At 64.1% G+C, this 57671-nt stretch carries 46 protein-coding genes and 1 pseudogene (2 of these 47 running past the window's edge); 19 read left to right on the forward strand and 28 right to left on the reverse strand.

The annotated features are described in order from the left end of the window. From hutH to hutG, 4 genes are all read left to right on the forward strand, one after another. Nucleotides 1-1429, forward strand: partial view of a histidine ammonia-lyase gene (gene hutH, locus DJ563_RS22800; protein WP_033701951.1) — the 3' portion only. It extends 104 nt beyond the left edge of the window; only the last 1429 of its 1533 coding nucleotides appear in the window; the start codon falls outside the window, past its left edge; it ends in the stop codon at nt 1427-1429. 146 nt (nt 1430-1575) lie between these two features. After that, on the forward strand, nt 1576-2979 hold the full coding sequence (locus tag DJ563_RS22805; RefSeq protein ID WP_095063898.1) for an amino acid permease: 1404 nt from the start codon (nt 1576-1578) through the stop codon (nt 2977-2979). Between the two features lie 15 nt (nt 2980-2994). Beyond that, the gene (gene hutI / locus DJ563_RS22810; protein ID WP_434518378.1) at nt 2995-4200 is read left to right on the forward strand and encodes an imidazolonepropionase; all 1206 of its coding nucleotides are present in this window, start codon (nt 2995-2997) and stop codon (nt 4198-4200) included. 10 nt (nt 4201-4210) lie between these two features. Then, nucleotides 4211-5014, forward strand: a complete 804-nt coding sequence (gene hutG, locus DJ563_RS22815; protein WP_274097417.1) for an N-formylglutamate deformylase — start codon at nt 4211-4213, stop codon at nt 5012-5014. A 66-nt stretch (nt 5015-5080) separates the two neighbouring features. Here hutG and DJ563_RS22820 read toward each other — a convergent pair whose 3' ends face one another. Further along, nucleotides 5081-10588, reverse strand: a complete 5508-nt coding sequence (locus DJ563_RS22820) for a dermonecrotic toxin domain-containing protein (RefSeq protein ID WP_434518379.1) — start codon at nt 10586-10588, stop codon at nt 5081-5083. 171 nt (nt 10589-10759) lie between these two features. Between DJ563_RS22820 and pip the strand changes: the two genes are divergently transcribed. From pip to DJ563_RS22855, 7 genes are all read left to right on the forward strand, one after another. Then, nucleotides 10760-11731 carry a prolyl aminopeptidase gene (gene pip, locus DJ563_RS22825; protein ID WP_033701946.1) on the forward strand — a complete coding sequence of 324 codons (972 nt, stop codon included), beginning with the start codon at nt 10760-10762 and terminating at the stop codon, nt 11729-11731. Continuing rightward, nucleotides 11728-12165 (forward strand): D-aminoacyl-tRNA deacylase, encoded by a 438-nt coding sequence (dtd, locus tag DJ563_RS22830; protein WP_434518380.1) that lies wholly within the window; start codon nt 11728-11730, stop codon nt 12163-12165. The genes pip and dtd overlap by 4 nt, the downstream gene beginning before the upstream one ends. 263 nt (nt 12166-12428) lie before the next feature. After that, the gene (locus DJ563_RS22835; RefSeq protein WP_274097414.1) at nt 12429-14153 is read left to right on the forward strand and encodes a glucan biosynthesis protein G; all 1725 of its coding nucleotides are present in this window, start codon (nt 12429-12431) and stop codon (nt 14151-14153) included. After that, the gene (gene mdoH, locus DJ563_RS22840; RefSeq protein WP_434518381.1) at nt 14146-16719 is read left to right on the forward strand and encodes a glucans biosynthesis glucosyltransferase MdoH; all 2574 of its coding nucleotides are present in this window, start codon (nt 14146-14148) and stop codon (nt 16717-16719) included. Before DJ563_RS22835 ends, mdoH begins: the two co-directional genes overlap by 8 nt. Nucleotides 16720-16975: 256 nt before the next feature. Next, nucleotides 16976-17773 (forward strand): transporter substrate-binding domain-containing protein, encoded by a 798-nt coding sequence (locus DJ563_RS22845; RefSeq protein ID WP_033702583.1) that lies wholly within the window; start codon nt 16976-16978, stop codon nt 17771-17773. A gap of 111 nt (nt 17774-17884) precedes the next feature. Next, nucleotides 17885-18847 carry an amino acid ABC transporter permease gene (locus DJ563_RS22850; protein ID WP_274097412.1) on the forward strand — a complete coding sequence of 321 codons (963 nt, stop codon included), beginning with the start codon at nt 17885-17887 and terminating at the stop codon, nt 18845-18847. Continuing rightward, nucleotides 18840-19574, forward strand: a complete 735-nt coding sequence (locus DJ563_RS22855; RefSeq protein WP_434519741.1) for an amino acid ABC transporter ATP-binding protein — start codon at nt 18840-18842, stop codon at nt 19572-19574. Before DJ563_RS22850 ends, DJ563_RS22855 begins: the two co-directional genes overlap by 8 nt. 32 nt (nt 19575-19606) lie before the next feature. On the opposite strand, the gene DJ563_RS22860 is transcribed toward DJ563_RS22855, so the two are convergent. The 12 genes and pseudogenes from DJ563_RS22860 to ubiE form a co-directional block, all read right to left on the reverse strand. Beyond that, entirely contained in the window at nt 19607-20479 is an 873-nt protein-coding gene (locus DJ563_RS22860) for a methyl-accepting chemotaxis protein (RefSeq protein WP_434519742.1), read from the reverse strand. Beyond that, nucleotides 20462-21550 (reverse strand): annotated as a pseudogene (locus DJ563_RS22865) (methyl-accepting chemotaxis protein); the annotation flags it as partial. The gene DJ563_RS22860 and the pseudogene DJ563_RS22865, both read right to left, overlap by 18 nt. Before the next feature lie 297 nt (nt 21551-21847). Continuing rightward, nucleotides 21848-23764: a methyl-accepting chemotaxis protein gene (locus DJ563_RS22870; RefSeq protein WP_274097410.1), complete on the reverse strand. Its 1917-nt coding sequence runs from the start codon at nt 23762-23764 to the stop codon at nt 21848-21850. A 101-nt stretch (nt 23765-23865) separates the two neighbouring features. Then, nucleotides 23866-24573: a 16S rRNA (uracil(1498)-N(3))-methyltransferase gene (locus DJ563_RS22875; protein WP_033701939.1), complete on the reverse strand. Its 708-nt coding sequence runs from the start codon at nt 24571-24573 to the stop codon at nt 23866-23868. Continuing rightward, entirely contained in the window at nt 24570-25358 is a 789-nt protein-coding gene (tatC, locus tag DJ563_RS22880) for a twin-arginine translocase subunit TatC (protein WP_033701938.1), read from the reverse strand. Before tatC ends, DJ563_RS22875 begins: the two co-directional genes overlap by 4 nt. Next, entirely contained in the window at nt 25355-25732 is a 378-nt protein-coding gene (tatB, locus tag DJ563_RS22885; protein WP_274097409.1) for a Sec-independent protein translocase protein TatB, read from the reverse strand. Before tatB ends, tatC begins: the two co-directional genes overlap by 4 nt. Before the next feature lie 3 nt (nt 25733-25735). After that, entirely contained in the window at nt 25736-26008 is a 273-nt protein-coding gene (locus DJ563_RS22890) for a twin-arginine translocase TatA/TatE family subunit (protein ID WP_033701936.1), read from the reverse strand. 25 nt (nt 26009-26033) lie between these two features. Then, entirely contained in the window at nt 26034-26369 is a 336-nt protein-coding gene (locus DJ563_RS22895; RefSeq protein ID WP_274097408.1) for a phosphoribosyl-ATP diphosphatase, read from the reverse strand. Between the two features lies 1 nt (nt 26370). Continuing rightward, the gene (gene hisI, locus DJ563_RS22900; protein ID WP_274097407.1) at nt 26371-26763 is read right to left on the reverse strand and encodes a phosphoribosyl-AMP cyclohydrolase; all 393 of its coding nucleotides are present in this window, start codon (nt 26761-26763) and stop codon (nt 26371-26373) included. 72 nt (nt 26764-26835) lie between these two features. Then, nucleotides 26836-28455, reverse strand: a complete 1620-nt coding sequence (ubiB, locus tag DJ563_RS22905; RefSeq protein ID WP_033701933.1) for a ubiquinone biosynthesis regulatory protein kinase UbiB — start codon at nt 28453-28455, stop codon at nt 26836-26838. Next, nucleotides 28452-29075: a ubiquinone biosynthesis accessory factor UbiJ gene (locus DJ563_RS22910; protein ID WP_434518382.1), complete on the reverse strand. Its 624-nt coding sequence runs from the start codon at nt 29073-29075 to the stop codon at nt 28452-28454. The genes ubiB and DJ563_RS22910 overlap by 4 nt, the downstream gene beginning before the upstream one ends. Further along, a complete protein-coding gene (gene ubiE / locus DJ563_RS22915) occupies nt 29075-29845 on the reverse strand; it encodes a bifunctional demethylmenaquinone methyltransferase/2-methoxy-6-polyprenyl-1,4-benzoquinol methylase UbiE (RefSeq protein WP_033701931.1) in 771 nt (256 codons plus the stop codon). Before ubiE ends, DJ563_RS22910 begins: the two co-directional genes overlap by 1 nt. A gap of 124 nt (nt 29846-29969) precedes the next feature. On the opposite strand from ubiE, the gene DJ563_RS22920 reads away from it, so the two are divergent. Further along, nucleotides 29970-30245: a polyhydroxyalkanoic acid system family protein gene (locus DJ563_RS22920; protein WP_033701930.1), complete on the forward strand. Its 276-nt coding sequence runs from the start codon at nt 29970-29972 to the stop codon at nt 30243-30245. A gap of 12 nt (nt 30246-30257) precedes the next feature. Here DJ563_RS22920 and DJ563_RS22925 read toward each other — a convergent pair whose 3' ends face one another. After that, on the reverse strand, nt 30258-34976 hold the full coding sequence (locus DJ563_RS22925) for a dermonecrotic toxin domain-containing protein (protein WP_434518383.1): 4719 nt from the start codon (nt 34974-34976) through the stop codon (nt 30258-30260). Nucleotides 34977-35152: 176 nt separating this feature from the next. On the opposite strand from DJ563_RS22925, the gene DJ563_RS22930 reads away from it, so the two are divergent. Together DJ563_RS22930 and DJ563_RS22935 are read left to right on the forward strand one after the other, a co-directional pair. Then, nucleotides 35153-35572, forward strand: coding sequence for a phasin family protein (locus tag DJ563_RS22930; RefSeq protein WP_434518384.1), 420 nt, complete (start codon nt 35153-35155; stop codon nt 35570-35572). Nucleotides 35573-35582: 10 nt separating this feature from the next. Then, nucleotides 35583-36365: a phasin family protein gene (locus DJ563_RS22935; protein WP_261872315.1), complete on the forward strand. Its 783-nt coding sequence runs from the start codon at nt 35583-35585 to the stop codon at nt 36363-36365. A gap of 59 nt (nt 36366-36424) precedes the next feature. Here the strand turns inward: DJ563_RS22935 and DJ563_RS22940 are convergent, their stop codons facing one another. The 14 genes from DJ563_RS22940 to gshB form a co-directional block, all read right to left on the reverse strand. Beyond that, a complete protein-coding gene (locus tag DJ563_RS22940; protein WP_033701926.1) occupies nt 36425-37039 on the reverse strand; it encodes a TetR/AcrR family transcriptional regulator in 615 nt (204 codons plus the stop codon). Between the two features lie 13 nt (nt 37040-37052). Beyond that, a complete protein-coding gene (gene phaC, locus DJ563_RS22945) occupies nt 37053-38735 on the reverse strand; it encodes a class II poly(R)-hydroxyalkanoic acid synthase (RefSeq protein WP_434518385.1) in 1683 nt (560 codons plus the stop codon). Nucleotides 38736-38793: 58 nt separating this feature from the next. Beyond that, entirely contained in the window at nt 38794-39645 is an 852-nt protein-coding gene (gene phaZ, locus DJ563_RS22950; RefSeq protein WP_033701923.1) for a poly(3-hydroxyalkanoate) depolymerase, read from the reverse strand. Nucleotides 39646-39707: 62 nt separating this feature from the next. Next, the gene (gene phaC, locus DJ563_RS22955) at nt 39708-41387 is read right to left on the reverse strand and encodes a class II poly(R)-hydroxyalkanoic acid synthase (protein WP_033701922.1); all 1680 of its coding nucleotides are present in this window, start codon (nt 41385-41387) and stop codon (nt 39708-39710) included. Nucleotides 41388-41739: 352 nt separating this feature from the next. Next, the gene (locus DJ563_RS22960; RefSeq protein WP_033701921.1) at nt 41740-42117 is read right to left on the reverse strand and encodes a gamma-butyrobetaine hydroxylase-like domain-containing protein; all 378 of its coding nucleotides are present in this window, start codon (nt 42115-42117) and stop codon (nt 41740-41742) included. 139 nt (nt 42118-42256) lie between these two features. Continuing rightward, nucleotides 42257-43600 carry an ATP-dependent protease ATPase subunit HslU gene (hslU, locus tag DJ563_RS22965; protein WP_033701920.1) on the reverse strand — a complete coding sequence of 448 codons (1344 nt, stop codon included), beginning with the start codon at nt 43598-43600 and terminating at the stop codon, nt 42257-42259. 73 nt (nt 43601-43673) lie between these two features. Further along, nucleotides 43674-44204, reverse strand: a complete 531-nt coding sequence (gene hslV / locus DJ563_RS22970; protein ID WP_003249309.1) for an ATP-dependent protease subunit HslV — start codon at nt 44202-44204, stop codon at nt 43674-43676. Nucleotides 44205-44377: 173 nt separating this feature from the next. After that, nucleotides 44378-45649, reverse strand: a complete 1272-nt coding sequence (locus DJ563_RS22975) for a dihydroorotase (RefSeq protein ID WP_162525079.1) — start codon at nt 45647-45649, stop codon at nt 44378-44380. Then, nucleotides 45646-46650, reverse strand: a complete 1005-nt coding sequence (locus tag DJ563_RS22980; protein WP_033701918.1) for an aspartate carbamoyltransferase catalytic subunit — start codon at nt 46648-46650, stop codon at nt 45646-45648. The genes DJ563_RS22975 and DJ563_RS22980 overlap by 4 nt, the downstream gene beginning before the upstream one ends. Nucleotides 46651-46662: 12 nt before the next feature. Next, a complete protein-coding gene (gene pyrR / locus DJ563_RS22985; protein WP_033701917.1) occupies nt 46663-47181 on the reverse strand; it encodes a bifunctional pyr operon transcriptional regulator/uracil phosphoribosyltransferase PyrR in 519 nt (172 codons plus the stop codon). Nucleotides 47182-47227: 46 nt separating this feature from the next. Next, nucleotides 47228-47653 (reverse strand): Holliday junction resolvase RuvX, encoded by a 426-nt coding sequence (gene ruvX / locus DJ563_RS22990; protein ID WP_033701916.1) that lies wholly within the window; start codon nt 47651-47653, stop codon nt 47228-47230. Next, the gene (locus DJ563_RS22995) at nt 47653-48222 is read right to left on the reverse strand and encodes a YqgE/AlgH family protein (protein ID WP_434518386.1); all 570 of its coding nucleotides are present in this window, start codon (nt 48220-48222) and stop codon (nt 47653-47655) included. The genes ruvX and DJ563_RS22995 overlap by 1 nt, the downstream gene beginning before the upstream one ends. Before the next feature lie 89 nt (nt 48223-48311). Then, nucleotides 48312-49217 (reverse strand): energy transducer TonB, encoded by a 906-nt coding sequence (locus DJ563_RS23000; RefSeq protein WP_033701914.1) that lies wholly within the window; start codon nt 49215-49217, stop codon nt 48312-48314. A gap of 156 nt (nt 49218-49373) precedes the next feature. Then, entirely contained in the window at nt 49374-50327 is a 954-nt protein-coding gene (gene gshB, locus DJ563_RS23005; RefSeq protein WP_434518387.1) for a glutathione synthase, read from the reverse strand. Between the two features lie 240 nt (nt 50328-50567). Here gshB and DJ563_RS23010 point away from each other — a divergent pair, with 240 nt between their 5' ends. The 5 genes in view from DJ563_RS23010 to DJ563_RS23030 are tightly spaced (at most 47 nt apart) and all read left to right on the forward strand, a layout consistent with a single transcriptional unit that may run on beyond the window. Continuing rightward, nucleotides 50568-50969: a response regulator gene (locus tag DJ563_RS23010; protein WP_033701912.1), complete on the forward strand. Its 402-nt coding sequence runs from the start codon at nt 50568-50570 to the stop codon at nt 50967-50969. Nucleotides 50970-51015: 46 nt separating this feature from the next. Further along, nucleotides 51016-51381, forward strand: a complete 366-nt coding sequence (pilH, locus tag DJ563_RS23015; protein WP_186652859.1) for a twitching motility response regulator PilH — start codon at nt 51016-51018, stop codon at nt 51379-51381. Continuing rightward, a complete protein-coding gene (locus DJ563_RS23020; RefSeq protein ID WP_033701910.1) occupies nt 51378-51932 on the forward strand; it encodes a chemotaxis protein CheW in 555 nt (184 codons plus the stop codon). The genes pilH and DJ563_RS23020 overlap by 4 nt, the downstream gene beginning before the upstream one ends. A gap of 47 nt (nt 51933-51979) precedes the next feature. After that, nucleotides 51980-54004 (forward strand): methyl-accepting chemotaxis protein, encoded by a 2025-nt coding sequence (locus tag DJ563_RS23025; protein WP_156310511.1) that lies wholly within the window; start codon nt 51980-51982, stop codon nt 54002-54004. Nucleotides 54005-54013: 9 nt separating this feature from the next. Next, nucleotides 54014-57671: the 5' portion of an Hpt domain-containing protein gene (locus DJ563_RS23030; protein WP_434518388.1), read on the forward strand. 1286 nt of this gene lie beyond the right edge of the window; 3658 of the gene's 4944 nt are visible here — the first part of the coding sequence; the start codon lies at nt 54014-54016; its stop codon lies beyond the right edge, outside the window.

The following is a 57671-nucleotide window of genomic DNA, read 5'->3' on the forward strand; positions in this document are numbered from 1 at the left end:
GATCAACGACAGCGTTGCCTGCGTCGAACAGATTCTTGCCGAAGACCGTACCGCGTACGGCATCAACACCGGTTTCGGCCTGCTGGCTTCGACCCGCATTGCCAGCCATGACCTGGAAAACCTGCAGCGTTCGCTGGTGCTGTCCCACGCCGCCGGCATCGGCGCGCCGCTGGACGACGACCTGGTGCGGCTGATCATGGTGCTCAAGATCAACAGCCTCAGCCGTGGTTTCTCCGGCATTCGCCGCAAGGTGATCGATGCGCTGATCGCCCTGGTCAACGCCGAAGTCTACCCACACATTCCGCTCAAAGGCTCGGTCGGTGCGTCCGGCGACCTGGCACCGCTGGCGCACATGTCGCTGGTGCTGCTCGGCGAAGGCAAGGCGCGTTACCAGGGCCAATGGCTGTCGGCCACTGAAGCGCTGGCCGTTGCCGGCCTGGAGCCACTGACCCTGGCCGCCAAAGAGGGCCTGGCCCTGCTCAACGGCACCCAGGCTTCCTCGGCCTACGCCTTGCGCGGGCTGTTCTACGCCGAAGACCTGTACGCCGCCGCCATTGCCTGCGGTGGCCTGACCGTGGAAGCCGCGCTGGGCTCGCGTTCGCCGTTCGATGCACGGGTGCATGCCGTGCGTGGCCAGCGTGGCCAGATCGACACAGCCGCCTGCTTCCGCGACCTGCTGGGCGAGTCCAGCGAAGTCTCGCAATCGCACAAGAACTGCGACAAGGTCCAGGACCCGTACTCGCTGCGCTGCCAGCCGCAGGTCATGGGCGCCTGCCTCACCCAGTTGCGCCAGGCTGCCGAAGTGTTGGGCGTCGAGGCCAACGCGGTGTCGGACAACCCGCTGGTGTTCGCTGCCGAAGGCGATGTGATCTCGGGCGGTAACTTCCACGCCGAACCGGTGGCCATGGCCGCTGACAACCTGGCCCTGGCCATCGCCGAAATCGGCTCGCTGAGCGAGCGCCGCATCTCGCTGATGATGGACAAGCACATGTCCCAGCTGCCGCCGTTCCTGGTGGAAAACGGTGGGGTCAACTCTGGCTTCATGATTGCCCAGGTGACCGCTGCCGCATTGGCCAGCGAGAACAAGGCCCTGTCGCACCCCCACAGCGTCGACAGCCTGCCCACTTCGGCCAACCAGGAAGACCACGTGTCGATGGCCCCGGCTGCGGGCAAGCGCTTGTGGGAAATGGCCGAGAACACCCGTGGCGTGCTGGCCATCGAATGGCTGGGCGCCTGCCAGGGCCTGGACCTGCGCAAGGGGCTGAAAACTTCGGCCAAGCTGGAGCAGGCGCGCCGAGCGCTGCGCAGCGAAGTGCCGCACTACGACCGCGACCGGTTCTTTGCGCCGGATATCGAGAAGGCCGTCGAGCTGCTGGCTAAAGGCAGCCTGAGCGGGCTGCTGCCGGCTGGGGTTCTGCCTAGCCTGTGATGCCTCTGGGGCCGCCGTGCGGCTCATTCGCGGGGCAAGCCCGCTCCCACACAGATCTGAACCTGTGGGGGCGGGCTTGACCCGTGAAAGGGCTGCAGCGCGGCCCCCTCGATCTCACGACCACAAAAACAAAATTAGGACGTGACATGCAACAAGCTCAAGGTCTAAAGCGCGGGCTGTCTGCCCGACACATCCGTTTCATGGCGCTCGGCTCCGCTATCGGCACCGGGCTTTTCTACGGTTCAGCCTCGGCCATCCAGATGGCCGGCCCAGCAGTGCTGCTGGCCTACCTGATCGGCGGCGCCGCCGTGTTCATGGTCATGCGCGCCCTTGGCGAGATGGCCGTGCACAACCCGGTCGCCGGCTCCTTCGGCCATTACGCCACCACCTACCTCGGCCCCATGGCCGGCTTCATCCTCGGTTGGACCTACGCCTTCGAGATGGTCATCGTCGCCATCGCCGACGTGACGGCCTTCGGTATCTATATGGGCTTCTGGTTCCCTGAAGTGGCCCGCTGGATCTGGGTGCTGGGCATCGTCTTCCTGATCGGCGGCCTGAACCTGTGCAACGTCAAGGTGTTCGGCGAGATGGAGTTCTGGCTGTCGCTGCTCAAGGTCGGCGCCATCGTCGCGATGATCCTTGCCGGCCTCGGCATCATGGCCTTCGGCTTCAGCCAGGTCGGCACCGGGCATGCGGTCGGGTTGAGCAACCTGGTCGAGCACGGCGGCTTCATGCCTAACGGTGTCGGTGGCCTGATCGCCTCCTTCGCAGTGGTCATGTTCGCCTTCGGTGGTATCGAAATCATCGGTGTCACTGCCGGTGAGGCCAAGGACCCACAACGGGTCATCCCCAAGGCCATCAATGCCGTGCCGCTGCGTATCCTGCTGTTCTACGTGCTGACCTTGTTCGTGCTGATGTGCCTGTACCCGTGGCCGCAGATCGGCAGCGAAGGCAGCCCGTTCGTGCAGATCTTCAGCAACCTGGGGATTGGTTCGGCCGCGGCAGTGCTCAACGTCGTGGTGATTTCCGCTGCCATTTCGGCCATCAACAGCGACATTTTCGGCGCGGGCCGCATGATGTACGGCCTGGCCCAGCAAGGCCACGCGCCACGCGGGTTCAGCAAGCTGTCCCGGCACGGTGTGCCATGGATGACCGTGGTGGTGATGGGCGCGGCGCTGCTGATCGGCGTGGTGCTCAACTACCTGATCCCCGAGAACGTGTTCCTGCTGATCGCCTCGATCGCCACCTTCGCCACCGTGTGGGTGTGGCTGATGATCCTGCTCACCCAGGTGGCCATGCGCCGCAGTATGAGCCGCGAGGAAGCCGCCCAGCTGAAGTTCCCGGTACCGTTCTGGCCCTATGGCCCAGCCATGGCCATCGCGTTCATGGTGTTCATCTTTGGCGTGCTCGGTTACTTCCCGGACACTCAGGCAGCCTTGCTGGTGGGTGTGGTCTGGGTGGTGTTCCTGGTCGCGTCCTACCTGCTGTGGTGCAAGCCGCGGGCAGGGCAGGGCAAGGCGGCCCAGGCGCAGGCCGAGTTGCACCGCTAGTACAGGAGATTGCAAATGAGAACCCTCTGGCAGCACTGCCATGTAGCAACCATGGTCGACGGCCGTTACTCGATCATCGAGGACGCGGCGATCGTCACCTGCGCCGGGCTGATCGAATGGATCGGCCCACGCAGCGCGCTGCGGCCGGTCGAAGCGGAGCGCACGGTGAACCTGGGCAACGGCTGGGTCACCCCCGGGCTGATCGACTGCCACACTCACGCGGTGTTTGGCGGCAACCGCAGCGGCGAGTTCGAGCAGCGCCTGCAGGGCGTGAGCTATGCCGAAATCGCCGCGCAAGGCGGCGGCATCGCCAGTACCGTGCGGGCCACCCGCGCGGCCAGCGAGGATGAGCTGTTCGCCAGTGCCCGCCAGCGGGTTCAGGCGTTGATGCGTGATGGCGTGACCACCCTCGAGGTCAAGTCCGGCTACGGCCTGGACCTGGCCAACGAGCGCAAGATGCTGCGCGTGGCACGGCGCCTGGCCGACGAATTGCCGCTTGCCGTGCGCGCCACCTGTTTGGCCGCCCACGCCCTGCCGCCGGAGTACGCCGGCAGGGCCGACGACTACATTGCGCACATCTGCGACGAGATGCTGCCTGCCCTGGCCGCAGAAGGGCTGGTGGATGCGGTGGATGCGTTCTGCGAACACCTGGCGTTCTCCCCGGCCCAGGTCGAGCGGGTATTCATCAAGGCGCATGAGCTGGGCCTGCCGGTGAAGCTGCACGCCGAACAGCTGTCGTCGCTGCACGGCTCGAGCCTGGCGGCGCGCTACCAGGCACTGTCGGCCGACCACCTGGAATTCATGACCGAGGAAGACGCCATTGCCATGGCCGCGGCCGGCACGGTCGCCGTGCTGCTGCCGGGCGCCTTCTATTTCCTGCGCGAAACCCAATTGCCGCCGATGGACGCCCTGCGCCGTCACGGTGTGAAGATTGCCCTGGCCAGCGACCTCAACCCGGGCACTTCGCCGGGGCTGTCGCTGCGCCTGATGCTGAACATGGGCTGCACGCTGTTGCGCATGACCCCGGAAGAAGCCCTGGCCGGTGTGACCACCCATGCTGCCACGGCGCTGGGCCTTGGCGACAGCCATGGCACGCTGGAAGCCGGCAAGGTGGCGGACTTTGTCGCCTGGCAGATCGAGCGCCCCGCCGACCTGGCCTACTGGCTGGGTGGCGACCTGCCCAAGCGCGTGGTGCGCAAGGGCCACGAGATATCCAACTGAGCGAGGCGAAATGGACAAGGTACTGAGTTTTCACCAGGGCCGTTTGCCCCTGCTGATCAGCATGCCCCACGCGGGGCTGCAGCTGACCCCCGCCGTGCGCGACGGCCTGGTCGACCAGGCGCGCAGCTTGCCCGACACCGACTGGCATATCCCGCAGCTCTACGATTTTGCCCGTGAACTGGGCGCCAGCGTGGTGGCGGCGGAGTATTCGCGTTTCGTCATCGACCTGAACCGGCCCGACGACGACAAGCCGCTGTACGCCGGGGCAACCACCGGCTTGTATCCGGCCACGCTGTTCGAAGGGCAGCCCTTGTTCAAAGACGGGCAGGCGCCCTCTGCCGAAGAGCGCGCGACCTACCTGGAGCAGATCTGGCGGCCGTATCACGACACGATCAGCCAGGAGCTGGCCCGCCTGCGTGAGCAGTTCGGCTATGCGTTGCTGTGGGACGCCCACTCGATTCGCTCGCTGATCCCGCACCTGTTCGACGGCAAACTCCCGGATTTCAACCTGGGGACCTTCAACGGCGCCAGCTGCGATCCTGAGCTGGCGCAGTTGCTTGCGGGCGTGTGCGCCGAAGCGCCGGCTTACACCCATGTACTCAACGGGCGTTTCAAGGGCGGCCATATCACCCGCCACTATGGCGACCCGGCCAACCATATCCATGCGGTGCAGCTGGAGCTGGCGCAAAGCACGTACATGGAGGAAACCGAGCCGTTCGCTTATCGCGAGGACCTGGCGCAGCCGACGCAGCAGGTCCTGAGGCAGCTGTTACAGGCCTTGCTGGCATGGGGCGAGGCGCGTTATGAGCGGTGAATGTCACGCGTGAATGAAGAGGGCGACGCGATGGGTGCCATCGACGTCGCCACTTATCGCCAGTGATCAGTTGCTGTGTAGCTGGGCAATGGTCAGTTCACGCAAAAGCTCCTTTTCTTCCTGTTCCTTGTCGCTCTGCAAGGCCTGCTGCAAGTTCAGCTCCTGCGCAAGTGAGTAGTCCGTATTGGCCAGTTCGAGTACGCGCAAGCGGAAGCGGGCTTCTATTTCGTCGAAGCGGCCGGCATATTCGGCTCGCATGCGCGTGGTCCAGTCCGCGTTCGACAGCATGTAATCGACGAGTGAATCGCTGTGCTCACTTTTGCGCACTTTTTCCAGCACGCCGGACAGCTCATCAGGTGCCAGGTTCGCGGCGCTTCGAAAACGCATGCTGTCGGCGATGGGCAGGTCAAGCTCTCTGGCCAGTTCGCGACGGTAGGCCAGGCGCACCGAAACCAGGTCACCCGAGCCAGAGCGTTGGTTGGCTAGCATCTCAAGCTGTTCGATACGGAACAGCTGTAACAGGCGCATGCGCAGGGTCTGAAGCGTATCGCCAGCGTCGATCAGCAGGCGCTGCCCCATCAGGTACAACTCGATGTTGTTGAACTCCTGCAACGCACCGTCATGGCAGGTCTGCGAGCCGGTTTCCGGGTCTGGCAATGCGGCAGCGGCAATGCTCTCCATGAGCGCTCGTTCGGCTTCGTTGTTTGCAGCCACGACCAGCATCATGCGTACGCGTTCGCAGAAGCTGGCTCGGGTGTTCGGGTCGACGTACGGCGCGGCGTTGTGCAAACGGCCCGCCAGGCGAAGCAGGTCGCTGCCCTCCAGCGTTTCCCAGCATTCCTGCAATGCTTCGTTCTGTGCCTGGTTGCCAAGCATCCAGTCTTCGAGCCTGGGGTTGTCGTCGCCCAACAGTGGGAAGTGAGGGTGGTCGAGTGAACCTTCGCTCGAAGAATTGACCAGCATCAGGTTGCTTGGAATGTCCAGGGCGAAGGAATAACTGTGCTGGCTCTCCGAGAAGCTGCGTACGCGAAGAATGGTTTCAAGTGGTAAAGGGTTGTCGAACAAGGCAATTGACGAGATCGGCATGGGATTATGCAGGTTCGAGAGGATGTGCTCCGGCACTTCCGTAATGTTGTTGGAGCTCAAGTCCAGCAGATCGAGCGGCAGCAAGGCGTCGCACCAGCTTGGCCAGGCTTGCAGGTTCATGTTGGTCAGCGCGATTGACTGCAGGTTGGCAGAGAGCCGTGCGGGTACCTGGGCGATGTTACCCATGCGGTTTCCTGACAGGTCCAGCGAGTTCAGGTGTTCCAGCCCTGCGAAGATGTTCAGCATGGCCTGGTCGACTTCCAGGCCCATGTTGCGAAACTCCAGGTAAGCGAGCTGCGGGAGGCGCGCCAGTGAAGAGGCCAGCGAGGCAGTGGCTGCCTGGTGTGCATCGATGGTCAACCGGGTGATATTGGGAAAGCGCCTGAGCAGATCATCGAGCTGCGAGGCGCTACCGCGCAAACGTGTCAGGGTCATTGCTTGCACACGCTCGGCGAAAAAGGGGGGGAGCCTGCTGGGAAACTGCGCGATGGCCACGTCTTCGAGCTGCAATCGCAGGTATAGGTGGCCCTGCTCCTGATGCTCCCAGAACTGACGGATCGCTGTTTCGATGCTGTGCCTGTCCGCCAGCGCTTCCTGTGTCAGGGGCTTGCTCGAACTGGATGACAGTGCCCAGCCATCGATCGCGTCGCGCATTTGCTGGCGTTCACTGCGAAGGCGTGCAAGCCTGCCGGTGAGTTCTGGCGGTTCATCCACCGTAATGTTGGCCGTCTCGGGCCGCTCGCTCAACAGCAACCGCTGTAAATGGGTTTCGTTGATGCTGTTGCCCTCGAGTGAGATCGCCGGCGGGTTTAGCAGGGTGTCTGTTTCATTGAGCAAGAATGAGGGCAATGACCTGAGGTTGTTGTTTCTCATGGACAGGTGGGTGATACGCCCGAGGGCATCGCTGCCAATCCCGATGGGCCATTGGGCCATCTGCATGGCGTCCAGCCCCAGGAAGTCCAAGGACAGTTCATGGAAGCTTGGGCTGTTGTTGGGTGCCAGGCGGTTGCCGCTCAGATCCAGGTGCCGTAACTGGCGAAGCCCTGCCAACAGGTTCAGGTCGCTTTCGGAAAGTGCCATGTTCTGGTTGGTCAGCACCAATCTTTGCAGGGCGGGCAAATGCTCGGTGATGGAAGGGATGCTGAACAGGAAGGAAGAGGGTGTTGCCCTGGGGTCGTAAGGCCGGCTGATCTGCAGTGACTCTATGTGCGGCATCTGCCTGAGCAGGCGTTGCAGCAGACGCTCGTTTTGGGCCCAGCCCGCAAGGGTTTCCGAGGGCAAGTCGAACAGACTCAAGCTACGTACGCGTGAGTTGAAAAAATCAGGCAAGGTCTGCGGAACGTCAGCCAGTGGCACACGTTCGATACGCAGTTCGGCCGTGTGCCGGGCATCTTCGTCCAGCGCGGTGTCGTACCAATGCTGCATGATCGAGTCGCGCAGGCTGTCGTACGCACGTGCTTGCTGGTCTGTCGCGGGCGAAATCGCTTCGCTCCAGTCGGTCAGCCTGCTTTGCAGCTCGTTGCGCTGCTCCAGCAGTGTCTGCAGGTGTTCGAGGATCTGCAAGGGTGTACGGCCGCGACTGCCCAGCGACAGCAGAACCTGGTCTACCGACCGGCCAGCACGGGCGGCGAGCCCCGTGGCCTCGACGGCTGCGATCAGGCGCTGGCGGGTGACGCCTTGTGTGGTCGGGCCGCTACCACTGAGCGGATAGCCCAGGCGGCCATCGGCAAGGCGCATGGGCGAACGGTAGCCGGGGCGTACCGGTTGCATGCCCAATAGCGTCCTCACGGTCGAGCGGGGCAGAACGGGGCTTTGCTGTACACGATGCTGCAATGCTTGCTGATCGGCGACATCCAGTTGTGCCATCGCCTCTGGCAGGGCCTCGTACAATGCAGAATAAAGGTTTTGATGGGCCGTGACTTCAGTACTCGGCTGGCCTTCATTGTGGACGATGTAGCCAGAGCTGGCATGGGTGATGGTCTTGTATGGACGAGTGTCCTGCGGGCCTATGGCATGCTCCCGGGCTGGCCAGGACAGGCGCTGGCATAGCTGCAGTTTTGTCTCGGCAGGCCAGCCGGGCAGGCCTTCAAGCGTGTGCACGATCAGCCGGTCGCTATCCCAGCTTCGTACGCTGGACAGGTACAGGCCCTCGTAAGCGCGGGCAAGGCGGATGTGTTGCTGATAGATGCGGACTTCTTCGCCAAGGCGTAGTGGCACCTTACCGGTTTCCAGCACATGCAGTTCGCTACCGCTGGCGCTGCGCGCCAGCTCATCGGTGACCGCAGCCGGCAGGTTCGGGTACACCTGCGAGAGGGCTTCGGCACCCGGCACCTGGCTGCTTGGAAGGCGCGCGTAGGCTCTGGAAAACTCGGCTGGCTGAGTGCTGGCATCCGGCAGTTGGCGGACCGTCTCGTCCAGCTTGAAGCGTTGCATCGTGTCTTCAAGCAAGGCTGGCAGCCGCTGGTTTTCGGCCAGGGCACGGCGCAGCACGTCTTCGTGAGTGTCACTGACAGCAAGAATGCGTTGCAGTGTCGACTCGTCGAAGTGAGTGCTCAAGTGACCGATCCGGCGCAACAGGGTGCTGCCCGACCAACTCAGCGGCGCGTCCGTTACCTGCAACCAGGCACCGGCGCCATTGTGGCGAAGTGGCGGCTGGTAGCGGTGTGGGTTGTCCGGGTGCTGCAGGCGGTACTCTGTCGACGTGGGGGCCTGCGCGACGATGTACTGATTGCCCTCAAGGACCAACCAGCGCCTGCCTTCATGGTGCCGCAGGCCGAGCGCGTCCGGTACAAGGTCGGTGGGCAGCAACTCGGTGCTCTGGTAGGGCGTGAGGTCGCGTTTCCACAGGCGGACCTGGCCATCGGGCGTTTCGACGTCTTCCAGTTCCTCGATAAAGGAGGGGGTTTCTACAGGAATACGTTCGATCTCCGGTTCTTTTGTTTCCGGCTCTTCCACGCCACCGCCTGCTTCGCCTTTTGCCCCTCCCAGCGCTTTGGCCGCCGCGCTGAGGGCTGCCATGATCGCGACGTTTTCGATCACATCGACCAGGTACCCATAGGCTGTATCGCGTTCGTCGTTTTGCCAGGCTTCGATGCCCTCATAAACCTCATGGGCCAGTTGGGTCACACACACGGCAAGCATCACTTCACCCAGCCCAGGCACGAAGAAACCGGCGATGTTCAGGGCCGTCAGTACACGACCCGCAATCAATGCCCTATGGGCCTGAGCGCTACGTCGGTCGACGATTTCGGTCGGGATGGCGTGGAACAGCACATCCGTTTCGTGGCGTTGGGCTTTCTGGAAGGCCATCATGCCCTGGAATGCGTGGCTGAATGGATGTGCGACCGGGTGCAAGGTAGCGTGTGGGTCCGGGGTACGTTCACGCACGCCGCGGATGCTCCAGTCGAGTGGGGTGAGCCGATCCTCGAGGCGGGCGAGTATCGACGCTTTGTCGCGGTCGGCGATGTGTTTGTCCAGGTAGCGGATGTTGGCCTGGAGCCTGTCGCGCAATTCGGCCTGCAAGGCTTCCTGAGTGGCAAACTCCTTCAGCGGTACCGCGTCGTCCTCAGGGATATACAGCGCCACGGCCTGATGCCCTTCAGCTTGCAGGGTAATGAGCACAACGCCGGTCAGTTCGGCCTCCCACAAGTCGAGCAAACTGAACGCCACGGGCGAGGCATTCGAAGGCGCCTGGTCAAGTGGGGCGGCGAGGGCGGTGGTATACAGCGCCTCACTGATATCGCCCTTGAGGCGGGCGAAATGCAGGGATTGCCTGAATGCCGAGACCTCAGCGCGCCCCAGGGTCTCATAAACGGCCAGCGCAGCTTCATCGGCGCTGAGCTGCGAGGTGGCCGGCGGGTAATAGATAGCATGCAGCAGAGCATGGTACTTGCCGCCGATGTCCAGGGTACGGCACAAATCGGCAAAGTCTTCGGCGGTGATAGCCACTGTATTAGTGAGCGGGACGCTGCCCATGAAGCGTCGGTGATCAAGGATGACGGACTTCTTCAGCAGTGCCTCCGGTGCGTCCATGCCGTGCTCGGCAGCGGCGGCCTGGTCGAAATTGTGCAGGGCGCTGTTCAGCAGCGAGCGCGTAGCCTGGTTGATGGTCTTGCGGGCGTCACTGGCATTGGCCGTGTCGATCAGGCGGGCATCGACCAGGTGGGTTTCGAGAACATCCAGGGCGAGCCCGAAGCGCTGCTCGATGGCTTCGGTCAGTGCGTTGATGGCGTAGGTTTGCAGGTCGGGTAGCTGTTCGAACAGCTTCTGTACGTGTGCCTGGTGTTCGCGGTGGCGGGCATGTTCTTGCTGCCAAGCCTTGGCGATTTCTGGTTGCTGGCGGACCGCTGTTGCCAGCCACACTGGGGCTTGATGCCAATTGCGCAGTGCGCGGTGGGTTTCTGGGCGGGTTTGTTTGAGCCACGCAGGGATCTTGCGCTCGAGGGTGGTGTAATGAACGCTGGGCAGTGCCGCGACTGGAGTTGGCATGGTGGGCGCCTTGCTTGATGTGAGGCGAGGGACTATGGCGGGCCGTTATGACCGGCGGGAGGTACATAAGTGTGCCCTGCAAGCGCAGCCGCATCGGCGAGGACGGTGCTCTAAGCGCAATTCAGGTTTATGATGCCAAACGGCAGACTTAATCCTCACACGGAGTGCGCAATGCAGACCCTCTACCCGCAGATCAAACCCTACGCCCGGCACGATCTGGCCGTGGAAGCGCCGCATGTGCTTTATGTCGATGAAAGCGGCTCGCCTGAAGGTCTGCCGGTGGTGTTCATCCACGGCGGCCCGGGTGCCGGTTGCGATGCCCAGAGCCGTTGCTACTTCGACCCCAACCTGTACCGCATCATCACCTTCGACCAGCGTGGCTGTGGCCGCTCCACGCCGCACGCGAGCCTGGAGAACAACACTACCTGGCACCTGGTCGAGGACCTGGAGCGTATCCGCAAGCATCTGGGCATCGACAAGTGGGTGCTGTTTGGTGGTTCGTGGGGGTCGACCCTGGCCCTGGCCTACGCCCAGACCCACCCTGAGCGCGTGCATGGCCTGATCCTGCGCGGCATCTTCCTGTGCCGCCCGCAGGAGATCGAGTGGTTCTACCAGGAAGGCGCCAGCCGCCTGTTCCCCGACTACTGGCAGGACTACATTGCACCGATCCCGCCAGAAGAGCGCGGTGACCTGGTCAAGGCCTTCCACAAGCGCCTGACCGGTAACGACCAGATCGCCCAGATGCACGCCGCCAAGGCCTGGTCCACCTGGGAGGGCCGCACCGCTACGCTGCGCCCCAACCCGCTGGTGGTCGACCGCTTCTCCGAGCCGCAGCGCGCGCTGTCGATTGCCCGCATCGAATGCCACTATTTCATGAACAATGCCTTCCTCAAGCCGGACCAGCTGATCCGCGACATGCCGAAGATCGCCCACCTGCCGGCGGTGATCGTGCATGGCCGCTACGATGTGATCTGCCCGCTGGACAACGCCTGGGCACTGCACCAGGCCTGGCCCAACAGCGAGCTGAAGGTCATTCGCGATGCTGGCCACGCGGCCTCCGAGCCGGGCATCACCGATGCCCTGGTGCGCGCTGCCGAGCAGATGGCCCGTCGCCTGCTCGACCTGCCCCTGGAAGAAGCGTGAGGGGGCTGCTACAGCGTGTGCGTGGCGCACGGGTAGAGGTTGCCGGGGAGGTCGTTGGTGCCATCGACCATGGCCTGTTGGTGCTGGTGGCGGTCGAGCCTGAAGATTCCCGCGAATCGGCCGATAAGCTGCTGCACAAGCTGCTTAACTATCGGGTGTTCAGCGATGAGCAGGGCAAAATGAACCTGTCGCTCAAGGATGTCGGCGGCGGCTTGTTGCTGGTGTCCCAGTTCACGCTGGCGGCAGATACCCGCAACGGCATGCGGCCGAGCTTCTCGACGGCGGCACCGCCGGCCCTCGGCGCCGAGCTGTTCGACTATCTTTTAGAGCAGGCGAAGGGCAAGCACGCCGATGTGGCGAGTGGGCGATTCGGCGCGGACATGCAGGTGCATCTGGTCAATGATGGCCCCGTAACATTTATGTTACAAATGTGAGGCTAAAAAACCCCTTGTTTGTAGGAAAACAAGGGGTTTTGTACGATAAATAGTTAGTCCAGCCTGATGCGTTGTCACGCGACCTGCTGGATAATCGCGCGCTGCATGGACCTGCGTTCGCAGGTTCGTTTCACTCTGACTCGAGTATTGTCTGGATCCGTTTGGGGAATCATTGCGCCCTTACGGGGTCCGAACAGTGCTCGCCAACCCGGCATTTGTAGCTGGCCGTTGGTTTCATGATCTGTTTTCGGCGAGGGTTGCTCGTGATTGTTAGTCCCCATAAAGCATCAAGAATCCCCGGCATTCGGCTACGCAAGGCCCTGATGGCCAGCGTGGCACTGGTCGGCCTGATGAGCGCGGGCCAGCTGTGGGCATTCAATCTTGACGATGTTGCAGCCAAGGCAAAGGATCTGGCCGGCCAGAAGTACGAAGCACCGAAGAGCAATCTGCCGGCAGTCTTCCGCGACATGAAGTTCGCCGACTACCAGAAGATTCACTTCCTGCAGGAAAAGGCCGAGTGGGCCAAGGACAAGACCCCCTTCAAGCTGTCCTTCTATCACCAGGGCATGCATTTCGACACCCCTGTGAAAATCAACGAAGTCACCGCCTCCAAGGTCGAGGAAATCAAGTACGACCCGAGCCGTTTCGAGTTCGGTGACGTGCCGCACGACCCGGAAACCACCAAGAACCTGGGCTATGCCGGGTTCCGCGTGCTTTACCCGATCAACAAGGCCGACAAGCAGGACGAGATCATGACCCTGCTTGGCGCCAGCTACTTCCGCGTGGTCGGCAAGGGCCATGTGTATGGCCTGTCGGCCCGTGGCCTGGCCATCGACACCGCGCTGCCGTCGGGTGAAGAGTTCCCGCGGTTCACCGAGTTCTGGGTCGAGAAGCCAAAGCCTGCCGACAAGCACCTGGTGATCTATGCCCTGCTGGACTCGCCGCGCTCCACCGGTGCCTACAAACTGACCCTGCGTCCGGGCAGCGACACCGTGGTCGACGTCAAGTCGCGGGTCTACCTGCGTGACCACGTCAGCCGCTTGGGCATCGCGCCGCTCACCAGCATGTACCTGTTCGGCCCTAACCAGCCGTCCAAGGTCATGAACTTCCGCCCCGCCCTGCACGACTCCGAAGGCCTGTCGATCCATGCCGGCAACGGCGAGTGGCTGTGGCGCCCGCTGAACAACCCGAAACACTTGGCTGTCAGCAACTTCAGCGTCGAAAACCCGCGTGGTTTCGGCCTGATGCAGCGTCATCGCGACTTCAAGGACTACGAAGACCTCGACGACAACTACCAGAAGCGTCCAAGCGCCTGGATCGAGCCCAAGGGCGACTGGGGCAAGGGCACCGTCGACCTGGTTGAAATCCCGACCGCCGACGAGACCAACGACAACATCGTGGCGTTCTGGAGCCCCGAGGCCCTGCCAGAGCCAGGCAAGCCGTTCGAGTACGACTACCGCCTGCACTGGACCATCGACGAGGCCCAGTTCCAGGCCCAGGACCTGGCATCGGTCACCCAGACCCTGCGCTCCACCGGCGACGTCAAACAGTCCAACCTGATTCGTCAGCCTGACGGCAGCGTGGCGTTCATCGTCGACTTCGCTGGCGCCAACCTGGCCGCCCTGCCGGAAGACACCGCAGTACGTAGCCAGATCAGCGTCGGCGACAATGCCGAGGTGGTCGAGAACAACCTGCGCTATAACCCAGAGAGCAAGGGCTGGCGCCTGACCCTGCGGCTGAAGGTCAAGGAAGCCAACAAATCGACGGAAATGCGCGCTGCGCTGGTTCGCGACGTGCCTGTCGAACCCGCCAAGCCTGCGACCAAGGACGCCAAGCAGGACAAGGCCGCTGCCAAGCATGCCAAGGCCGAGAAAAACGCCAAGGCCGAACAACCTGCCGCCGACGCGGCGTCCACCAACGGGACCCCGGCCACCACCGAACAAGTGCTGACCGAGACCTGGAGCTATCAGTTGCCTGCCGATGAGTAACTCAAGCGCAAGGCCGGAATCGCTTGGCGAATACCTGGCCCACCTCCCACTGAGCGATGAGCAGCGCGCGGAACTCGCCAGCTGCACCTCGTTCGGTGAGCTGCACCAACGCCTGGCGGCCAACCCGGCCGTCAACGCCGCCGAGGCCGTGCAGGCTTCGGTGGGCCCGCGGCTGACCGTGGGCAGCGCCGCCGAGCTTGAAGAGGCCGAAATGCTCGGCGTCGACGGCAGCGGTCGGCTGTGCCTGAAAATCGCACCGCCGATCAAGCGCACCCGTGTGGTGCCCGAGCCATGGCGCACCAACGTGCTGATCCGCATGTGGCGGCGCATGACCGGGCGCACCAACGCGCCGCAGCCAGAGCAGCGCGAGCTGCCCAAGGCCCGCTGGCGCACGGTTGGTTCGATCCGCCGCTATATCCTGCTGACCCTGATGATCGGCCAGACCATCGTCGCCGGCTGGTACATGAAGGGCATCCTGCCGTATCAGGGCTGGTCGTTCGTCGACCTCGACGAGATCGTCAACCAGTCGCTGTGGGAAACCGTCGTGCAGGTGTGGCCGTATGCCCTGCAGACCTCCATCCTGATTCTCTTCGGCATCCTGTTCTGTTGGGTGTCGGCGGGCTTCTGGACGGCGCTGATGGGCTTCCTTGAGCTGCTCACCGGGCGCGACAAGTACCGTATTTCCGGCAGCAGTGCCGGCAGCGAGCCGATCGCGCCCGAGGCACGTACCGCGCTGGTCATGCCCATCTGCAACGAAGATGTGCCGCGGGTGTTCGCAGGCCTGAGGGCAACGTTCGAATCGGTAGCCGCCAGCGGCAACCTCGATCGTTTCGACTTCTTCGTGCTCAGCGACACCAACGACACCGACATTGCCGTCGCCGAGCAACAGGCCTGGCTGGACGTGTGCCGCGAAACCAAGGGCTTCGGCCGCATCTTCTACCGCCGCCGTCGGCGTCGGGTGAAGCGCAAGAGCGGCAACCTCGACGACTTCTGCCGTCGCTGGGGCGGCGAGTACAAGTACATGGTCGTGCTCGACGCCGACAGCGTCATGAGCGGCGAGTGCCTGAGCAGCCTGGTGCGCCTGATGGAGGCCAACCCGGACGCCGGCATCATCCAGACCGCGCCCAAGGCCTCGGGCATGGACACCCTGTATGCGCGCATGCAGCAGTTCGCCACCCGTGTGTACGGCCCGCTGTTCACCGCCGGCCTGCACTTCTGGCAGCTGGGCGAGTCGCACTACTGGGGCCACAACGCGATCATCCGCATGAAGCCGTTCATCGAGCACTGCGCCCTGGCGCCGTTGCCGGGCAAGGGCGCCTTCGCCGGCGCCATCCTCTCCCACGACTTCGTCGAAGCCGCGCTGATGCGCCGCGCCGGCTGGGGCGTGTGGATCGCCTACGACCTGCCGGGCAGTTACGAAGAGTTGCCGCCGAACCTGCTCGACGAGCTCAAGCGTGACCGCCGCTGGTGCCACGGCAACCTGATGAACTTCCGCCTGTTCCTGGTCAAGGGCATGCACCCGGTGCACCGTGCGGTGTTCCTCACCGGCGTGATGTCGTACCTGTCGGCACCGTTGTGGTTCTTCTTCCTGGTGCTGTCGACCGCGCTGCTGGCGACCAACACGCTGATGGAGCCGCAGTACTTCATCGAGCCGTACCAGCTTTACCCGCTGTGGCCGCAGTGGCATCCGGAAAAAGCCGTTGCGCTGTTCTCCACCACCATCGTGTTGCTGTTCCTGCCCAAGCTGCTGAGCATCATCCTGATCTGGGCCAAGGGCGCCACCGAGTTCGGCGGGCGTATCAAGGTCACCCTGTCGATGCTGATGGAGATGCTGTTCTCCATGCTGCTCGCGCCGGTACGGATGATCTTCCACACCCGCTTCGTGCTGGCCGCGTTCCTTGGCTGGGCCGCGACCTGGAATTCGCCGCAGCGTGACGACGACTCCACGCCGTGGAGCGAGGCCGTGCGCCGCCATGGCCCGCAGACCCTGCTGGGCTTTGCCTGGGCAGCGCTGGTGGCCTGGCTGAACCCGAGCTTCCTGTGGTGGTTGGCACCGATCGTGGGTTCGCTGGTGCTGTCGATCCCGGTGTCGGTGATCTCCAGCCGCACCCGCCTGGGCCTGGCGGCCAAGGACGAGAAGCTGTTCCTGATTCCTGAGGAATACGCAACGCCGCAGGAGCTGCTGGCGACTGACCAGTACACCCACGAGAACCGCTGGCATGCCCTGCACGACGGTTTTGTGCGGGCAGTGGTCGACCCGCGGCAGAATGCCCTGGCCTGCGCCATGGCGACGGCTCGCCACGGGCAGGCTGCACCCATCGAAACGCTGCGTGCCGAGCGTGTGGCCAAGGCGCTGGAGGTGGGGCCGCAGGGACTGGACCTGAATACCCGCCTGGCCTTGCTGAGCGACCCGGTTGCCTTGGCCCGCCTGCATGATCGGGTCTGGGCCGAGCACAAGGCTGCCTGGATCGATGTATGGCGTGCTTCGATCAACAACGACCCGCATTCGCCGTTGTTGCCGTTGCACCCGGAGAATGAAGGCCAGCCGGCACTCGTCGGCGCCTGATCCATAGCATTCGCGGGGCAAGCCCGCTCCCACTGCGACTTCACAGTTCTTCAATGCTGTGCTGTCCCTGTGGGAGCGGGCTTGCCCCGCGAAGCTTCAGACCGGCCATGCAATCGATTTTGGCCAACAAAGTCCCCCCCGGCTCTAGGTCCCTGAGCCGCCATGCGTTAGCATCCCTCTCCGATAGACGCTTCGGCCAGTACGGCCGTGCCAACAATAAGATTTGCTTCTTTTCTTGCTAGGGGACTTGGTGATGATCAAGAAATACCTTTCGCGACTGCTGGTCGGTGTTACCGCCCTGGTCGCCGTCTCGGCAGCCCAGGCTGGCGCCATCGAAGACGCGGTCAAGCGCGGCACCCTGAAAGTGGGCATGGACCCAACCTACATGCCGTTCCAGATGACCAACAAGCGTGGCGAGATCATCGGCTTCGAGGTCGATATCCTCAAAGCCATGGCCAAGTCCATGGGCGTCAAGCTGGAGACCGTCTCCACCGCCTATGACGGCATCATCCCGGCCCTGCTGACCAACAAGTTCGACATGATCGGCAGCGGCATGACCCTGACCCAGGAACGTAACCTGCGCCTGAACTTCAGCGAACCCTTCATTGTGGTCGGCCAGACCCTGCTGATCCGCAAGGACCTGGCGGGCGAGATCAAGACCTACAAAGACCTGAACAACGAGAAGTACCGCATCACCTCCAAGCTCGGCACCACCGGCGAGATGGTTTCCAAGAAGCTGATCGCCAAAGCCAAGTACCACGGCTATGACAACGAGCAGGAAGCGGTGATGGACGTGGTCAACGGCAAGGCCGACGCCTTCGTCTACGATGCACCCTACAACGTGGTGGCGGTGGAGAAGGCCGGCGCTGGCAAGCTGCTGTTCCTCGAAGAACCCTTCACCTACGAGCCGCTGGCATTCGGCCTGAAGAAAGGCGACTACGACAGCATCAACTTCATCAACAACTTCCTGCACCAGATCAAGCATGACGGGACCTACGATCGTATCCACGACAAGTGGTTCAAGAACAAGGACTGGCTGAAGGAAATGGAATAAGAAGTAGCTTCAAGCCGCAAGCTGCAAGCTGCAAGAGGAGGTGGGCCAATACGCGGTCTGGTTTTCCTTGCAGCTTGTAGCTTGCGGCTTGCCGCTTTCTGGAGTAACCCCGTGATCAAACACAAGAAAGCCCAGTGGCCCTGGCACGCGCTGACTGCGCTGGTGCTGGTTGGCCTGGCGGTCAGTCTGTATCTGGCCACCTCATTGATGTCCTATGAATGGCGCTGGAACCGCGTCCCTCAGTATTTTGCCTACCAGGCCGAAGACGCCCAGCGCGCCGCCAGCAATGGCACCGTGCAGGACATCGTCATAACCGGTGACACCGCCCGCGTCTCGCTCAAGGGCGAAGACGGCGCCGAGCAGGTGCTCGATGTGGACAGCAACAGCCTGCTGCTGAGCCGTGGCGATGACGTCGCCGAAGGCGACCAGGTCGGTGTGACCCGCCACTGGGCGGCTGGCCCGTTGGCGTGGGGCCTGTGGACCACGCTGTGGTTGTCGGTGGTGTCGGGCGCCCTGGGCCTGGTGATCGGCCTGTTCGCGGGCCTGTGCCGGTTATCGAACAACCCGACCCTGCGTGACTTGTCGACGGTGTACGTCGAACTGGTGCGGGGCACACCGCTGCTGGTACAGATCTTCATCTTCTATTTCTTCATCGGCACCGTGCTCAACCTGTCCCGCGAGTTCGCCGGGGTTGCGGCGCTGGCGCTGTTCACCGGGGCCTATGTGGCCGAGATCGTCCGCGCCGGTGTGCAGTCGATCGCCCGAGGCCAGAACGAGGCGGCCCGCTCGCTGGGCTTGAATGCCAGCCAGTCGATGCGCCATGTGATCCTGCCCCAGGCCTTCAAACGCGTGCTGCCGCCGTTGGCCGGCCAGTTCATCAGCCTGGTCAAGGACACCTCGCTGGTCTCGGTGATCGCCATCACCGAACTGACCAAGAGCGGCCGCGAGGCCATCACCACCTCGTTCTCGACCTTCGAGATCTGGTTCTGCGTGGCAGGCCTGTACCTGCTGATCAACCTGCCGCTGTCGCACCTGGCCAGCCGGCTTGAGCGGAGGCTTGCGCAAAGTGATTGAAGTCCGTGATCTGGTAAAAGTCTTCGACACCCGCGGCCAAGTGGTTCGCGCGGTAGACAATGTCACCACGCGTGTGGCCAAGGCCGAAGTGGTGGTGGTGCTTGGCCCGTCGGGTTCGGGCAAGTCGACCTTCCTGCGCTGCCTCAACGGCCTGGAGCATTTCGACGAAGGCCATGTGGCCATCAACGGCCTGCAACTGGCCGACCCGAAGACCGACATCAACGCCTACCGCCGCGAAGTCGGCATGGTGTTCCAGCATTTCAACCTGTTCCCGCACATGACCGTGCTGGAGAACCTGTGCCTGGCGCAGAAGGTGGTGCGCAAGCGCGGCAAGGCCGAGCGTGAGGCCAAGGCCCGGGCGCTGCTGGAGAAGGTCGGTATCGCGCAGAAGGCCAACGAGTACCCGTCGCGGTTGTCCGGCGGCCAGCAGCAGCGCGTGGCGATTGCCCGTGCCTTGGCCATGGAGCCGAAGGTGATGCTGTTCGACGAACCGACCTCGGCGCTCGACCCGGAAATGGTCGGCGAAGTGCTGGATGTGATGAAGACCCTGGCCCAGGAAGGCATGACCATGGTCTGCGTTACCCACGAGATGGGCTTTGCCCGGGAAGTGGCTGACCGGGTGCTGTTCTTCGACCATGGCAAGTTGCTGGAAGATGCCTCGCCGGCGCAGTTCTTTGATACGCCGAAGGACCCCCGGGCGCAGGCGTTCTTGCGCCAGGTGCTGTAACCGCTTGGGGGCGCATTGCGCCCCCGGCAATCTCACAGGCTGAACCGCCCGACCATCCCCCGCAACTGCCGCCCCAGTTGCTCCAGCTCGCCACTCGAAGCCGCCGTCTGTTCACTGGCCGCACTGGTCTGGTCCGACACATCGCGCACATTCAGCACACTGCGGTTGATCTGCTCGGCCACCACGCTCTGCTCTTCGCTGGCCGTGGCGATCTGCTGGTTCATGCCCTGGATGCTCGACACCGTATCGGTAATCTGCCCCAGCGCATGCCCTGCCTTGCGGCTCAGCTCGACACTCTGCTCGGTCAGGCGCTTGCTGTTGTCGAGCAGGTGCGTGACCTCGTCTGTGCCGCTGTGCAGGCTGTCGATCAGTTGTTCGATCTCCTCGGTCGACTGCTGGGTCCGTTGCGCCAGCCCGCGTACCTCATCGGCGACCACCGCAAAACCACGCCCGGCTTCACCGGCCCGGGCGGCCTCGATCGCCGCGTTCAAGGCCAGCAGGTTGGTTTGTTCGGACACCGACTTGATCACATCGAGGATGCTGCCGATGCGCTGGCTTTCGCCCGCCAGATGCTGCATGGCTGCCAGGCAATCGTCCATCTGCCCGGCCAGTTGCTCGATGCGGCTGATGGCTTCGGCCACCACCTGATCGCCCACCTGTGCCTGCTGGTCGGCATTGGTTGCGGCCAGCGATGCCTGTTCGGCGTTCTGCGCCACCTCTTGCACGGTCGCGCTCATCTGGTTCATGGCGGTGGCCACCTGATCGGTTTCCTCGCGTTGCTGGCTGATACGCAGCTTGGTGTCCTCACTGCTGGCGGCCAGTTGCGAGGCCGCCTGTGGCAGGTGGCCGACACCTTGGTCGATGCCGCCAATCAGCTCGCGCAGGCTCAAGGTCATGTCGCGCATGCTGGACTGCAATTGGCCCATCTCGTCACGGCGCAGCACCGGCTCGACCTGACTCAGGTCGCCCTTGCTGATACGCGCGGCCACGGCCAGTGTCTGGCGCAGCGGCTGGGTAATCTGCAGGGTGATCAGCCAGCCGGCGATCACCCCCACCACCAGCGCCAGCATGGCCACGCTGGTCAGCAACGAGCGGGCTGCCAGGGCCTCGCTGTCGCGTTGCTCGACCTTGCGCTCGCCCAGTTCCACGCTGACGGCGCTCAACTCATCGCCCATCTTTTCCATGTTGCCTTGCAACTGCTCGACCCGTACGGCGGCGCGGCGGTACTGATCCAGGCTGGTGCGGTACTTGGCCAACTCGACGCCGGGCAGTTCCGTCAGCGTGCGTGGCAGGCCCAGGGGCTCAAGGCCCTTGAGCAACTGGCCAAGGCTGTTGTCAGCGGCGTTCAGTGCGCCATCGCCGACCTTGGCGAAACCCTCGACGGGCGAGAAGGTATAAGCGGGTACCAGGCTCTGCTGGTTGGCACCGTCGACGTGACGGCTGAGGGTATCCATCAGGCCCAGCACGCCGCTTTGCTGGCTGTCGGCAGGCATCTTCAGCAAGGCCTGGGTCTGTAGTTCGTCGATGACGTCGTTGAGTTTCTGCTCCTGCGCCTGCATGGCCTCGCGCAGCGCGTGCCGCTGGGTGACCGTGCGCTGCAGTTCGGCGAAGTCGTCGCGCAGGCGCTGCAATAGTTGCAGCTTGTGGGTGAGCATCTGGCGTGATTCATCGACGTTGCTGCGTTGCTGCAGGGTGGTCAGCATGCCTTCGAGTTGATCGAGGATGCGCACGATGCGCGACTTGCTGGCATCGTCGCTTAGTACGCGATAGGTGATGCGCTCTGCGCGCAGGTCCTTGACCAGGTCGTTGATCAGGCCGATTTCACTGAGTTGTTCCGAGCGGATGATGGCGCCATCCAGCGCGCGCCAGCCGCTGAGGGTGGTGGCCAGGGTAAGCAGCAAGACCACGGCGAAGCCGAGGGCAAGCTTGGCACCGACACTGACGTTGCCGAGCCTGCGGTTGAGGTAACCGAGCATGATGATTCTCCGTCCGTTTGAGAGAGGGCATGCCGACGCAATGCCGGCATGACACCCCTGCCCATCGGCAGCGGAGGCGTAGGACTTGACCTGATAATCCCGTAGGAAAATTCAGCAAAGACTGTATGAATTTCTGCGGGGCCCGCCGCGACGCTTGTGTAGGAGCGGCCTTGCGTCGCGAACGGGCTGCGTAGCGGCCCTGGTTTTTCAGCTTCGCCGCAGAGAGTGCTGGGGGCGCTACGCGCCCCGTTCGCGACGCAAGGCCGCTCCTACACAAAGCCCGCAGGCCGTGCATGATCAGAGCCTGAAACGCCCTACCAGCCCTTGCAGGTGCGTGCCCAACCGCGCCAGTTCCACACTGGAGCTGGCCGTTTCTTCACTGGCCGCCGAGGTCTGATCGGAGATATCCCGCACATTCATCACGCTGCGGTTGATCTCCTCGGCCACCGCGCTCTGTTCTTCCGCCGCCGTGGCAATCTGCTGGTTCATCGCCTGGATCGACGACACGGTACGGGTGATGGTCTCCAGAGAGCCCCCGGCGCGGCGGGTCAGTTCGACACTGCTGTCGGTCAGCTGGCGGCTGTTGTCCATCACGCTGGCCACGCGTTGCGTGCCGCTTTGCAGGCCGGCAATCAGTTCTTCGATTTCTTCGGTCGACTGCTGCGTACGCTGGGCCAGGCTGCGCACTTCGTCGGCGACTACGGCAAAGCCACGCCCGGCCTCGCCGGCCCGTGCTGCCTCGATCGCCGCGTTGAGGGCCAGCAGGTTGGTCTGCTGGGCCACCGACTTGATCACATCGAGCACGCTGCCGATCTTGTCGCTCTCGGCCTTGAGCTGGTTCATCGCTTCGCTGGAGTTGGCCACCTCAGAGGCCAGGCGCTCAATCTGGGCCACCGCCTCACCCACCACCCGATCACCCTCGCGGGCTTGTTGGTCGGCCATCAACGCGGCTTCCGAGGCCTGTTCGGCGTTGCGCGCCACCTCGTGCACGGTGGCAGTCATCTGGTTCATGGCCGTCGCCACCTGGTCGGTCTCGACCTTCTGGTTGTTGACCCCGGCGCTGGTCTGCTCGGTCACCGCCGACAGTTCCTCGGCGGCGCTGGCGATCTGCGTGACACCGTCGCCGATGCCGCCGATCAACTCACGCAGGCCTTGGGTCATGCGCTGCATGCTGGCCTGCAACTGGCCCAGTTCGTCGCGGCGTTGTACCGGCAAGTCCTGGCTCAGGTCGCCGCTGGCCACGCGCTCGGCAGCGCTCAGGGTCTGGCGCAGCGGGATGATGATCTGCCGGGTGATGGCCCAGGCCGCCAGCAGGCCCAGCGCCAGCGCCAGGGCGGTGGCGGCGGCGAGCAGGGTCTTGGCCTGGCTGGCACCGGCGTTGCGCACTGCCGTCTGTGAGGTGGTCATCGTCTGGCTGGTCTGCAGCAGCACCGAGCCTTGGTCGGCCATGTGTTGCAGTGCCTGCTCGCTGGCAGCCTGCGCACTGCCGAACTGGTTGACCGCGTCACGGTAGCCGGCCAGGGCGGTGGCGGCATCGTCGAGGCTGGCGGCATGTTCGGCGGGCACCTTGGCCGGCAGCGCCTTGAGTTCGGCCAGGGCCTGGTCGATGGCCTTCAGTGCGGTCTGCTGATACTGCGCGTCGCCGCTGTAGGTATAGCCACGGACCTGGAAGCGCGCTTGTTGCAGCAGTGCGCTGACGTCCACCGCATACTGGTATTGGCTGATATCACCGCCCTGCAGCAGGCCCCGCTGGACCCGGCCGACCAGCTCGACGGCCTTGTCGGCGCTGTCGCCAAGCACGGCACGGCTGGCTTCGCGGCGTTGGCCAGCCTGTTTCAGGTCGTTGAACGCTTGTTGATAGATGCGCACGGCCTCGCGCTGCTGTTCGAGGCGCTGGCGGTCGGCGGGGAGTTCGATCTGGCCCAGCATCAGTTGCACCTGGCGATCAAGATTGGCCAGGGCCTTTTCCAGCTCGGCCACAGCGGCGTCATTGCGGTCGCGCTGGTAATGCTGGCGGGCGATGCGCAGTTCCTGGGTGTATTGCTGGATCACCGAAATATTACCCAGCTTGTCGCCGCGGTCGATGACGCTGTCCAGGCCGTGCCAGCCGGTCAGGGTAATGGCCAGGGTCAGTAGCAGTACCAGGCCGAAGCCCAGCCCCAGCTTGCGATTGACGCTTACATTTCCCAGCACGTGGGCTAACCATCGGTACATGTTCGACTCCCCGGTAACTTGGCAGCACGGTTAATTATTGTGTTGCCAAGGCATCGGCCTGGGAGAGAGAAACTTGATGGGTGAAAAGCCTGACGATTACGTCAGAAAATACGCGATAACAGCGCGATTACGGCAGTTTCCACGCGCAGGATGCGCTCACCCAGCTGCACGGGCGCAAGGCCAGCCTTGCCCAGCAGCTCGACTTCATAGGGGATCCAGCCACCCTCCGGGCCGATGGCCAGGGTCACCGCTTGCTCGACGGCCCGCGGGCAGGCAGGGTAGGGGCCGGGGTGGCCCACCAGGCCCAGGGTGCCTTCGGCGATGGCCGGCAGGCGGTCTTCGACGAACGGCTTGAAGCGCTTCTCGATGATCACCTCGGGCAACACTGTGTCGCGGGCCTGCTCCAGGCCCAGGATGAGGTTTTCGCGAATGCTTTCGGGGTTAAGGAAAGGCGTTTGCCAGAAACTCTTTTCGACCTTGTAGCTGTTCACCAGGATCAGGCGCTCGACACCCAGGGTGGCGACGGTCTGGAACAGCCGGCGTAGCATTTTCGGCCGCGGCACCGCCAGCACCAGGGTCAGCGGCAGCTTGGCCGGTGGCGGCTGGTCGAAGCCCACTTGCAGTTCCGCTTCGTGGCCTTCCAGGCGCACCACCGTGGCGCGCCCCATCAACCCGTTGACCTGCCCGACGCGCAGGCTATCGCCCACCGCCACCCGGTGAATCTCCTGCATGTGGGTGAAACGCCGGTCGGCCAGGACCACGCGGTCGGCCGCGATGAAATCGGCTTGTTCGAGTAACAGCAGGTTCACGGTTGAGTCGCAGGGGGTTGGTCGTTGTGATCGTTCGCGGCTTCATCGTGCTCGCTGCGCTTGCGGATCAGGCTGCCACACAGCACACCGACCTCGAACAACAGCCACATGGGCACTGCCAGCAAGGTCTGGGAGAAGATATCCGGTGGGGTCAGGACCATGCCGACCACGAAGCAGCCGATGATCACGTAAGGGCGAACCTTCTTCAGGTACTTCACGTCGACCACGCCGATCCACACCAGCAACACCACGGCCACCGGGATCTCGAAGGCAACGCCAAAGGCGAAGAACAGGGTCATGACGAAGTCGAGGTAGCTGGCGATGTCGGTCATCATCGACACGCCTTCCGGTGTGGCGCTGGCGAAGAAGCCGAAAATTAGTGGGAACACCAGGAAATAGGCAAAGGCCATGCCGGCGTAGAACAGGAAGATGCTCGACACCAGCAGCGGAATGGCAATGCGTTTTTCATGGCGATACAGCCCGGGTGCGATGAAGCCCCAGATCTGTTGAAGAATGAACGGGATCGCCAGGAACAACGACACGATCATGGTCAACTTGAACGGCGTGAGGAACGGCGAGGCCACGTCGGTGGCGATCATCGTCGCATTGGCCGGCAGGTGGTCGCGCAGCGGCGCCGAGACCAGGGTGTAGATCTGCTGGGCGAAGGAGAACAACCCGGCAAAGATCAGGAAGATGACGGCGACACAACGCAGCAGGCGGGTGCGCAGTTCGGTCAGGTGCGAGACCAGCGGCATGGGCTGGTCGTGTTCCGGATTTTCGCTCATGGGGCTCGCGGCGGTTGTGGCGGTTCAGAGGGTGCGGCCGGGGCGGCAGGCGTGGCGTCTGGCGTAGCTTCGAGCCCTGCGGGAGGCTGCACTGTGGCCGTGGTGACCGGTGGCTGCACCGTTGGCGTCTGCGGGTTGAGGATGCGCCGGGCTTCCTCTTCCATGTGCAGGATGTGCTCGTTGTGCAGTTGCCGACGGATATCGTCGGCGCCGATCTCGCGCTCGACTTCCATCTTGATGCTGTTGAAGCTGCGCTTGAGACGCCCGATCCACAGCCCGGCCGTACGCGCGGCGCCGGGCAGGCGCTCGGGGCCGAGCACCAGCAGGGCGACGAGGCCTACGAGCAGCAGCTCACTGAAACTGATGCCGAACATGGGTCAGTCTTTCCGCTGTGGCTCTTGGACCGGCTGGGCCTGGCCCTCGATGGTGTGGCCCTGGGCCTGCTGGGCAGTGTTCTGCACCGGCGGAACGGGCTGTGCAGGCGGCGGCGTCTGCTCGGCCGGCTTGTTCTCTTCGTCGCTCATGGCCTTGCGAAAGCCCTTGATCGACTCGCCGAGGTCGCTGCCGAAGTTTTTCAGCTTCTTGGTGCCGAACACCAGCACCACCACCACCAGCAGTACAATCCAGTGTTTCCAGTCAAAGATACCCATGTTGCTCTCCTAGAATTCTATTCAGTCAGGCGGAAGGTTGACGCGCAGCCTTCTCGTCATGCCCGGAGAGCCCGAAACGGCGCTCCAGTTCATCAAGCACGGCCTGTGGATGCTGCCCCAACGCGCTGAGCATCACCATGCTATGAAACCACAGGTCGGCGGTTTCATAGATGACATCGCTGTAATCCTTGCTGATCGCAGCATCCTTGGCGGCAATGATCGTCTCGACGGACTCTTCGCCGAGCTTCTCGAGGATCTTGTTCAGGCCCTTGTGATGCAGGCTTGCCACGTAGGAGCTGTCGGGCGCCGCGTGCTTGCGTTGTTCAAGCACTTCGGCCAGGCGGTTGAGGGTGTCGCTCATGTCAGTGTCCTGCGCTATAGATGGCGTCCGGGTCCTTCAGGACCGGGTCGACGGTTTGCCACTGGCCGTCTTCGTAGACGCGGTAGAAGCAGCTTTCGCGGCCCGTATGGCAGGCGATATGGCCCAGTTGCTCGACCAACAGGATGATCACGTCGGCATCACAGTCCAGGCGCATTTCGTGCAATTTCTGTACATGGCCGGACTCCTCGCCCTTGCGCCACAGTTTGCCACGCGAGCGCGACCAGTAGATGGCGCGTTGCTCGGCGGCAGTCAGGGCCAGGGATTCGCGGTTCATCCAGGCCATCATTAGCACGCGTCCGGTCTTGTGGTCCTGGGCAATGGCCGGTACCAGGCCATCGCTGTTCCACTTGATCTCGTCCAGCCAGTCTTTCATCGTCGACTCCAAAACGGGCCCGCTCCTGTGCCGGGCCCTTTGCGCTAGTTTGCCAGCCAGAGGCGCGGCTGGCTATTGGCGCACGATCAGGTAAAGGCCAGCGGCCAGCATCAGCCATGCCGGCCAGGCGGCCGGGGCGGCCAGGCTGGCGGCCTCGGCGGCACCTGCGGCCAGTACCGCGCCACCGCCAAGCAGGCCGGCGCCGAGCAGGCGCAGTGCCCAGCGGTCGCCCTGGCGGCGCCGCTGGGGCAGTTGCGGGTCGTGCAGGTGCGGTTGCGACAGGCGTTCGAGCAGGTCGCGGGTCATGCCGGCCAGGTGCGGCAGTTGCTCGGCCTGGCTGTACAGGTTGCCGACCATGGCCTTGGGGCTATAGCGCTCGCGCATCCAGCGTTCCAGAAACGGCTTGGCGGTGCTCCACAAGTCCAGGTCGGGGTACAGCTGGCGGCCCAGGCCCTCGATGTTGAGCAGGGTCTTTTGCAGCAACACCAGTTGCGGCTGGACCTCCATGTTGAAGCGCCGGGCGGTCTGGAACAGGCGCATCAGCACCTGGCCGAAGGAAATGTCTTTCAACGGTTTTTCGAAGATCGGCTCGCACACGGTACGGATCGCGGCTTCGAACTCATTGACCTTGGTGTGCGCCGGCACCCAGCCCGAATCGATGTGCAGTTGCGCGACGCGGCGGTAATCACGCTTGAAGAAGGCGATCAGGTTGCGCGCCAGGTAGTCCTGGTCCTCTGCGGTGAGGCTGCCGACGATGCCGCAGTCGATGGCGATGTACTGCGGGCTCCACGGCTTTACCGTGCTGACGAAAATGTTGCCGGGGTGCATGTCGGCATGGAAGAAGCTGTCACGGAACACCTGGGTGAAGAACACCTCCACACCGCGCTCGGCCAGCAGCTTCATGTCGGTACGCTGGTCGGCCAGGGTTGCCATGTCGGTGACCGGCACGCCGTAGATGCGCTCCATCACCAGCACCTTGGGCCGGCACAGGTCCCAGTAGACCTGGGGCACGTACATCAGCTCGGAGCCCTCGAAGTTGCGCCGCAACTGGCTGGCGTTGGCCGCCTCGCGGAGCAGGTCGAGTTCGTCGTAGATGGTCTTTTCGTAATCGTTGACCACTTCGACCGGGTGCAGGCGGCGAGCGTCGGCAGACACCCGCTCGGCGCCCTTGGCGATCAGGAACAGCCAGGCCAGGTCCTGGGCAATGATCGGTTTGAGGCCCGGGCGTACCACCTTGACCACGACTTCTTCGCCGCTCTTCAGGCGCGCGGCGTGTACCTGGGCCACCGAGGCCGAGGCCAGCGGCTCGACGTCGAAACGGCTGAACACCTCGCCGACCTTGGCGCCGAGCTGCTCCTCGATCAATGCCACGGCCTTTTTCGGGTCGAACGGCGGCACGCGGTCCTGCAGCAGCATCAGTTCGTCGGCGATGTCGGTGGGCAGCAGGTCGCGGCGGGTGGACAGCAGCTGGCCGAACTTGATGAAGATCGGCCCCAGGTCCTGCAGCGCCAGGCGCAGGCGCGCGCCACGGCTGAGCGCGGAGGGCGTGCGCGGCAGCCAGCGCCAGGGCATCAGCAGGCGCAGGCTCATCAGCCACCAGGGCAGGGGCAGGTCGAACAGCAGGTCATCGAGGCGGTAGCGGATCACCACGCGCTGGATGCGAAAGAGACGGCGGACGGCGAGCAGCTTCATGCGTTATCGCTGGTATCAAGGGATCGGGAGAGGCGCAGCAGGCGCGCCTCCAAGCGTTCTGTATCGACCTTCAAGGCATCGAGCTCGCTGAAGGCGGCTTCGGCTTCGCGTTTGCCGACCAGGGTGCGGGACTCTTCGGCCAGGTACTCGGAGAGGTTCTGGCTGAAGCGCGTCAGGCCCTGGCGGGTCCAGCGCGCACGCAAGCGGATGTGGCCTGCCAGCAGCGCGGTGGCGACCGGGCCGAGCCAACGCTGCAGCTCGTGCTCCCAGTCCAGCTCCAGGTCCTGCAACACGCCGAACAGGTCGAGCAGTACGGCGCTGTCGCCATGCAGTTCGACCTGCGGGCTGTGCAGCACGGCGGTCGTGTCCCTGGCCAACGCCAGTTGCGCCAGGCTGCCGGCGGGGGCGCGCAGGCTGCAGTCGACCTCACCTTCCCAGTGCGCGGCCAGCATCAGGCCGTCTTCATCCGGCAGGATGAACACCTGCAGGGCCGGCTGACGGCAATCGATCTCGATGACCTTGCCTTCGAGCGCAGCCAGCCGCGGCAATGCCGTGCTGTCCATGCGCAGGACGCGGTTCAGGCCATGTTCGACGCTGGCGAGCAGCCCGGCCAGCAGCATCAGGGCTTGATTCCCCGGTGTACGGCGACGATGCCGCTGGTCATGTTGTGGTAGGTGACGCGGTCGAAGCCGGCGTCGACCATCATGGCCTTGAGGGTTTCCTGGTCGGGGTGCATGCGGATCGATTCGGCCAGGTAGCGGTAGCTTTCCGAGTCGTTGGTGATCAGCTTGCCGGCCAGTGGCATGAAGGCGAACGAGTACGCGTCATAGGCCTTGGACATCAGCTTGCTGGTCGGCTTGGAGAATTCGAGGATCAACAGGCGCCCGCCCGGCTTGAGCACGCGCAGCATCGAGCGGATGGCTTCGTCCTTGTGGGTGACGTTGCGCAGGCCGAAGGCGATGGTCACGCAGTCGAAGTGGTTGTCCGGGAACGGCAGCTTCTCGGCGTCGGCCTGGACGAACTCGATGTTGCCCGCCACGCCACGGTCGAGCAGGCGGTCACGGCCAACCTTGAGCATCGACTCGTTGATGTCGGCCAGCACTACCTGCCCGGTCGGGCCGACCAGCCGCGAGAACTTGGCGGCCAGGTCACCGGTACCGCCGGCAATGTCCAGCACGCGGTTGCCGCTGCGCACGCCCGACAGCTCGATGGTGAAGCGCTTCCACAGGCGGTGCATGCCGCCGGAAAGCACGTCGTTCATCAGGTCGTACTTGGCCGCCACCGAGTGGAACACCTCGGCGACTTTCTTGGCTTTCTGGCTCTCGGGGACGTCCTGGTAGCCAAAATGGGTGGTGGGTTCGGCGTGTTCGCCTTTGCGCTGGTCGTTCATATCGCTTCACCGGAAAAAATTACCGCCATTCTAGGGCGAACGGGCGGATTTGTCTTGGCGGGGTGTGCCGGGGGGCAGGGGCGGGCATAATGCCGATTATGTCTTCATATCCAGGAACACCCGCATGACCCAGATCAGCGTCGAACGCAAACACTCCCTTGGCCGCGAGGCCGCTCGCGCCAAGGCCGAAGCGCTGGTGGACAAGCTGAGCCGCGAATATGACCTCAAGGCCACCTGGAACGGCGACCGCGTCGACGTGGCACGCAGTGGCGCCAACGGCAGCGTGCACATCGGTGACGACAGCATCCGCGTCGAGCTGAAACTGGGCATGATGCTGTCGATGATGAGCGGCACCATCAAGGGCGAGATCGAGCGGGCGCTGGACAAGGCGCTGGCCTGACCCGAGCGGTTTTCAGACGGACGGGAACGGGATCACCCCATCGATCTGCTCAAGGCGCAAATCGCCCCGGTAGATGTTTATCCGCTCTGCCGAGTCGTGTGAGCGCTGCAGGCGTTCGTCTCGGTTCATCGCCCGTGGCTCCCAGAACTTCAAGTGGCCTTTGGCGAACTCACGCGGCGCGGCTTGGGCACTGGTGTAGTGAAAGTGCGCTTCCCAGAGTTTCTGCCTGGGTTGTATGCGATGGATGGCATACACATCCAGGTAGTCATTTTGCTTGAGCCGTTTGCGCGTCTTGGCCAGTGCGATCTCGATATGGCCCTCCTGGTACAGGTAGCGCAGAGCCGTGCTGTCCGGGTGTTGGGTGTTGAAGTAGGCATCGGTTAGCAAGCGGCGCTTTTCTGCCTGCAACTGCGCGACGGCTTCGTTCAGCTGCACCGCCAGGGCCTGGCCGTCGGCTGGCCCGGCCGTCAGTTGACGGGCGATGTCGGCCATGTCCTGAATCTGCCAGTCCATCAGGTCTGCCAGGCTATTGGGTTCCTTCGAGTAGCGGGCGATCAGGGCAAGCTTGTCGGCTTTCTGCGCGAGCAGGCTGGTGCCGACCTGACGCAAGTAGGTATTGCTGCGAGGGGTGGCGATGCTGGGGAGTTGTTCCCACTGATCGCTGCGCTGCTGGTACTCAATGGTCTGCTGGGTCAATGGGTCGTTCTGCGTCGCCACGCCGTTGTCCTGAGCCTGTTCGGCCAGGATCGTTCTACCTTGCGTGGTGCGGATCAGCTTGCGTTTGCCTGGCCGCCCTCGGTAAGTCACCTGGCGGGCTTGCGCCGGCTCACCGCTTTCACCGGCGCGCAGCGCGTTGTTCAGGTCATGCTCGGCCGATGACTTCAAGGCCGTCAACTGGCTGATGTATTGCTCCACGCGTGCAGCGTTCAGTGCTGGCTCGTTCAATGACAACAAGTAGTTGGCTTTACCCAGCGATGTCTCGTATTCACGCAATGCAGTGCCGAGGATTTCTGCCTGTTCCTCGGCGGGCAAGTTTGCCGCGGCCAGGCCGTCATGGCTTAGCAATGCCGCTTGGAAGCCAGGGTTGCGCAGCGCTGCCTGCATGCGCAGCAGCTCGTTGAAGTTTTCACGGGTGAGTTGATCTCTGTCGACACTCAGCTGGGCCAGGTCGGCGAGTAACTGAGCGCGCATGATGACGGTTGAAAAGTGGCGTTGGCCGATGACCTCCTCAAGCTTTGCCTGCTTGCCTTCGAACTGCAGGCTGGTGTCGGCCAGGGCTTGGGCGAGGTTCTGGTCGAGGCGTTCACTGACCGCCAGCAAGCGCTTGTGGGTGGCGTGGGCAGCTTCCACGTTATCGCGGTAGGCAAGGTACAGCAGCCCCTGTTCTTCACCAAAGGGTAGCCTGGCCAATTGCTCGGACTGTTGCTTGAGGACGTCATAGTCGGTCAGGTCGAGCAAACGGTGATAAAGATGCACGTCCGTTTCGAGCAGTTGCTCCGACCACTGGCCGCGGGCGTAAGCCGATCTGCTGTTTGGGTCGAACCTGGCGAATCGGGGCTCGCTCATTTGGCCAAACAGCTCGATTTGCGAGGTTAGCAAGTTGACCTGTTTTTCGTACGTCAGTGACAGTATCTGCAGGTGTGGCTGGGCCTCGTTGCGCATGGTCTGAAGCGTGCGCAACTGCGTCTGCAGTGCTTCGGGTAGCTCGTTGCGGGCCACGCCCGGGTACTGTTTCACCGTCTGCCTGAATGCCGCTGCGGCATTGTCGTAGGCTTGGGTCAGCGTCAGGTAGCGTTCAATGAAGCGCTCGTTCTTCACCAGTTCGTCGTCGTTGCGTTTGCGGTTTTCCTGCAAGGCAACCATTGCCCGTCGATTTTCATCGAGCATCGTCTTGCGCGACCTGGGCATGCCGCCCGCCAGCCGCAAATCGATCGCCCATTCGCCGTTCCAGCGGGTCAGCCACGGCCCTCTGCTGCGCTCGCGGCCGACGATGAGGTAGCCATCCCATTCGCCCCCCTGCGCCGCCCAGTCGCCTTTGCTGGTGTCGGGCCCGATGATGCGAACCCCCGACCAGCTCTCTTCGACTTCGTAGGTGGCGGCTCCCAGCTTCACGTAATAGCGCCCGTCGATGTTGTAGAGCCCGCGCAGGCGTCCTTGCGGCTGTGCAGCCAGCCCATGCAGGTCAACGTTGGCGCGCAGTTCGAGCAGGGCGCTGCGTGCTGCGTCGGGCAAATTGCCCAGGCGTTGGTTGTCGCTCCAGGCGCTCACCCTGAACGTCGTGGGCATAGCGTGTTCTGTGGGGGGGAGCCAGTCTCTGGCCTGAGGCTGTTCCTGTGGCGTCGCGCTGCCCGCTTGCCGAGGCAAAGGCCCACCCAGGTGCACCCCGGTTTGCCCGGGCGGGCTCGTTTCAGGGCGCGCCGTGGCAGGCGTATGCACCAATAGCATGGCGATACTGAACAACAGGTCGGAGCAGGCCAGGGCCTTTTCCTCAAGGCTGCCCTGGGACAGTACTGCCAGGTCGGCTTTCACGCTGATAAACGCCGAGACCAGCCAGGCTACTGTCGCCGCAGGCCCGCGCAGCAGCACGGTGACCGTGTTGAACGCCAGCCAGCCCAGTTGGATGACCATCGCCCAGCGCTGTTGGGTATTGGAGACACTCTGCCGTGAGGCCAGCAGCAACATCGCCTCGGCATGTGCCTCGAGCAGTTGGCTGTCCAAGTCGTCTGCCCACGCCTTGAAGGCCAGACTGGCCGGCGCACGCAACTGCTCCAGGGCATGGTCGCTCATCATTGTGCCGGGCCCCAGCAGATCTGCCAGTTCGGACAGGTGAGGGTGCAAGTGGGGCAGGGTGAAACCATCGTTTTCGTAGATCGGGCGGTCAGCATCATCCAGCCAGGCCAGAATATTTCGTTGTAACTCACCGGCGGCACGGATGCTGGCCATGAGCTGCGCCTGGCTGGCGTACTCGTGCAAGCTTCGGCTTGCGCCAAGAGGGCAGTAGAGTATCCAGGACCGGGTCTGTACAACCTCGATCAGAAACATGCCACGTACCCGGTTCGCCTTGGTGGCGCCCGCTGCACAGTTGAAGGCCAGAGGGGCCACTTTTATCGCGGTCGCGGCAGCTGTCGAGTCATCGCAGAATTCAGCCAGTGCCTGGCATGCACGCTCACTCAGATGCCCCTCGATCTTGGCTTGCAGCGCGTCAAACAGCAGGGTGCTGCGCCATTGCCTGGCGAAGCCCTGGATGCGCTTGACTCGATCAGTCGGGTCTTGCAGCCGGGCATGGAGGTACAGGGGGTACTGACCCCCGACGTCGAGCGTGTGTACCAGCCCGTTGATGTAGTCGAGGGTCAGCCAACCCTCGGCGGCCTGGGTGCTGTCCATGGTTACGGCCGAGGCCACTTCATGCTGGCTCGGCTGCAAGCGCGCGATAGCCAGTTCGGTAAGGGTGATGGTTTCAAGGGGTTCCAGGCGGGCCGGCCCGTTGGACGATGCCTCGACGACCTGCGAGATCGTGATGAGCAGGTGGTCGGGGTCCACGCTTGTTTTGTCTGGGTGGTCCGCGTGCATCTGTTCTCGCAGGCGCCGGGCGGTGTAGTGCTGAAGGTCCTCGAGATCAGCAAGCGCCGGCGTGCCCTTTGCCAACGCTTGACGCGAGGACAATGCCAGCATTGCCATGTGGTAGCGGAAACGGTCGGTGGCACTGGCCTGGGCAAGCCAGCCCGGCAGGGGGATGGCGGGCGCCTGCTGGTCGGTGCTGCCGGCGTCGGTGAACGCAGAGGAGGGGTCGCTGAGTTGGCTGTAAAGGCTTTCCAGCTCACGCGCCTGGGCGATCGGGTAAAGCTGCACGCGCTCGATGTTCTGCAGGGCAGCGTTGAGCAACTGGCTGGCCTGGTAGCGGAAGGCGCAGCCGTTAACCGGTTCGCAGGCCCAAGAGAGTGTGTCGAAATCATAGCGGTCGGCCAGCGCGTCGCGCAGCGCGCAGGCGAACTCGGCGAGGTCGTCGAAGCGACGTACAGTGCCTGATGGCTGGCACCAGAGCACCAGGCGACGCTCATCGCGCTCCGCGATCACCAGCAGGTCCGCCGATACCAGCCGATGCTCGACACTTTGCTGCTGAAGCGATACCTGCAGGCCCTGCACGGCAGGGGTGGCGTTGTCTTCGGCGACCAACCCGTACAACAGGTTCTTCTCGTCCTCGTTCAGGCCCATGCGCTCGATCGCATTGAGCAACGCGGCCTTGAGCACCTGCTCCAGCCAGCGCAAGCGGGACACATCCGAGTCGCCATCGCGCCCACACCAGAAGCTGGCCTGCGCGTGTTGGAACGTTTCGATGAGGGTTGCCAGCACCTCGTCGAATACCTGGTTCACCTCAGCCATGCGCAGTTCAATGACGGGGGCTTGCGGCTGTGGGCGAAAAACCTCGGGCGGCGACAGGCTGAGCTGGTCGGTGGCGGCCAGGGCCATGGGGCTGCTGCTCAGGAAGTGCTCGAGCAACGTCTCGACCAGATCACGCTGCCAGACTGAGCCATCGCCTGCTGGCGCGGGGAGGATGGTCATGCCTTCGAGAGACTGGAGCTGCGGGTGGTTGCTGCGAATCCAGGGGTAACGGTCTGCCAGCGCTTCGAAGGCGGCCCTGGCCATGACGCTACGCAAGCTGGGGCGTTCGGCAAAGCAGGCAGCAACCAGGTGCCTGAAGGAGAGATGACCAAGGGGGGCGGCGGGGGGCATGTCAGGAGCGCTCCAGTCGGATGGGAGCTGCATGCTTGTCCGCTTTCCAGGGGCCGTGGTGGTAGATACGTAAGCGCCGAGCTTAGGGTGAAGATTCTAATTTGGCCCACTACCTTATGCTCAAGCCCAACCTTCATGGGCGGTTCCTCTCCACTCATGAGCATGAGGTACAGAGCATGGCCAAAGTGAATGTGAAGAAAAAGGACGACGCCCTGAGCACCCTGGGCGAGGTGCGCGGCTACGCGCGCAAGATCTGGCTGGCAGGTATCGGCGCTTACGCCCGCGTCGGCCAGGAAGGTTCCGAGTACTTCAGCGAGCTGGTCAAGGCCGGCGAAGGCGTTGAAAAACGTGGCAAGAAACGCATCGACAAAGAGCTCGATGCCGCCAATACCCAGATCGACGAAGCGACCCAGGAAGTCAGCCGCGTACGCGGCAAGGTCGAAGTTCAACTGGACAAGATCGAAAAAGCTTTCGACGCACGGGTTGGTCGCGCCTTGAATCGCCTCGGCATTCCGTCTAAACATGACGTTGAGGCGTTGTCCATCAAGCTTGAACAGCTGCACGAGCTGCTTGAGCGCGTCGCGCACAAACCATAAGGAGAGCAGGATGGCTGGCAAGAAGAATTCCGATAAAGAAAGCAGCTCCTGGGTCGGCGGGATCGAGAAGTACTCCCGCAAGATCTGGCTGGCCGGGCTGGGTATCTATTCGAAGATCGACCAGGACGGCCCGAAGCTGTTCGACACGTTGGTGAAAGACGGCGAGAAGGCCGAGAAGCAGGCCAGGAAGACCGCTGAAGATGTCGCCGAAACCGCCAAGTCTTCGACCACCTCGCGGGTGTCTGGCGTGAAGGACCGTGCGCTGGGCAAGTGGAGCGAGCTCGAAGAAGCCTTCGACAAGCGCCTGAACAGCGCCATCTCGCGCCTGGGCGTACCTAGCCGCAACGAGATCAAGGCCCTGCACCAGCAGGTAGACAGCCTGACCAAGCAGATCGAGAAGCTGACCGGTGCTTCGGTCACGCCGGTTTCCAAGGCTGCTGCGAGCAAAGCTGCTGCGAGCAAGACTGCGGCCAAGCCGTTGGCCAAGGCGCCTGCCAAACCGGCTGCTAAAACCGCTGCTGCCAAGCCTGCGGCCAAGGTTGCTGCGGCCAAACCCGCAGCCAAGGTTGCCGCTGCCAAGCCGGCGGCAAAACCGGCTGCCAAGTCTGTTGCAGCCAAGCCTGCTGCAGCGAAGAAACCTGCGGTGAAGAAGGCCCCGGCCAAACCGGCTGCGGCCAAACCGGCAACACCGGCCACCAGCGCCGCACCCGCTGCCACCGCAGCGCCAGCGCCAAGCGCGGCACCGGCCAGCAATACACCGTCGGCACCGGTGAGCGCAGTTACCGAAGCCTGATACTGCGTGGCTTCTTCGCGGGCTTGCCCCGTGAAGAAGCCACTGCCGATTGAACAGCTTTACCCCTCCAGGTACCTCACCGCCAACTGCTCCGCCGCCGCCCGTGCCGGGGGCTGCAGGTGCGGTGCCACCAGCATCATCACCTGATACACGACAATCCCCACATCCCCCTCGCGCCCCAGCACGCGCTGGTAATCCAGCGAGAACATCAGCGTCAGGGTGATCTGCTCCACCAGTTGCCCCAGTGCCTGGGTCTCGCTTACCACCTGCCCCTGGCCCTTGAGGCTGGCGAGCAACGCGGCAAGGGTGCGCTTGAGCGCGTTGATCAGGCTGCGCATGCCACGGGCCAGCTTGGGCAGGCGCCCGGTCAGGTTCGACAAGTCCTGGAACAGGAAACGGTACTGGGCCATGCGTTCGACGATCAGGTGCAGAAACAGCCAGTAGTCCTCGGCATCCAGGCGCACCTCCAGGGGCGGGTCGAGCAGAGGCATCAGCGCCTCTTCGAAGCGCTCGAACAGGCCCAGCACCACAGGCTCCTTGCCATGGAAGTGGTAGTACAGGTTGCCAGGGCTGATGCCCAGCTCGTTGGCGATCTCCAGGGTCGAGACGTTCGGTTCGCCCTGCTGGTTGAACAGCTGCAGGGCGCATTCAAGGATACGGTCGCGAGTTTTCATCCAGGCGGTGTGCTCATCGGGTCAGGACATAGGTGCCTGGCGCAGGGCCCAGCGGCGGATAGGTTGCATTACCAAGCTCGGTGCGTGGCGCCTTCAGTGGGCCGGAACGGGGTGTGACCCACTCCAGCCACAAGGGCCACCAACTGCCCTCGCTACGTTGGGCGTCGTGGAACCACGCGCGCGGGTCGCTCGACAGCTTGGGGTTGGCCAGGTAATAGGCCTTGGGGTTGCCGGGTGGGTTGATGATGCTCTGGATATGCCCGCTGTTGGCCAGTACAAAGCGCCGTTCGCCGCCCAGCAACAGGGCCGAGCGATACACGGCGTCCCAGGGGGTGATGTGGTCGTTGCTGCCGGCCACGGTGAAGCTGTCGAGGTCGACCTGTTTGAGGTCGATCGGCGTGCCGCAGACTTCCAGGCCCGCCGGGTGGGTCAGTGGGTTGAGCTTGAAGAAGTCGAGCAGGTCGCCATGCAGTGCGGCGGGCAGGCGCGTGCTGTCGGCGTTCCAGTAGAGAATGTCGAAGGCTGGCGGGGTCTTGCCGAGCAGGTAGTTGTTGACCCAGTAGTTCCAGATCAGGTCGTTGGGCCGCATCCAGGCGAAGATGCGCGCCACCTCGGCGCCGTCCAGCACGCCGCGCTGGTAGGAGCGGCGCTTGGCCGCCTCGAGGGTCTGCTCGTCGGCGAACAGGCTGGCAGGGCTTTCGAACTTGCTGTCGAGCAGGCCGACCAGGTACGTGGCGCTGCGTACCCGGCGCAGCTGGTGCTTGGCTTGCAGGTGGCCTTGCAGCGCCGCCATGGTCAGGCCGCCGGCGCAGGCGCCCATCAGGTTGGGGTCGCGGTTGCCGCTGATGCTGCGGCAGGCATTGAGCGCTTCTTCCAGGGCCTGAACGTAGCTGGACAGGCCCCACTCGCGGTGCCGTGGGTCGGGGTTGCGCCAGCTGACCATGAACACCTGCAGGCCATTCTTGAGCATGTACTGGACGAAACTGTTGGTCGCGCTCAGGTCGAAGATGTAGAACTTGTTGATTTGCGGCGGCACCACCAGCAGGGGGCGGGTGTGCTGCTTTTCACTCATCGGCTGGTACTGGATCAGCTCCAGCAACTCGTTGCGAAACACCACGGCGCCTGGGGTTGCCGCCACATTGCCGCCCACCTCGAAGGCGCGCTCGTCGACCTGGCGAGGCAGGCCGTCGTTGTGGCGCAGATCGTCGAGCAGGTGCGCGGCGCCACGCAGCAGGCTCTGGCCGCCGGTATTGAGCAGCTCCTTCACCGCCAGCGGGTTGAGCAGCGAGTTGCTGGGCGCCAGGGCGTCGTTGATCAGGGTGAACAGGAACTGCGCACGGGCCCGGTCATCGGCGTCCAGGTGGCTTTCCTCGATCCACAGGCGGGTCTGCTTCTGCCAGGCCAGGTAGGCTTGCAGGCCACGCCGGTACAGCGGGTTCTGGCTCCATGTCGGGTCGCTGAAGCGCGTGTCGCGCGGGTTTGGCTGGTAGGGCGTGTCGCCGAGCATCACCCGGCCGAGTTGGCCGCTCAGGGCCAGCAGGTGGCGGGCGGTGTGCAGCGGGTTACGCAGCCCGTGGCGGCCGACGCTGCGCAGGGTGGATATCAAATCGCGGCCGCGCAGGCCGAGCATGGCGTTCTGCACGTTCATGCTGGTGGCGGGAAGCGTTGGCGTTCCTTTGGCCGGTTTGTCTTTCATGGCAACACTCCCTGGTCTTGACCCTTGCGCCTGATGCCCATCGCAGGCAAACCCGCGCCTACACGCCCGAAGCCGGGCGAGGGTGCATGACTGCGCGCTGACGCTCTTGCTGAAGGAACTTCATGATGATCGGGGCGACGGCCTCGGCCCGGGTGATCAGAAACAGATGGCCGTCGTCGATAATGTGTAGCTGGGCATTGGGAATCCGCCAGGCCAGCAGGCGCATGTTGATCAGCGGGATCAACGGGTCGTCATCGCCTGCCAGCACCAGCGTGGGCTGTTGGATCTTGTGCAGCCAGTGAATGCTGGTCCAGCCTAGCCCTGCGAACAGTTGCCAGTAGTAGCCCAGCTTGCCGCCGGAACGCACCTTGGATGCGTGGTGCATGGCCAGGTCCGGGTCGCGGCGAAAGCCGCCGCCGTAGATCAGCGGGGCGATGCGGATCACATGGGAGGGCTGGATGTAGCGCCGGGGGCTGGCCATCATCCACAGCACCTTGGGCTTGCCCGGCACCATTACCGCGCCCGCAGCCGTGGCTGCCAGCACCAGCTTCTTGCAGCGCTCGGGGTAGTCGTGGGCGAATTGCTGGGCCAGCGCGCCGCCCCAGGACACGCCAATCACATTGACCTGGCCATAATCGAGGTAGTCGAGCATGCGTGCCGTCAGCTTGGCCAACCCCGGAAAGCGGTAGGGCTGGCGCGGCGTGGACGAGCCGCCCACGCCCGGTACGTCGAAGGCGATGACTTCCAGGTCCGGGTCCAGTGCTTCGATGAACGGGAACACCAGCTCCAGGTTGGCGCCGATGCCGTTGAAGATCAGCAGCGGCGTCAAATGCGGCTTGCCAGGGCGCACGGCAGTGCGGATGGACTGCTGGTCCAGTTCGACGGTCCTGAAGATATAGGGTTGCGGCATGCGCGTGGCTCTGTGGTGAAGTAAACACCGTGGTCACCCGCAGGTGGCCACGGCGCTGCAACTCAACGTTCGTGAACGTAGGTGCCCGGTGATGCCTCGCCTGCGGCATAGGCGCGGTTGCCGAGGCGGGTCGGCGCTTTTTTCAGCTCGCCGGCACGCTCGCCCAGCCAGCTCTGCCAGTGCAGCCACCACGAGTCGGCATGCTTGGTGGCGTTCTCCTGCCAGGCCGCCGCGTCGCCCGGGCGATCGGCGCCGGTCATGAAGCGTGCCTTGGGGTTGCCCGGCGGGTTGAGGATGCTCTGGATATGGCCGCTGTTGGACAACACGAACTCGATCTTGCCGCCAAACAGGTGCGCCGAGCGGTAGCAGGATGGCCACGGGGTGATGTGGTCGTTGGTGCCAGCAAGGCTGTAGATGTCGCACGTGACCTGCTTCAGGTCGATCGGGGTGCCGCACACTTCCAGTGCACCGGGGCGGGTCAGCGGGTTACTTTTGAACATCTCGATCAGGTCGCCATGGAAGGCGGCCGGCAGGCGCGTGGTGTCGTTGTTCCAGAACAGGATGTCGAACACCGGTGGCTCGTTGCCCAGCAGGTAGTTGTTGACCCAGTAGTTCCAGATCAGGTCGTTGGGGCGCATCCAGGCGAACACCTTGGCCATCTCGCTGCCTTCCAGCACGCCGGCCTGGTAGGAGTGGCGCTTGGCGGCTTCGAGGGTCTGCTCGTCGACAAACAGCGCGACCTGGGTGTCCATGGTGGTGTCCAGCACGCTCACCAGCAGGGTCAGGGCATTGACCTTCTTCTCGCCAAGGGCGGCGTAATGGCCCACCAGCGCCGTGCAGGTGATGCCGCCGGAGCAGGCGCCGAGCATGTTCAGGTCTTTGCTGCCGGTAATCGCCAGCACCGCGTCGACCGCTTCCTTGAGCGCATCGATGTAGGTCGAAAGGCCCCATTCGCGCTGGGCCTTGGTCGGGTTGCGCCAGCTGATGATGAAGGTCTGCTGCTGGGCGCGCAGGCAGAAGCGCGCCAGGCTTTTTTCCGGGCTCAGGTCGAATACATAGAACTTGTTGATCTGCGGCGGCACCACCAGCAGCGGCCGCGCATGCACCTGTTCGGTGATGGGGCTGTACTGGATCAGCTCGAGCACGTCGTTGCGGTACACCACGGCGCCGTCGCTGGTGCCCAGGTTCTTGCCCACCTCGAAGGCGTCCATGTTGACCTGGCTGGGCATGCCACCGTTGTTGACCATGTCCTTGGCCATGTTGGACAGGCCATCGAGCAGGCTCTTGCCACCGGTTTCGAAGAAGCGTTTGACCGCCGCCGGGTTGGACAAGGTGTTGGTCGGCGCCATGGCTTCGGTCATCAGGTTGATGACGAACTGGCCACGGCTGATGTCCTGGGGCGACAGGTCGCTGCTGCCGATCCATTCGTGCAGTTCTTTGCGCCAGGCCAGGTAGGTTTGCAGGTAGCGGCGGTAAAGCGGGTTGTTGCTCCAGGCGGGGTCGTTGAAGCGACGGTCGTCGCTTTCGGGCGTCAGGCTGGACTTGCCCAGCAGCACGTTCTTCAGCTCCAGGCCGAAGTGCGCCACGTGCTTGGCGCTGTGCAGCGGTTGGCGCACGGCCTGGCGAAGCACGGTGCGTGCCGAACTCAGCAGGTCCTTGCGGCGGATGCCGATGACCGGGTTCAGCCCCAGGGTGTTCTCCGAGGCCTGCCGCTGCAACTCATCGTTGTTCTTGTTACTCATCTACGACGCTCCGTTGTCCAGAGACGAGTACCGGTTGCCTGTGGCGGAGTGCACAGTCCAGAGCCCGGTACTGCTACTCGGGTGACCAGTGATAAGGAACAGCGGTGCTGCGGGCCGGATGCATGGGTGATGAGCTGCGGGGAGTTCTGCGTGTGAAGACAGCCTGCTTTCGCTCGCGACCTCTACATACCGGCCTGGTCCTGGTTGCCTTGAAGACAATGCAGGGACCTTGCCAGCTCCATTGGTTACCCGACTTTCATGTAATGCGCAAGACAGCTCGTCACTGAGCTGTCTGTAGGGCATTCAAGCAGATGAGATTAGAAAATGCGCTCTAAACCGTAGGCGGCTTGAGCTAGAGCATGAGTTTCACAACGGATTCGGCCGGATCGCGGGACTTTCCGGCCTGATGCAACGCGTCGAGGTACTCGGCCCACAGTTGCGCCTGGCGCAGGCACAGCTGTTCCAGGTACTCCCAGGTGAACAGGCCGCTGTCATGGCCGTCGTCGAAGGTCAGTTTCAGTGCATATTGGCCGGCGGGTTCGAGGCCGGCGAGGCCGACGTTGATCTTGCCGACTTGCAGGATGGGGTTGCCGTGGCCCTGGACCTCGGCGGAAGGCGAGTGCACGCGCAGGAATTCGGCGGGCAGGTGGTAGACCTCGTCTGGGCCGTAGGTCAGGCTCAAGGTCTTGGAGGCTTTGTGCAGGTTGATGGCGGTGGGCAGGCGGGCCATGGGCTGGATCTCTTCTGAGCTTCAAGCTGCAAGCTTCAAGCTTCAAGAAGTGATATTCAAGCCATCGCGGAAAAATCATGCCTCGCGGTGCTGCAAGCGACACTGAACAGCTTGTCGCTTGCAGCTCAAGGCTTGCCGCTTACAGGATGTAGCGCGACAGGTCTTCGTTCTGCGCCAGCTCACCCAGGTGACTGTTCACATACCCGGCATCGATCTGGATCGGCGCTTCGTCGTGCGTGCTGGCCAGGTCACCGGCACTGAACGACACCTCTTCGAGCAGGCGCTCGAGCAGGGTGTGCAGGCGGCGAGCACCGATGTTCTCGGTCTTCTCGTTGACCTGGTAGGCAATTTCGGCCAGGCGCTTGATACCGTCGGTGAGGAACTCGATGTTCAGCCCCTCGGTCTTGAGCAACGCCTGGTACTGCTCGGTCAGCGAAGCGTGCGGTTCTTGCAGGATGCGCTCGAAATCTTCCGGGGTCAGTGCCTTGAGTTCGACACGGATCGGCAGGCGGCCCTGCAGCTCGGGCACCAGGTCGCTCGGCTTGCTCAGGTGGAACGCACCCGAAGCGATGAACAGGATATGGTCGGTCTTGACCATGCCCAGTTTGGTGTTGACGGTGCAGCCTTCGATCAGCGGCAGCAGGTCACGCTGAACGCCCTCGCGGGACACATCGGCGCCGCCGACATTGCCGCGCTTGGCCACTTTGTCGATTTCGTCGATGAACACGATGCCGTGCTGTTCGACCGCTTCCAGGGCCTTGGCCTTGAGCTCTTCTTCGTTGACCAGGCGGCCCGCTTCTTCCTCGCGGACCATCTTCAGCGCTTCCTTGACCTTGAGCTTGCGCGCTTTGCGCTTGCCCTTGCCCATGTTGGCGAACAGGTTCTGCAGCTGGTTGGTCATCTCTTCCATGCCAGGCGGCGCGGCAATCTCGACGCCCACGGCATCCGCCACTTCGATCTCGATTTCCTTGTCGTCCAGCTGGCCTTCGCGCAGGCGCTTGCGGAACAGTTGGCGAGTGTTGGAATCGCTGCTGGTCTGCGCGGCTTCTTCGCTGAAGTTGGTAACCCGCGCCTGCGGCAGCAGGGCGTCGAGGATGCGGTCTTCGGCGGCGTCTTCGGCGCGGTGGCGCACGCGGATGATCTCCTGCTCGCGGAGCATCTTCAGCGCGGCATCGGCCAGGTCGCGGATGATCGATTCGACGTCACGGCCCACATAGCCGACTTCGGTGAACTTGGTCGCTTCGACCTTGATGAACGGCGCGTTGGCCAGCTTGGCCAGGCGGCGGGCGATTTCGGTCTTGCCGACACCGGTGGGGCCGATCATCAGGATGTTCTTCGGGGTCACCTCGGCACGCAGCTCGGCCGGCAGCTGCATGCGCCGCCAGCGGTTGCGCAGGGCGATGGCCACGGCGCGCTTGGCGTCGTCCTGGCCGATGATGTGGCGGTTCAGTTCGTGAACGATTTCGCGGGGGGTCATGGACATGATGAAAATGGTCCTCGAGCAGAGCAATCAGTGTGGAAAAGTCCCGCCGCGGGCGGGACGCCAAAACAACTGATCAGTCGGCCAGGTCCTGCTCCTCGATGGTCAGGTTATGGTTGGTGAACACGCAGATGTCACCAGCGATGTTCAGGGCAGTCTCGGCGATTTCGCGGGCCGAGAGGTCGGTCTTGTTCAGAAGGGCACGGGCTGCTGCCTGGGCGTAGGCGCCACCGGAACCCATGGCGATCAGGCCGTCTTCGGGTTCGACCACATCGCCGTTGCCGGTGATGATCAGCGAGGCGTCCTTGTTGGCCACGGCCAGCATGGCCTCCAGGCGGCTCAGGGAGCGGTCGGTGCGCCATTCCTTGGCCAGCTCGACGGCGGCACGGACCAGGTGGCCCTGGTGTTTTTCCAGTTGCCCTTCAAAACGCTCGAACAGGGTGAACGCATCGGCGGTGGCGCCGGCGAACCCGGCAATGACCTGGCCGTGGTACAGGCGACGGACCTTTTTGGCGTTGCCTTTCATCACGGTGTTGCCGAGGGAAACCTGGCCGTCGCCGCCCATGACGACTTTGCCGTTACGGCGGACAGAAACGATGGTGGTCAAGGGAGAGTCTCCACGCAGCGGGGCGAAAGTGCCTGATGCAGACTCATATGGGGGTGGGGGGAAGGATTTCAACCATTAGCGACCAGCTGCAAGCTGCAAGCTGCAAGAAAAAGCGCGTCGGCGCCATGCCTGCTTTTTCTTGTGGCTTGCAGCTTGAGGCTTACAGCTGGTGGTCAGGCTTCGTGGCAGACGTGCCCATCGACCAAGGTATAACGCACCGCCCCTGGCAGGCAGTGGCCGATGAACGGGCAGTTCTCGCCACGCGAGAGCCATTGCTCGCCGGCGACCGTTGAGGCTTTCGGGTCGAACAGCACCAAATCCGCTGCGCCACCGACCTTCAGCTCACCTGCCGGCAGGCGCATGGCGGCAGCCGGGCCGCTGCTCAGGCGCGCGAGCAAGGTCGGCAGGTCGAGCAAGCCGTCCTCGACCAGGGTCATGGCCAGTGGCAGCAGCACTTCGACGCTGCTGATACCAGGCTCCGTGGCACCGAACGGGGCCAGCTTGGCATCGCGCTCATGGGGCTGGTGATGGCTGGAAATCGCCTGGATCACGCCCGACTTGACCGCTGCGCGCAGGCCGTCACGGTCGGCGGCGGTGCGCAGCGGTGGCTGCACGTGGTACAGGCTGGAGAACTCGCGCAGCGACTGGTCGGTGAGAATCAGCTGATACAGCGCCACGTCGGCGGTAACCGGCAGGCCCAGCTCCTGCGCCTGGGCGATCAGCCGCGCGCCTCGGGCACTGGTGATCTGGGTGAAGTGCGCGCGCACGCCGGACTGTTCGACCAGCAACAGGTTGCGTGCCAGGGCCACCGTCTCGGCAGTCTCGGGGATGCCGGGCAGGCCGAGGAAGCTGGCCATTGCGCCCTCATGGGCCAGGCCGCCCTGGGACAGGTCACGGTCCTGGGAGTGGAACACCACGGTCAGGTCGAACGTGGCGGCGTACTCCAGGGCACGGGCCAGGGTGCGGTTGTTGGGGATTTCCTTGAGGCCATTGCCGAAGGCCACGCAACCGGTGTCGCGCAGGGCCACCAGCTCGGCCAGCTGTTCGCCTTCCAGGCCCTTGGTCAGGGCGCCGATCGGGTAGACCTTGCTGTTGCCGGCTTCGCGGGCGCGGTCGAGGATCAGCTCGGCCACGGCTGAGGTGTCCAGTACCGGTTTGGTCTGCGGTGGGCAGCACAGGCTGGTCACGCCACCGGCCACGGCGGCGCGGGTTTCGCTGGCGATGCTGCCCTTGCGGCTGTAGCCCGGCTCGCGCAGGGCCACGTCGAGGTCGACCAGGCCAGGTGCTGCGATCAGGCCCTCGGCCTGGATCGTGCGGCTGGCGCTGAAACCGGCCGGTGCCGCGCCGATCGCGGCAATGCGGCCGCCATCCAGGTGCAGGTCGGTGACCTGGTCCAGGCCGCTGTTGGGGTCGATGACCCGGGCGCCAAGAATGCTGATGCTCACAGGGCGTTCTCCTGGTCGAGTTGGCGTTGCGTGTTTTGCCCGCTCATGGCCATGGACAGCACGGCCATGCGCACGGCGATGCCGTACGTCACCTGGTTGAGGATCACCGAGTGCTTGCCGTCGGCCACCGCCGATTCGATCTCCACGCCCCGGTTGATCGGGCCAGGGTGCATGACGATGGCATCGGGCTTGGCGCCGGCCAGGCGCGCGGTGGTCAGGCCGAACAGGCGGTAGAACTCGCCCTCGCTGGGCAGCAGGCCGCCGGCCATGCGCTCACGCTGCAGGCGCAGCATGATCACCACATCGACGTCTTTGAGGCCTTCGGCGAGGTCGGTGTACACCTTCACGCCGTATTGCTCGATGCCGATCGGGATCAGGGTTTTCGGGCCGATCACGCGGATGTCCGGGCAGCCTAGCGCCTTGAGCGCGAGCATGTCGGACCGGGCCACGCGCGAATGCAGGATGTCGCCGACGATGGCCACGGAGAGGTTCTCGAAGCTGCCCTTGTGCCGGCGGATGGCCAGCATGTCGAGCATGCCCTGGGTCGGGTGCGCATGGCGGCCATCGCCGCCGTTGATCACGGCAACGTCGGGGCACACGTGTTCGGCGATGAAGTGCGCGGCGCCCGAGTCGGAATGGCGCACGACGAACATGTCGGCGGCCATCGCTTCCAGGTTGCGCAGGGTGTCGAACAGGGTTTCGCCCTTGCTGGTCGAGGAGGTCGACACGTTGAGGCTGATCACGTCGGCCGACAGGCGCTGCGCGGCCAGTTCGAAGGTGGTACGGGTGCGGGTCGAGTTTTCGAAGAACACGTTGCACACGGTCTTGCCGCGCAGCAACGGGACTTTTTTCACGGCCCGGGCACCGACTTCCAGGAAGGAGTCGGCGGTGTCGAGGATCTCGGTCAGCAGTTCGCGGGGCAAACCGTCGAGCGAGAGAAAGTGGCGCAGCTGGCCCTGATCATTGAGCTGCAGCGGGCGCTTGGCGTCGATTGGCGTCATCGCGGGGGACTCTTAAAGGGCGGAAGCGGAGGCGAGGTCCTGGCGCTCGAGGGCGAGCGGTGCGGGTCCGGTCAATTTTACCCGTTCATGGGCCGCCAGCGACAGGGTGGCACCGAGCACATTGGGACGAATCGGCAGTTCACCGGCGTCCAGGTCGAGCAGGCAGACCAGGGTGACGCTGGCCGGGCGGCCGTAATCGAACAGTTCGTTGAGCGCGGCGCGAATGGTGCGGCCGCTCATCAGCACGTCGTCGATCAGCACCAGGTGCTGGCCTTCGATTTCGAATGGCAGGTCGGACGGGCGCACCTGCGGGTGCAGGCCGTTCTGGCTGAAGTCATCACGGTAGAACGACACATCCAGCGTGCCCATGGGGCTGGTATCGCCCATTTCTTCCTGAAGCGCCTGGGCGACCCAGACGCCGCCCGTGCGGATGCCGATGAAGCGCGGCTCGGTGATAGCACGGCGGGCCAGGTGGGCGCGAAGGTCGACAGCCATCTGCCGGATCAGATCGGCGGGATTGGGTAGGCTCATTGCGTGCTCCTCGGGGGCCGCCGGCTTGGCCCGGCGGCAAAGATGATCAGGTGTTGGCCTCCAGCCAGCCTTGCAGCAGCAGGGCGGCGGCAATGGCGTCGACCGGGTTGTCGCGGTAGCTGCCGCGCTGGCCGCCTCGGCTCAGGCGTTCGCCCTTGGCCTCGAAGGTGGTCAGGCGTTCGTCGTGGGTGTGCACGGGCAGGTTGAAGCGGCCGTTCAGGCGCCGGGCGAACTTCTCGGCGCGCGCGCTCATTTCACTCGGCGTGCCGTCCATGTTCAGCGGCAGGCCGACGACGATGGCGTCGGGTTTCCATTCGGCGACCAGTTTTTCCACCTGGGCCCAGTCCGGCACACCGTTTTGCGCCTTCAGGGTGCACAGCTCGCGGGCTTGGCCCGTGATGACCTGGCCAACGGCCACGCCGATCTGTTTGGTGCCGTAGTCAAAGCCCAGCAGCAGGCGTAGTTCGGCCATCAGGCGTGGCCCGCCTGGCTGGTCAGCAGGCTGAGGTTGATGCCAAGGCTGGCGGCCGCGGCGTTCAGGCGCTGGTCGCTGGCAAAGCCGAAGATGATGTCGGCGTCGAACGGGCAGTTGAGCCAAGCATTGTCGGCCAGCTCCGCTTCCAGTTGGCCTGCTTCCCAGCCGGCGTAGCCCAGGGTGATCAGGCTGTTTTGCGGCCCGACGCCTTCGGCGATGGCAAACAGCACATCCTGCGAGGTGGACAACGACAGGCCCTGCAGCTCGACGGTGGCCTGGTAGGTGCATTCGCTGGAGTGCAGCACGAAACCGCGATCGGTCTGCACCGGGCCACCTTGGTAGATCGGCACGTGCAAGGTGCTGGCCGGCGGTTCGTCGTCCGGGCGCAACTGCTCGAGGATGTCGCCCAGGTTGAGCTCCTGCGGTCGGTTGACCACCAGGCCCATGGCGCCATTGGCGTTGTGCTCGACGATGTACGTGAGGGTCTGGGCAAAGTTCGGATCGGCCATGTGTGGCATGGCGATCAGGAACTGATGCTTGAGGTAGCTCGGGGCGAGGGTTTTCATGGGGGATAGTGTGGCGCCAGGTGGCGAGGCTGACAAGGTGGTTTGTGTCGCCTGTGCTTGCTCCGCGCAAGGGCCGGCACAGGCGTAAATCAATTACTGGACAACCGGTCCCCACGGGCAAACCGCCAGGTACGAATGATCTCCAGCCGGTCATATTCGGCCAGGTCGCCGGTAAAGGGCGCAAACGGCGCCGCCAGCCTGACGATGCGTTGCGCGGCCTGGTCCAGCACCGCTTGCCCGGACGATTCCAGCACCAGCACCTCGTAGAGCGAGCCATCGCGGTTGATCGACACCATCATGCGCAGGTTGCCGTAGATCTGCTGGCGCCGCGCTTCGTCGGGGTAATTCAGGTTGCCCACCCGTTCGACCTTCTTGCGCCACTCTTCCTTGTACCAGGCGCCCTTGTCGCGCATGGTCGAGGCCGCATTCAGGCGATGGATGCGCGGGCGCTTGGCGTACAACTGCTGTTCGTTGGACAGCTCCGCTTCAAGGCTGGCGATCTGGCTGGACAGCTGCGAGCTGTCAAAATCGGGCGTCGGCGTTGCCGGCTTTGGCTGCGCCTTGCTTTCCTTGGGCTTGGGCTCGACTTTATGAGGCTTGGCGGCCTGGGTCACCACCGCCGACTTCTCGGGCGTGGGCGGCGGCACCACTTCGGGCCTGGCCGCTGGTGGCGGCGTAACCTTGTTGATCTTGCTGTCCTGGAAGGGTGCGACCTCGGTGGTCTTGGGCACCGCCTTCTTCTCCAGGGTACCGCTGCCTTGCTGGTTGTCCTGGGCCTGGTAGTCAGCCTTCTCGGGCGCTTTCTCGCTTTTGAAGGTGGCCAGGGTGATGTCCATGGTGTGGCGGATTTCGGCAGGTTTGACCACGCTGAAGCCGACCCCAAGGATCAGCGCCAGGTGCACCAGGGCAGCCAGAAACAAGGTAAAGCCAAGCCGGTCCACCGGGCGAACGCGGGGTGGCAGCAGGTCGGAGGGGATGTCAGCGGGCAGCGTCATCAGGTATCCACAGTCAGCATCAAGCTACAAGCCGCAAGCCGCAAGGTAAGTGCAGATTGGTGCAGGCCGGCCTTTTCTTGCGGCTTGCAGCTTTCAGCTTGAAGCTCGCGGCAGAGCATCATACCCCACTCCAGGGTTTATGCCGCGCGTTGCCGGTCAGCGCGCCTTCAGCTGGCGATCAATGGCGTCCATCAATTGCCCGCCGATATCGGTGCCGAAGGCGTTGTCGATCTCGCGGATGCAGGTCGGGCTGGTGACGTTGATTTCGGTGAGGTAGTCGCCAATCACGTCCAGGCCGACGAACAGCAGGCCTTTCTCGCGCAAGGTCGGGCCGACCTGGGCTGCGATCCAGCGGTCACGCTCGCTCAGCGGGCGCGCTTCGCCACGGCCACCGGCGGCCAGGTTGCCACGGGTTTCGCCGCTGGCCGGGATGCGCGCCAGGCAGTAGGGCACTGGCTCGCCGTCGATCATCAGGATGCGCTTGTCGCCGTCCTTGATCGCCGGCAGGTAGGCTTGCGCCATGATCTGCTGTGCGCCCAGCGCGGTCAGGGTTTCGAGGATCACCGACAGGTTGGGGTCGCCGACCCGGTGGCGGAAGATCGAGGTACCGCCCATGCCGTCCAGCGGCTTGAGGATTACATCGCCATGCTGGGCGGTGAACTCACGAATGATGTCCGGGCGGCGGCTGACCAGCGTCGGTGGCGTGCACTGCGGGAACAGCGTGGCGAACAGCTTTTCGTTGCAGTCACGCAGGCTTTGCGGGCGGTTGACCACCAGCACGCCGTCGGCCTCGGCCTGCTCCAGCAGGTAGGTGCTGTAGACGAACTCCATGTCGAACGGTGGGTCCTTGCGCATCAGGATCACGTCCAGCTCGGCCAGAGTGCTGTCCTGCTCCTCGCCCAGTTCGTACCAGCGAGCCGGGTCGGCGAATACCTTCAGTGGGCGCATCCGCGCACGCGCCTTGCCTTCGCCCTGGTACAGGTCGCGCTGTTCCATGTAGAAAAGGCTCCAGCCGCGTGCCTGGGCGGCCAGCAGCATGGCCAGCGAACTGTCCTTCTTGTAGGAGATGGACGCGATGGGGTCCATGACAATGCCGAGGCGAACGCTCATGGGTGGTTCCTCTTGGCGGCGTGCAGCCGCGATGGATCGAAAGAAAAGTGGCTCAGGGTGGCGCCGGGAGCGCCGATGGTCAAGGGGCGCAGCAGATGGAATGGCCACCCGGAGTATGCTAAAAATGCAGCTGCAAGCCTTAAGCTACAAGCCTCAAGAAAAGAGCATTCATGCGCCGAGCCGCTGTTCTTGTAGCTTGTAGCTTGCAGTTTGCAGCTTCATTCCTATTGGTAGGCGTCTATGGAACAACCCCTGAAGGTGATGGTGATCGACGACTCACGCACGATCCGCCGTACCGCGCAGATGTTGCTCGGCGAAGCGGGTTGCGAGGTGATTACCGCCAGCGATGGCTTCGATGCCCTGTCCAAGATCGTCGACCACCAGCCACAGATCATCTTCGTTGATGTGCTGATGCCGCGCCTGGACGGTTACCAGACCTGCGCCGTGATCAAGCACAACAGTGCCTTCAAGGACATACCGGTGATCCTCCTGTCATCGCGCGACGGCCTGTTCGACAAGGCCCGCGGGCGGGTGGTGGGCTCCGACCAGTTCCTCACCAAGCCGTTCAGCAAGGAAGAACTGCTCGACGCGATCAGGGCCCATGTGCCCGGTTTTGCCGAACACCAACAACACGCACCCTGACCGCGTCCGCCATGGCGCGGTCTTTCTTTCCTGATGGGGAAACAGCATGGCCCGAGTTCTGATTGTCGACGACTCGCCGACAGAGATGTACAGATTGACCGAATGGCTGGAAAAGCACGGTTACGAGGTGCTCAAGGCCAACAACGGTGCCGACGGCGTGGCCCTGGCGCGTCAGGAAAAGCCCGACGCGGTGCTGATGGACATCGTCATGCCCGGCATGAACGGCTTCCAGGCCACCCGCCAGTTGAGCAAGGACTTGGAAACCAGTGCCATCCCGGTGATCGTGGTCACCACCAAGGACCAGGAAACCGACCGCATCTGGGCCACCCGCCAGGGCGCTCGCGACTTTTTGACCAAACCGGTCGAAGAGGACGCGCTGATCGCCAAGCTCAAAGCAGTGCTGGGGGCTTGACCACCCGCCCGCAGGGCGCGTCGCTGACCGCCTTCGAGTTGTTGCTGGACATCGACCGGCGCTGCCGCCTGCTGGTGGCGGACCAACCCCCGCAGGACACCCGCCTGCAGCAGTGGAGCGGGATCGGCTTTCGCATCGCCGGGCAGTGGTTCGTCGCGCCCATGGGCGAAGTCGCCGAAGTGCTGCGCGAGCCGCGCAGCAGCCGTGTGCCGGGGGTGCAACCCTGGGTCTGCGGGGTGGCCAACCTGCGCGGGCGGTTATTGCCGGTCATGGACCTGAGCAGTTTCTTCGGGCTCGGCCCGGCGGCGCCCGGCAAGCAGCGGCGGGTGCTGGTGCTCGACCACGAAGACCTGTTCGTCGGCCTGCTGGTGGACGAGGTGCTGGGCCTGCAGCACTTTGCCTTGAGCAGCCTGGAACTGTCGCCACCGCAGCCGTTGATCCGCGCGGCTGCCCGCTTCGTGCAGGGGCACTTCCCGCGTGAACGCAACTGGGCGATCTTCAGCCCCTTCGCCCTGGCCCAGGCGCCGGGCTTTCTCGATGTGGCGTTATAGGACCTGCGAACGTGAACAACCCCGCCACCCGTGCTACCGCAACGCCCATGGCTCCGCGCACGCGCAGCATCGCGCAGATCACCGTGCTGTTTCTGATCCTGATCCTGTCGATCATCCTGCTGTTCGCCAATTTTGCCTACCTGAGCACCCAGTCCAACTACGACAAGCAGTACATCGGCCATGCCGGCGAGCTTCGCGTGTTGTCCCAGCGCATTGCCAAGAACGCCACCGAGGCGGCGGCCGGCAAGGCCTTGGCGTTCAAGCTGCTGTCGGATGCACGCAACGATTTCGAACGGCGCTGGAGCTACCTGCGTGAAGGCGACAAGTCCACCGGCCTGCCGGCGGCGCCAGTCACGGTGCGCGATGAGATGGAGGCGGTGCGCCAGGACTGGGAGAACCTGCGCAAGAACACCGACACCATTCTGGCCAGCGAGCAGACGGTGTTGTCCCTGCACCAAGTGGCCGCGACCCTTGCCGAGACCGTGCCGCAATTGCAGGTCGAATACGAAAAAGTGGTCGAAATCCTGCTGCAGAGCGGCGCCCCGGCCAACCAGGTAGTCGTGGCCCAGCGCCAGTTGCTGCTGGCCGAACGTATCCTCGGCTCGGTCAATACCGTGCTGGCCGGTGATGACACCGCGGCCCAGGCCGCCGACGCTTTTGGCCGCGATGCCGGGCGCTTTGGCCAGGTGCTTGAGGGCATGCTCGGCGGCAACCCGGCCATCCAGGTGACCCGCGTCGAGGACGCCGATGCGCGGGCGCGGCTGGCCGAAATCGCCGAGCTGTTCCAGTTCGTCGCAGGCTCGGTTGACGAAATCCTCGAAACATCGCCTGAGCTGTTCCGCGTGCGCGAAGCGGCGGGCAACATCTTCAGCCTGTCGCAGACCCTGCTCGACGAGGCCTCGCACCTGGCCAACAGCTTCGAGAACCTGGCCGGCGGGCGCACCCTCGATACCGTCGGCGGCTACGCCCTGGGCCTGTTGGCGCTGGCCTCGATCATCCTGATCGGCCTGGTCATGGTGCGCACCACCAACCGGCAGTTGCGCGAGACGGCGGAAAAGAACGAACGCAACCAGCAGGCGATCATGCGCCTGCTCGACGAAATCGAAGAGCTGGCCGATGGCGACCTGACCGTGACCGTGTCGGTTACCGAGGACTTCACTGGCGCCATCGCCGACTCGATCAACTATTCGGTCGACCAGCTACGCGACCTGGTCGCCACCATCAACCACAGCGCCGTACAGGTGGCCGCTGCCGTGCAGGACACGCAGAACACCGCCCGCCAGCTGGCCAAGGCGTCCGAACACCAGGCCGAGCAGATCAGCGAGGCGTCCGAGGCGGTGGGCGACATGGTCGAGTCGATCGACCGGGTTTCGGCGCATGCCTACGAGTCGGCCAAGGTGGCCGAGCGCTCGGTGGCGATTGCCAACAAGGGCAACGAGGTGGTGCACAACACCATCAACGGCATGGACAACATTCGCGAGCAGATCCAGGACACCGCCAAACGGATCAAGCGCCTGGGTGAATCGTCCCAGGAGATCGGCGACATCGTCAGCCTGATCGACGACATTGCCGATCAGACCAATATCCTCGCCCTCAACGCGGCGATCCAGGCGTCGCTGGCCGGTGAAGCCGGGCGGGGCTTTGCGGTGGTTGCCGACGAGGTGCAGCGGCTGGCCGAACGGTCGTCGTCGGCCACGCGACAGATCGAAGCGCTGGTACGGACCATTCAGGCCGATACCAACGAGGCGGTGATCTCCATGGAGCAGACCACCGCCGAAGTGGTACGCGGCGCGCGCCTGGCCCAGGATGCCGGGGTGGCGCTGGCGGAAATCGAAGGGGTGTCACAGACCCTGGCCGAACTGATCCACAGTATTTCCGACGCGGCCCAGTTGCAGACGTCCTCTGCCGGGCAGATTTCCCACACCATGGCGGTCATCCAGCAGATCACCGCACAGACATCGGCAGGGTCCGGCGCCACGGCCGACAGCATCCGCCACCTGGCACGCATGGCCAGCGAAATGCGCCGGTCGGTCTCTGGTTTTACCCTGCCGGCACCCGCCGAGCCGCGCTGAGGAATGCCCATGGCTTCTGCTGCTGTAAGCCCCGAGCGCCACGAAACGGTAGCGCTGGCCTGGACCAAGGCCGCCATCCTCGACTGCCTGGGCCAGGCGCGACAGGCCCTGGAGCGCTTTGCCGGCGAGCCGGGCGACTTGTCCATGCTGGCGTTCGTGGTCGACAACCTGCACCAGGTGCACGGTTGCCTGCGCATGCTCGAACTGCGCGGCGCGACGCGCCTGGCCGAAGAGCTGGAGCTGTTCGCCCGGGCCTTGGCCGAGGGCCAGGTCAGCCCTCGGGGTGACTGCCTCGGGGCATTGTTCCGAGGCCTGGAGCAACTGCCGTCGTACCTGGAGCGGCTGCGCGGCGCCCGCCACGACCTGCCGTTGGTGATGCTGCCGTTGCTCAACCAACTGCGCGCCTGCCGTGGCGTGGAGCCCCTGGCCCAGGCCAGCCTGATCAGCGGTACGGCGCAGCGCTTTGCCGGTTCCGACGACCTGGCCAACCTCGACCTGTCGCTGGGCAACTGGCGGGAGCAGATGCAGGCCGGGCCCGGTCGCGATGCCTTGCGCTCGGTGGTGAGCGCGCTGTGCGACGACCTGATGCGTATCAAGGAACGCCTGGACCAGTTCGTGCGTGGCGACCTGCCGCACAGTGAACAATCGCAAGCCTTGCTCGCCCCCTTGCGCCATGTCGCCGACACCCTGGCGGTACTGGGCTTCCAGCAGCCGCGGCGGGTGATCATCGACCAGGTGCTGGCGCTGCAGGCCCTGGCACCGGGCGAGGGCTCGGTGGATGACGCGGTATTGATGGATGTGGCGGGTGCCCTGTTGTATGTGGAGGCGACGCTCAATGGCATGGTCGGCCCGCTGGAAGAAAGCGGCCAGGGCGGCATGCCGGGCTCGGACCTGGCCGAGATCCGCCAGTTGGTACTGAGCGAGTCGCTGGCGGTCTTGCAGCAGGCCAAGGACTTGATCGGTGATTGCCTGGAGTCCGATTGGCCGCGGCAACGCCTGCAACCGCTGCCGGGGTTGCTGCAGCAAGTGCGCGGGGCGTTGGCGATGCTGATGCTGCCCGGGCCAGCCGAGGTCTTTGCCGGGTGCGCGAGCTACGTGCAGCGCTGGTTGCAGCACCTGGACGTCGAACCACCGGCCGATGAGCTGGCACACCTGGCCGACGCCCTGAGCGCCGCCGAGTGCTATCTGCAGTGGCGGGTGGCCGACCCGTTGGCCGATGGCCAGCCCTTCATCGACATGGCGCGTGTCAGCCTGGCGGCACTGGGCGTGACGTGCCTGGTCAGCGAAACCGGCCTCGACCTGGACGACAACGGCGACGGCATCGATGACGAGCTGCGCGAAGTGTTCCTGGAAGAAGCGGGTGAGCTGCTGCCGGAAATCGAACGCCACTGGTTGCGCTGGCGTGCCGACAACCAGCAGCGCGATGCCTTGCTGGAGGTGCGCCGCGCGCTGCATACGCTCAAGGGCAGCGGCCGAATGGTGCATGCCGAGGCGGTGGCGGAACTGGCCTGGGGCGCGGAGCACTTGCTCAACCGCATGCTCGAAGGCCGTATCGTGCTTACCCCGGAAGGGGTGGTGGCCTTGCAGCAGGCGTTCGTGCACCTGCCGGACCTGTTGTCCGACTTTGCCGCCGGGCAGTTGCCGCAACTGACCGAAATCGAGCAACTGGCCGGGCATCTGCACGCGCTGGCCGAAAACGATGCGCCACCCGCCGCTGACATCGATGGCCTCGACCCACAATTGCTGGATATCTTCCGCAACGAGGCGCACGGCCATCTGGCCAGCCTTGAGGCATTTTTGCAGGGCGCCGAGGGCCAGGACACGCCGGTCAGCGACAGCCTGCAGCGCGCCCTGCATACGCTCAAGGGCAGCGCTGCGATGGCCGGGGTGATGCCGGTCGCCGAGCTGGCCACCGCGTTCGACCGCCTGGCGCGCGAGTACAAGGGCCACCAGTTGCCCCTGCAAGTGGCCGAGCTCGAATGGCTGGAAGCGGGGCGTTCACTGTTCCACTTGGGGCTGGCGCAACTGGACAGCACGCCGCTGGCGGCCATCCCCGGCGCTGGCGATTTGATCGAGCAGGTCGGCCAGGCGGTGGATGTGCGCCTGGCCAGCCTGCATGAAGATGCCCAGCATGCGCGACGCAGCAAGCGCGACCCGCAGCAGACCGCCAGCTTCCTGGCCCAGGCCATGGACATTCTGCTCGACGCCGAGTCGTTGCTGTCGCGCTGGCAGGAGCAGCCGGGCCAACGCGGGCCCCTGGATACTCTGCTCGATGAGCTGACCAGCCTTGGTCATGCGGCGCACCTGGCCGACCTGTGGCAGATGGACGACGTCTGCGAGGCCCTGCTCGATGTCTATGGCGCCGTGGAGGAGGGCAGCCTGGCCGCCGACCCGCGCTTTTTCGCCCACGCGCAGTCGGGCCACGAAGCCTTGCTCGACATGCTCGACGAAGTGGCCGCAGGGCAAGAGATTTCGCCCCGGCCAGCACTGGTCGACAGCTTGCGCAGCCTGCTGGCGCAGGCCCTGGCCCCGGACGCCACCGGCCTGGTAGGTATCGATTCGGTCACGCCGCTGCACCCCGACATGGAGCTTGGCGTGGGGCTGTCGCGTCCTGCGTTGATGCCGGCTGCTGGCGACCTGTCGGCCGAGGAGCCTGACAGCCCAGGCGACAAGGAGCTGCTGGACGTCTTCCTGGAGGAAAGCTCGGACATCGTCGAGAGCGCCGCTGCGGCCTTGGCGCGCTGGCAGGCTGACCCGCGCAACAGCGTCGAGGTGGAAAACCTGCTGCGCGACCTGCACACCCTCAAAGGGGGCGCGCGCATGGTCGAGATCGCCGCCATCGGCGACCTGGCCCACGAACTGGAATTTCTATACGAACTGCTCGCCGCCGGCCGCCTGCCGCCGAGCCCGCCCCTGTTTGCCCTGTTACAGAATTGCCATGACCGCCTGGCGCACATGCTCGATGCCGTGCGCCTGGGGCAGCCGCTGCACGCGGCCACGGCGCTGATCGACTACATCCGCAACTTCAGCAGCGCTGCCCTGACCGACAGCGCTGCGGGCCAGGGGCCGCAGGAGGCCGCAGCCCTCGAGGCGCCGGTGGCGGCACCGGAGCGGGTGGCGGGGGACATGGTCAAGGTCGATGCCGAACTGCTCGACGACCTGGGCAACCTGGCCGGTGAGCATTCGGTCATCCGTGGCCGCATCGAGCAGCAGGTCAACGATGCCCAATTCACCCTCAACGAAATGGAAACCACCCTGGAGCGCATGCGCGACCAGCTGCTGCGCCTGGACGTCGAGACCCAGGGGCGAATCTCCAGCCGGCAGGCGTTCGAGGGTGACGCCTACGACGACTTCGACCCGCTGGAAATGGACCGCCACTCGCAGTTGCAGCAGCTGTCACGGGCTTTGTTCGAGTCGGCGTCCGACCTGCTCGACCTGAAGGAAACCCTGGCCCAGCGGGCACAGGAGGCCTACAGCCTGTTGCAGCAGCAGGCGCGGGTGAACAGCCAGTTGCAAGAAGGCCTGACCGCGACCTTGATGGTGCCGTTCGAACGCTTGGTGCCGCGCTTGCAGCGCGTGGTGCGCCAGGTTGCCAGTGAGCTGGGCAAGCAGGTCGAGCTGGTGGTCGGCAATGCCGAGGGCGAGCTGGACCGCAGCGTGCTCGAAC

The organism is Pseudomonas sp. NFX1, from assembly GCF_051123555.1.
Lineage (GTDB): Bacteria > Pseudomonadota > Gammaproteobacteria > Pseudomonadales > Pseudomonadaceae > Aquipseudomonas > Aquipseudomonas capeferrum.

Bases quoted from the DNA above. Each gene is read 5' to 3' on its own strand.
- DJ563_RS22805 (WP_095063898.1), top strand. From the start codon at position 1,576: ATGCAACAAGCTCAAGGTCTAAAGCGCGGGCTGTCTGCCCGACACATC.
- hutI (WP_434518378.1), top strand. From the start codon at position 2,995: ATGAGAACCCTCTGGCAGCACTGCCATGTAGCAACCATGGTCGACGGC.
- hutG (WP_274097417.1), top strand. From the start codon at position 4,211: ATGGACAAGGTACTGAGTTTTCACCAGGGCCGTTTGCCCCTGCTGATC.
- DJ563_RS22820 (WP_434518379.1), bottom strand. From the start codon at position 10,588: ATGCCAACTCCAGTCGCGGCACTGCCCAGCGTTCATTACACCACCCTC.
- pip (WP_033701946.1), top strand. From the start codon at position 10,760: ATGCAGACCCTCTACCCGCAGATCAAACCCTACGCCCGGCACGATCTG.
- mdoH (WP_434518381.1), top strand. From the start codon at position 14,146: ATGAGTAACTCAAGCGCAAGGCCGGAATCGCTTGGCGAATACCTGGCC.
- DJ563_RS22860 (WP_434519742.1), bottom strand. From the start codon at position 20,479: ATGCGCGACATGACCTTGAGCCTGCGCGAGCTGATTGGCGGCATCGAC.
- DJ563_RS22870 (WP_274097410.1), bottom strand. From the start codon at position 23,764: ATGTACCGATGGTTAGCCCACGTGCTGGGAAATGTAAGCGTCAATCGC.
- tatC (WP_033701938.1), bottom strand. From the start codon at position 25,358: ATGAGCGAAAATCCGGAACACGACCAGCCCATGCCGCTGGTCTCGCAC.
- tatB (WP_274097409.1), bottom strand. From the start codon at position 25,732: ATGTTCGGCATCAGTTTCAGTGAGCTGCTGCTCGTAGGCCTCGTCGCC.
- DJ563_RS22890 (WP_033701936.1), bottom strand. From the start codon at position 26,008: ATGGGTATCTTTGACTGGAAACACTGGATTGTACTGCTGGTGGTGGTG.
- DJ563_RS22895 (WP_274097408.1), bottom strand. From the start codon at position 26,369: ATGAGCGACACCCTCAACCGCCTGGCCGAAGTGCTTGAACAACGCAAG.
- hisI (WP_274097407.1), bottom strand. From the start codon at position 26,763: ATGAAAGACTGGCTGGACGAGATCAAGTGGAACAGCGATGGCCTGGTA.
- ubiB (WP_033701933.1), bottom strand. From the start codon at position 28,455: ATGAAGCTGCTCGCCGTCCGCCGTCTCTTTCGCATCCAGCGCGTGGTG.
- DJ563_RS22910 (WP_434518382.1), bottom strand. From the start codon at position 29,075: ATGCTGCTGGCCGGGCTGCTCGCCAGCGTCGAACATGGCCTGAACCGC.
- ubiE (WP_033701931.1), bottom strand. From the start codon at position 29,845: ATGAACGACCAGCGCAAAGGCGAACACGCCGAACCCACCACCCATTTT.
- DJ563_RS22920 (WP_033701930.1), top strand. From the start codon at position 29,970: ATGACCCAGATCAGCGTCGAACGCAAACACTCCCTTGGCCGCGAGGCC.
- DJ563_RS22925 (WP_434518383.1), bottom strand. From the start codon at position 34,976: ATGCCCCCCGCCGCCCCCCTTGGTCATCTCTCCTTCAGGCACCTGGTT.
- DJ563_RS22930 (WP_434518384.1), top strand. From the start codon at position 35,153: ATGGCCAAAGTGAATGTGAAGAAAAAGGACGACGCCCTGAGCACCCTG.
- DJ563_RS22935 (WP_261872315.1), top strand. From the start codon at position 35,583: ATGGCTGGCAAGAAGAATTCCGATAAAGAAAGCAGCTCCTGGGTCGGC.
- DJ563_RS22940 (WP_033701926.1), bottom strand. From the start codon at position 37,039: ATGAAAACTCGCGACCGTATCCTTGAATGCGCCCTGCAGCTGTTCAAC.
- phaC (WP_434518385.1), bottom strand. From the start codon at position 38,735: ATGAAAGACAAACCGGCCAAAGGAACGCCAACGCTTCCCGCCACCAGC.
- phaZ (WP_033701923.1), bottom strand. From the start codon at position 39,645: ATGCCGCAACCCTATATCTTCAGGACCGTCGAACTGGACCAGCAGTCC.
- phaC (WP_033701922.1), bottom strand. From the start codon at position 41,387: ATGAGTAACAAGAACAACGATGAGTTGCAGCGGCAGGCCTCGGAGAAC.
- DJ563_RS22960 (WP_033701921.1), bottom strand. From the start codon at position 42,117: ATGGCCCGCCTGCCCACCGCCATCAACCTGCACAAAGCCTCCAAGACC.
- hslU (WP_033701920.1), bottom strand. From the start codon at position 43,600: ATGTCCATGACCCCCCGCGAAATCGTTCACGAACTGAACCGCCACATC.
- DJ563_RS22980 (WP_033701918.1), bottom strand. From the start codon at position 46,650: ATGACGCCAATCGACGCCAAGCGCCCGCTGCAGCTCAATGATCAGGGC.
- pyrR (WP_033701917.1), bottom strand. From the start codon at position 47,181: ATGAGCCTACCCAATCCCGCCGATCTGATCCGGCAGATGGCTGTCGAC.
- ruvX (WP_033701916.1), bottom strand. From the start codon at position 47,653: ATGGCCGAACTACGCCTGCTGCTGGGCTTTGACTACGGCACCAAACAG.
- DJ563_RS22995 (WP_434518386.1), bottom strand. From the start codon at position 48,222: ATGAAAACCCTCGCCCCGAGCTACCTCAAGCATCAGTTCCTGATCGCC.
- DJ563_RS23000 (WP_033701914.1), bottom strand. From the start codon at position 49,217: ATGACGCTGCCCGCTGACATCCCCTCCGACCTGCTGCCACCCCGCGTT.
- gshB (WP_434518387.1), bottom strand. From the start codon at position 50,327: ATGAGCGTTCGCCTCGGCATTGTCATGGACCCCATCGCGTCCATCTCC.
- DJ563_RS23010 (WP_033701912.1), top strand. From the start codon at position 50,568: ATGGAACAACCCCTGAAGGTGATGGTGATCGACGACTCACGCACGATC.
- pilH (WP_186652859.1), top strand. From the start codon at position 51,016: ATGGCCCGAGTTCTGATTGTCGACGACTCGCCGACAGAGATGTACAGA.
- DJ563_RS23025 (WP_156310511.1), top strand. From the start codon at position 51,980: ATGGCTCCGCGCACGCGCAGCATCGCGCAGATCACCGTGCTGTTTCTG.